At 66.3% G+C, this 55,566-nt stretch carries 55 protein-coding genes, 1 other RNA gene and 1 riboswitch (2 of these 57 running past the window's edge); of the genes, 32 read left to right on the forward strand and 24 right to left on the reverse strand.

What is annotated here, in order from left to right:
* From ACQR1H_RS07160 to ACQR1H_RS07195, 8 genes are all read left to right on the forward strand, one after another.
* Window positions 1-586 carry the 3' portion of a LysR family transcriptional regulator gene (locus ACQR1H_RS07160; protein WP_316183616.1) on the forward strand. Its footprint begins 356 nt before the window's first position, so the window shows 586 of its 942 coding nt (coding positions 357-942); its start codon lies off the left edge, out of view; it ends in the stop codon at window positions 584-586.
* Window positions 587-708: 122 nt separating this feature from the next.
* Window positions 709-1,590, forward strand: coding sequence for a shikimate dehydrogenase (locus ACQR1H_RS07165; RefSeq protein WP_434845799.1), 882 nt, complete (start codon window positions 709-711; stop codon window positions 1,588-1,590).
* 79 nt (window positions 1,591-1,669) lie between these two features.
* Entirely contained in the window at window positions 1,670-2,809 is a 1,140-nt protein-coding gene (locus ACQR1H_RS07170) for an ABC transporter substrate-binding protein (RefSeq protein WP_315805535.1), read from the forward strand.
* Window positions 2,810-2,883: 74 nt separating this feature from the next.
* Window positions 2,884-3,759: a branched-chain amino acid ABC transporter permease gene (locus tag ACQR1H_RS07175; protein ID WP_315805536.1), complete on the forward strand. Its 876-nt coding sequence runs from the start codon at window positions 2,884-2,886 to the stop codon at window positions 3,757-3,759.
* The gene (locus ACQR1H_RS07180; protein ID WP_316217695.1) at window positions 3,756-4,754 is read left to right on the forward strand and encodes a branched-chain amino acid ABC transporter permease; all 999 of its coding nucleotides are present in this window, start codon (window positions 3,756-3,758) and stop codon (window positions 4,752-4,754) included. Before ACQR1H_RS07175 ends, ACQR1H_RS07180 begins: the two co-directional genes overlap by 4 nt.
* Window positions 4,751-5,494, forward strand: coding sequence for an ABC transporter ATP-binding protein (locus ACQR1H_RS07185; protein WP_315805538.1), 744 nt, complete (start codon window positions 4,751-4,753; stop codon window positions 5,492-5,494). The genes ACQR1H_RS07180 and ACQR1H_RS07185 overlap by 4 nt, the downstream gene beginning before the upstream one ends.
* An 11-nt stretch (window positions 5,495-5,505) precedes the next feature.
* Entirely contained in the window at window positions 5,506-6,243 is a 738-nt protein-coding gene (locus ACQR1H_RS07190; RefSeq protein WP_316183611.1) for an ABC transporter ATP-binding protein, read from the forward strand.
* Window positions 6,240-8,114, forward strand: coding sequence for a bifunctional sugar phosphate isomerase/epimerase/4-hydroxyphenylpyruvate dioxygenase family protein (locus ACQR1H_RS07195; RefSeq protein WP_316239614.1), 1,875 nt, complete (start codon window positions 6,240-6,242; stop codon window positions 8,112-8,114). Before ACQR1H_RS07190 ends, ACQR1H_RS07195 begins: the two co-directional genes overlap by 4 nt.
* A gap of 1 nt (window position 8,115) precedes the next feature.
* Here the strand turns inward: ACQR1H_RS07195 and ACQR1H_RS07200 are convergent, their stop codons facing one another.
* Window positions 8,116-9,039: a LysR family transcriptional regulator gene (locus ACQR1H_RS07200; RefSeq protein WP_315805541.1), complete on the reverse strand. Its 924-nt coding sequence runs from the start codon at window positions 9,037-9,039 to the stop codon at window positions 8,116-8,118.
* Window positions 9,040-9,129: 90 nt separating this feature from the next.
* On the opposite strand from ACQR1H_RS07200, the gene ACQR1H_RS07205 reads away from it, so the two are divergent.
* Entirely contained in the window at window positions 9,130-9,918 is a 789-nt protein-coding gene (locus tag ACQR1H_RS07205; protein ID WP_434907349.1) for an NAD(P)H-dependent oxidoreductase, read from the forward strand.
* A gap of 18 nt (window positions 9,919-9,936) precedes the next feature.
* Here ACQR1H_RS07205 and feoB read toward each other — a convergent pair whose 3' ends face one another.
* The 7 genes from feoB to ssrA all read right to left on the reverse strand — a co-directional run bounded on the left by feoB (window position 9,937) and on the right by ssrA (window position 15,596).
* The gene (gene feoB / locus ACQR1H_RS07210) at window positions 9,937-11,814 is read right to left on the reverse strand and encodes a ferrous iron transport protein B (protein ID WP_316239616.1); all 1,878 of its coding nucleotides are present in this window, start codon (window positions 11,812-11,814) and stop codon (window positions 9,937-9,939) included.
* Between the two features lie 20 nt (window positions 11,815-11,834).
* Window positions 11,835-12,110: a FeoA family protein gene (locus ACQR1H_RS07215; RefSeq protein WP_315805544.1), complete on the reverse strand. Its 276-nt coding sequence runs from the start codon at window positions 12,108-12,110 to the stop codon at window positions 11,835-11,837.
* A gap of 107 nt (window positions 12,111-12,217) precedes the next feature.
* Window positions 12,218-12,505, reverse strand: a complete 288-nt coding sequence (locus ACQR1H_RS07220; RefSeq protein WP_315713371.1) for a ribbon-helix-helix domain-containing protein — start codon at window positions 12,503-12,505, stop codon at window positions 12,218-12,220.
* Window positions 12,505-12,690: a DUF4169 family protein gene (locus ACQR1H_RS07225; protein WP_315805546.1), complete on the reverse strand. Its 186-nt coding sequence runs from the start codon at window positions 12,688-12,690 to the stop codon at window positions 12,505-12,507. The genes ACQR1H_RS07220 and ACQR1H_RS07225 overlap by 1 nt, the downstream gene beginning before the upstream one ends.
* 238 nt (window positions 12,691-12,928) lie before the next feature.
* Window positions 12,929-14,353, reverse strand: a complete 1,425-nt coding sequence (fumC, locus tag ACQR1H_RS07230; RefSeq protein WP_315805547.1) for a class II fumarate hydratase — start codon at window positions 14,351-14,353, stop codon at window positions 12,929-12,931.
* Window positions 14,354-14,449: 96 nt separating this feature from the next.
* The gene (locus tag ACQR1H_RS07235) at window positions 14,450-14,980 is read right to left on the reverse strand and encodes an SspB family protein (protein WP_315805548.1); all 531 of its coding nucleotides are present in this window, start codon (window positions 14,978-14,980) and stop codon (window positions 14,450-14,452) included.
* Window positions 14,981-15,241: 261 nt separating this feature from the next.
* Window positions 15,242-15,596: a transfer-messenger RNA gene (gene ssrA, locus ACQR1H_RS07240) on the reverse strand.
* A 94-nt stretch (window positions 15,597-15,690) separates the two neighbouring features.
* On the opposite strand from ssrA, the gene ACQR1H_RS07245 reads away from it, so the two are divergent.
* From ACQR1H_RS07245 to ACQR1H_RS07295, 11 genes are all read left to right on the forward strand, one after another.
* Entirely contained in the window at window positions 15,691-16,287 is a 597-nt protein-coding gene (locus tag ACQR1H_RS07245) for a chromate transporter (RefSeq protein ID WP_315805595.1), read from the forward strand.
* The gene (locus tag ACQR1H_RS07250; protein ID WP_315805596.1) at window positions 16,284-16,817 is read left to right on the forward strand and encodes a chromate transporter; all 534 of its coding nucleotides are present in this window, start codon (window positions 16,284-16,286) and stop codon (window positions 16,815-16,817) included. The genes ACQR1H_RS07245 and ACQR1H_RS07250 overlap by 4 nt, the downstream gene beginning before the upstream one ends.
* Before the next feature lie 96 nt (window positions 16,818-16,913).
* On the forward strand, window positions 16,914-17,693 hold the full coding sequence (locus ACQR1H_RS07255; RefSeq protein WP_315805549.1) for a tripartite tricarboxylate transporter TctB family protein: 780 nt from the start codon (window positions 16,914-16,916) through the stop codon (window positions 17,691-17,693).
* A 7-nt stretch (window positions 17,694-17,700) separates the two neighbouring features.
* Window positions 17,701-19,215: a tripartite tricarboxylate transporter permease gene (locus tag ACQR1H_RS07260; RefSeq protein ID WP_315805550.1), complete on the forward strand. Its 1,515-nt coding sequence runs from the start codon at window positions 17,701-17,703 to the stop codon at window positions 19,213-19,215.
* 268 nt (window positions 19,216-19,483) lie between these two features.
* Window positions 19,484-20,278: a thymidylate synthase gene (locus tag ACQR1H_RS07265; protein WP_316183603.1), complete on the forward strand. Its 795-nt coding sequence runs from the start codon at window positions 19,484-19,486 to the stop codon at window positions 20,276-20,278.
* Between the two features lie 3 nt (window positions 20,279-20,281).
* Window positions 20,282-20,767, forward strand: a complete 486-nt coding sequence (locus ACQR1H_RS07270) for a GNAT family N-acetyltransferase (protein WP_315805552.1) — start codon at window positions 20,282-20,284, stop codon at window positions 20,765-20,767.
* Window positions 20,764-21,276, forward strand: a complete 513-nt coding sequence (locus ACQR1H_RS07275) for a dihydrofolate reductase (protein WP_315805553.1) — start codon at window positions 20,764-20,766, stop codon at window positions 21,274-21,276. The genes ACQR1H_RS07270 and ACQR1H_RS07275 overlap by 4 nt, the downstream gene beginning before the upstream one ends.
* 250 nt (window positions 21,277-21,526) lie before the next feature.
* Entirely contained in the window at window positions 21,527-22,654 is a 1,128-nt protein-coding gene (gene hflK, locus ACQR1H_RS07280) for an FtsH protease activity modulator HflK (RefSeq protein ID WP_434848483.1), read from the forward strand.
* Window positions 22,651-23,592 (forward strand): protease modulator HflC, encoded by a 942-nt coding sequence (hflC, locus tag ACQR1H_RS07285; protein WP_434848484.1) that lies wholly within the window; start codon window positions 22,651-22,653, stop codon window positions 23,590-23,592. Before hflK ends, hflC begins: the two co-directional genes overlap by 4 nt.
* Before the next feature lie 120 nt (window positions 23,593-23,712).
* Window positions 23,713-23,919, forward strand: coding sequence for a DUF2065 domain-containing protein (locus ACQR1H_RS07290; protein WP_315713359.1), 207 nt, complete (start codon window positions 23,713-23,715; stop codon window positions 23,917-23,919).
* Window positions 23,920-24,149: 230 nt separating this feature from the next.
* A complete protein-coding gene (locus tag ACQR1H_RS07295) occupies window positions 24,150-25,652 on the forward strand; it encodes a Do family serine endopeptidase (protein WP_315805556.1) in 1,503 nt (500 codons plus the stop codon).
* A 1,206-nt stretch (window positions 25,653-26,858) separates the two neighbouring features.
* Here ACQR1H_RS07295 and arsH read toward each other — a convergent pair.
* The 7 genes from arsH to ACQR1H_RS07330 form a co-directional block, all read right to left on the reverse strand.
* The gene (gene arsH, locus ACQR1H_RS07300) at window positions 26,859-27,560 is read right to left on the reverse strand and encodes an arsenical resistance protein ArsH (protein ID WP_434907384.1); all 702 of its coding nucleotides are present in this window, start codon (window positions 27,558-27,560) and stop codon (window positions 26,859-26,861) included.
* 76 nt (window positions 27,561-27,636) lie between these two features.
* The gene (locus ACQR1H_RS07305; protein ID WP_316183573.1) at window positions 27,637-28,149 is read right to left on the reverse strand and encodes a GlcG/HbpS family heme-binding protein; all 513 of its coding nucleotides are present in this window, start codon (window positions 28,147-28,149) and stop codon (window positions 27,637-27,639) included.
* Window positions 28,134-28,370, reverse strand: coding sequence for a thioredoxin family protein (locus ACQR1H_RS07310; RefSeq protein WP_315805558.1), 237 nt, complete (start codon window positions 28,368-28,370; stop codon window positions 28,134-28,136). The genes ACQR1H_RS07305 and ACQR1H_RS07310 overlap by 16 nt, the downstream gene beginning before the upstream one ends.
* Before the next feature lie 16 nt (window positions 28,371-28,386).
* Window positions 28,387-29,439 carry a permease gene (locus ACQR1H_RS07315; RefSeq protein ID WP_434907350.1) on the reverse strand — a complete coding sequence of 351 codons (1,053 nt, stop codon included), beginning with the start codon at window positions 29,437-29,439 and terminating at the stop codon, window positions 28,387-28,389.
* Window positions 29,436-29,732, reverse strand: a complete 297-nt coding sequence (locus tag ACQR1H_RS07320) for an ArsR/SmtB family transcription factor (protein ID WP_316239572.1) — start codon at window positions 29,730-29,732, stop codon at window positions 29,436-29,438. Before ACQR1H_RS07320 ends, ACQR1H_RS07315 begins: the two co-directional genes overlap by 4 nt.
* Window positions 29,733-29,899: 167 nt before the next feature.
* A complete protein-coding gene (locus tag ACQR1H_RS07325; protein WP_316239573.1) occupies window positions 29,900-30,430 on the reverse strand; it encodes a GNAT family N-acetyltransferase in 531 nt (176 codons plus the stop codon).
* Between the two features lie 25 nt (window positions 30,431-30,455).
* Entirely contained in the window at window positions 30,456-31,385 is a 930-nt protein-coding gene (locus ACQR1H_RS07330; protein WP_316239574.1) for a LysR substrate-binding domain-containing protein, read from the reverse strand.
* A gap of 143 nt (window positions 31,386-31,528) precedes the next feature.
* Here ACQR1H_RS07330 and ACQR1H_RS07335 point away from each other — a divergent pair, with 143 nt between their 5' ends.
* On the forward strand, window positions 31,529-32,896 hold the full coding sequence (locus ACQR1H_RS07335) for an MFS transporter (protein ID WP_316239575.1): 1,368 nt from the start codon (window positions 31,529-31,531) through the stop codon (window positions 32,894-32,896).
* 20 nt (window positions 32,897-32,916) lie between these two features.
* Here the strand turns inward: ACQR1H_RS07335 and ACQR1H_RS07340 are convergent, their stop codons facing one another.
* Window positions 32,917-33,186 carry a hypothetical protein gene (locus tag ACQR1H_RS07340; RefSeq protein ID WP_316217063.1) on the reverse strand — a complete coding sequence of 90 codons (270 nt, stop codon included), beginning with the start codon at window positions 33,184-33,186 and terminating at the stop codon, window positions 32,917-32,919.
* Window positions 33,187-33,578: 392 nt separating this feature from the next.
* Window positions 33,579-34,469 carry a phosphoserine phosphatase SerB gene (gene serB, locus ACQR1H_RS07345; RefSeq protein ID WP_316239576.1) on the reverse strand — a complete coding sequence of 297 codons (891 nt, stop codon included), beginning with the start codon at window positions 34,467-34,469 and terminating at the stop codon, window positions 33,579-33,581.
* Window positions 34,470-34,472: 3 nt separating this feature from the next.
* On the opposite strand from serB, the gene miaA reads away from it, so the two are divergent.
* From miaA to ilvC, 7 genes are all read left to right on the forward strand, one after another.
* Complete coding sequence (miaA, locus tag ACQR1H_RS07350) at window positions 34,473-35,390, forward strand: tRNA (adenosine(37)-N6)-dimethylallyltransferase MiaA (protein WP_316239577.1); 918 nt, start codon at window positions 34,473-34,475, stop codon at window positions 35,388-35,390.
* Between the two features lie 443 nt (window positions 35,391-35,833).
* Complete coding sequence (locus ACQR1H_RS07355; RefSeq protein ID WP_434907351.1) at window positions 35,834-37,603, forward strand: acetolactate synthase 3 large subunit; 1,770 nt, start codon at window positions 35,834-35,836, stop codon at window positions 37,601-37,603.
* A 266-nt stretch (window positions 37,604-37,869) separates the two neighbouring features.
* Window positions 37,870-38,853 (forward strand): threonine dehydratase, encoded by a 984-nt coding sequence (locus tag ACQR1H_RS07360; protein ID WP_434907352.1) that lies wholly within the window; start codon window positions 37,870-37,872, stop codon window positions 38,851-38,853.
* 175 nt (window positions 38,854-39,028) lie between these two features.
* Window positions 39,029-39,571: an acetolactate synthase small subunit gene (ilvN, locus tag ACQR1H_RS07365; RefSeq protein WP_315805569.1), complete on the forward strand. Its 543-nt coding sequence runs from the start codon at window positions 39,029-39,031 to the stop codon at window positions 39,569-39,571.
* Window positions 39,572-39,574: 3 nt separating this feature from the next.
* Window positions 39,575-40,264, forward strand: a complete 690-nt coding sequence (locus tag ACQR1H_RS07370; protein WP_434894391.1) for a class I SAM-dependent methyltransferase — start codon at window positions 39,575-39,577, stop codon at window positions 40,262-40,264.
* 271 nt (window positions 40,265-40,535) lie between these two features.
* The gene (locus ACQR1H_RS07375) at window positions 40,536-41,138 is read left to right on the forward strand and encodes a LysE family translocator (RefSeq protein WP_434880284.1); all 603 of its coding nucleotides are present in this window, start codon (window positions 40,536-40,538) and stop codon (window positions 41,136-41,138) included.
* Between the two features lie 150 nt (window positions 41,139-41,288).
* Window positions 41,289-42,308 carry a ketol-acid reductoisomerase gene (gene ilvC / locus ACQR1H_RS07380; RefSeq protein ID WP_315713342.1) on the forward strand — a complete coding sequence of 340 codons (1,020 nt, stop codon included), beginning with the start codon at window positions 41,289-41,291 and terminating at the stop codon, window positions 42,306-42,308.
* A gap of 79 nt (window positions 42,309-42,387) precedes the next feature.
* Here the strand turns inward: ilvC and ACQR1H_RS07385 are convergent, their stop codons facing one another.
* From ACQR1H_RS07385 to ACQR1H_RS07395, 3 genes are all read right to left on the reverse strand, one after another.
* Window positions 42,388-42,966 carry a hypothetical protein gene (locus ACQR1H_RS07385; protein WP_316239579.1) on the reverse strand — a complete coding sequence of 193 codons (579 nt, stop codon included), beginning with the start codon at window positions 42,964-42,966 and terminating at the stop codon, window positions 42,388-42,390.
* A 75-nt stretch (window positions 42,967-43,041) separates the two neighbouring features.
* A complete protein-coding gene (locus ACQR1H_RS07390) occupies window positions 43,042-45,102 on the reverse strand; it encodes a TonB-dependent receptor domain-containing protein (RefSeq protein ID WP_434907353.1) in 2,061 nt (686 codons plus the stop codon).
* 111 nt (window positions 45,103-45,213) lie between these two features.
* Window positions 45,214-45,431: riboswitch (cobalamin riboswitch) on the reverse strand.
* A 206-nt stretch (window positions 45,432-45,637) separates the two neighbouring features.
* Entirely contained in the window at window positions 45,638-46,750 is a 1,113-nt protein-coding gene (locus ACQR1H_RS07395; protein WP_434880282.1) for a DUF2336 domain-containing protein, read from the reverse strand.
* Between the two features lie 542 nt (window positions 46,751-47,292).
* Between ACQR1H_RS07395 and ACQR1H_RS07400 the strand changes: the two genes are divergently transcribed.
* Window positions 47,293-48,150 (forward strand): SDR family oxidoreductase, encoded by an 858-nt coding sequence (locus ACQR1H_RS07400; protein WP_316239581.1) that lies wholly within the window; start codon window positions 47,293-47,295, stop codon window positions 48,148-48,150.
* Window positions 48,150-48,443, forward strand: coding sequence for a hypothetical protein (locus ACQR1H_RS07405; protein WP_315805576.1), 294 nt, complete (start codon window positions 48,150-48,152; stop codon window positions 48,441-48,443). Before ACQR1H_RS07400 ends, ACQR1H_RS07405 begins: the two co-directional genes overlap by 1 nt.
* Before the next feature lie 31 nt (window positions 48,444-48,474).
* Here ACQR1H_RS07405 and ACQR1H_RS07410 read toward each other — a convergent pair whose 3' ends face one another.
* Both ACQR1H_RS07410 and ACQR1H_RS07415 read right to left on the reverse strand, forming a co-directional pair.
* Window positions 48,475-49,116 carry a response regulator transcription factor gene (locus ACQR1H_RS07410; RefSeq protein ID WP_316217055.1) on the reverse strand — a complete coding sequence of 214 codons (642 nt, stop codon included), beginning with the start codon at window positions 49,114-49,116 and terminating at the stop codon, window positions 48,475-48,477.
* A complete protein-coding gene (locus ACQR1H_RS07415; RefSeq protein WP_434907385.1) occupies window positions 49,113-50,528 on the reverse strand; it encodes a HAMP domain-containing sensor histidine kinase in 1,416 nt (471 codons plus the stop codon). Before ACQR1H_RS07415 ends, ACQR1H_RS07410 begins: the two co-directional genes overlap by 4 nt.
* 189 nt (window positions 50,529-50,717) lie before the next feature.
* Here ACQR1H_RS07415 and ACQR1H_RS07420 point away from each other — a divergent pair, with 189 nt between their 5' ends.
* Window positions 50,718-51,650 carry a DUF2380 domain-containing protein gene (locus tag ACQR1H_RS07420; RefSeq protein ID WP_316183557.1) on the forward strand — a complete coding sequence of 311 codons (933 nt, stop codon included), beginning with the start codon at window positions 50,718-50,720 and terminating at the stop codon, window positions 51,648-51,650.
* 199 nt (window positions 51,651-51,849) lie between these two features.
* The gene (locus tag ACQR1H_RS07425) at window positions 51,850-53,559 is read left to right on the forward strand and encodes a sulfatase-like hydrolase/transferase (RefSeq protein WP_434907354.1); all 1,710 of its coding nucleotides are present in this window, start codon (window positions 51,850-51,852) and stop codon (window positions 53,557-53,559) included.
* A gap of 45 nt (window positions 53,560-53,604) precedes the next feature.
* Here ACQR1H_RS07425 and ACQR1H_RS07430 read toward each other — a convergent pair whose 3' ends face one another.
* Together ACQR1H_RS07430 and ACQR1H_RS07435 are read right to left on the reverse strand one after the other, a co-directional pair.
* Window positions 53,605-54,822 (reverse strand): ABC transporter substrate-binding protein, encoded by a 1,218-nt coding sequence (locus ACQR1H_RS07430; protein WP_434907355.1) that lies wholly within the window; start codon window positions 54,820-54,822, stop codon window positions 53,605-53,607.
* A 32-nt stretch (window positions 54,823-54,854) separates the two neighbouring features.
* Window positions 54,855-55,566, reverse strand: partial view of a Bug family tripartite tricarboxylate transporter substrate binding protein gene (locus ACQR1H_RS07435; protein WP_434907356.1) — the 3' portion only. The gene runs 275 nt beyond the window's last position; only the last 712 of its 987 coding nucleotides appear in the window; its start codon lies off the right edge, out of view — the gene reads right to left on this strand; its stop codon occupies window positions 54,855-54,857.

A 55,566-nucleotide genomic window follows, 5' to 3' on the forward strand; every position in this document is an offset into this window, starting at 1 on the left:
TGATTTGGGCATCGACATCAACATCCTCAAGATCGAGGAGGCGATCGACTATCTGATGCTGGGCAAGGGCGAGTGCGTGGCGATGAGCTATCGCCTCGATCATTCCGGGCTCGAATTCCTTCCTCTCGCCTCAGGCGAACTGTTCTGCATCGTCCCGCCCGGCCACGAGCTCGCCGGCCGCAAGCAGGTCTCCGCCGCGGAGATGACTCGCTATCCGTTGATCGGCATCGATCCCAATGACCCTTACGGCCGGATCATGGCCGAGATCTTCGCGCGCAACAAACTCAGCTACAACATCTCGATCAAGGCGCGCTTCGGCACCACGGTCTGCGCGCTGGTGAAGGCGGGGCTCGGCATCGCGGTGATTGACCAGTTCACGGTCGCGCATGGCGGCTATCCTGGCATCGAGCTGCTGAAGATCGCCGAGCCGACGCGGTTCGACACCTACATCGCGGTCAAGCGCGGCACGCCGCTGTCGCTTTACGCGGAGCACTTCATCGACTGCCTGCGTGCCGAGATGCGCGCACTGGAGCCGGGCCGGCGGCAGGTTGCGAGGCCGGGGAAGGCGGCGCTCGTCAAAAAATAACATGATGTTAGGTTCAGCGGATATTTGGGTAATTGTGTTAGCTGGCGGACGCGCTATCGTCCGCGACGCCATTCATCGCTCGTGCGGCGATCGCGCGAGCGGCAGCAGAGACTGAAGCCAACGTGCCCGATCTTTCCGCGCTCAAAGCCCGCAAATTCCTGACCGGCCTGATCGGTGCGCCGATCGCGCATTCGGCCTCTCCTGCCATGCACGAACATGCCGCGGCGGCGCTCGGCGTGCGCTGCCACTACCAGCTCATCGAGGTGGCCGGCGCCGACCGGGCCGGTCTGTCCGCGCTGCTGGAAGGCGTGCGCCGGCTCGGCTTTGCCGGGGTCAACGTGACCTATCCTTACAAGGAAGCCGTGGTCGAGCTGCTCGACGAGCTCGCGCCGAGGGCGGCGGCGATGGGCGCGGTGAATACCGTCGTCGTTCGCGACGGCCGGCTGATCGGCCACAACACCGACACCACCGGGTTCGAGCGGGCCGTCGCGCCGCTCATCAGCCAGACCGATCGCGGCGTCGTCGCGTTGGTCGGGGCCGGCGGGGTTGGCAAGGCGATCGCCTTCGCACTTGCAAACCTCGGAGTCGCCGGCCTGCGCATCTACGACACTGAGCGCACGCGCGCCGAGAAGCTGGCGAGGCTGCTGCCGGCCGGCAACACGGTAACGGTCGCGGACAGCGTCGAAGCGGCACTGCACGGCGCAGTTGGCGTCGTCAACGGCACGCCGATCGGGATGTTGCCGAACCGCGGTACGCCGGTGCCTGATCATTTGTTGCGCGCCGACCTCTGGGTCGCCGACGCGGTCTATTCGCCGCTCTGGACGCCGCTGCTGAAAGCCGCCAAAGCCAGGGGAGCCCGGGTCCTGCTCGGCCGCGAGCTCGCGATCTACCAGGCTGCGGACGCCTTCGAGTTGTTCACCGGCCTGGCGCCCTCGACCGAGGCGATGGGGGCTGCGTTCGACAACCACATGGCGGAGAGATATCCGGCGGTTGACGCCGCCTGAGCCGACGGTCAATACGCGCCGGAACAAGTCGTTCAAGCAAGAAACGCAAACAAGCGTTTAAGTCAGAGGAGGAAACAACGTGAGATCGATCATCCTGGCTGGCCTGTGCTCAGCCACGCTGCTGTCCGGTGCCGCCTACGCGCAATCCGGCGCCCCCATCAAGATCGCCGATGTCGCCGAGCTCTCCGGCGGCGGCGCGACCGTCGGCAACAACTGGAAGAACGGCATCGACCTCGCCGTCGAGGAAATCAACGCCAAGGGCGGCATCCTCGGCCGCAAGATCGAGGTGAGCCACGCCGACTCGCAGTCGAACCCCGGCGTTGCGCGTGCGCAGGTGCAGAAGGCGCTCGATGGCGAGCCCTACGTGCTGCTCGGGCCGGGCTATTCCGGCTCGGTGAAGGTGACGGCGCCGCTGGCGGCCGAGGCCGGCATCACCCAGATCATGGGCGGCGAAGCGGCCGAGCTCACGCAGGCCGGCAACAAGTTCCTCTTCCGCACGTCGTTCGGCCAGCAGTCCTCGATGCCGAAGGTCGCCAAGTACATCAACGACGAGCTGAAGGCGAAGTCGGTCGCGGTGGTCTGGGTCAACAATGATTTCGGCCGCGGCGGCCGCGACGTCATCACCAAGGAATTCAACCGTCTCGGCATCAAGGTCGCGGCCGACCTGTCGACCGAAGCCGGCCAGGCGGACTTCGCTGCCGACGTCAGCAAGATCAAGGCGGCGGCGCCGGACGCCGTTTTCATCTACGTCAACGAGGAAGAGAGCGCGCGCATCCTGAAGGAGATCAAGCGCCAGGGTGTGACTGTGCCGCTGATCGGCGAGACCACGCTGGTCGGCCAGAAGGTGATCGAGCTCGCCGGTGATGCCGCCAACGGCGCTCGCGGCCACGTCGGTCTCACCACCGACGCACCAATCGAGGCCATCAAGGCGTTCCGCGACCGCTTCGTGAAGAAGTACAACTACGTGCCCGATCACAACGGCATCAAGGGCTATCTCGCGATCTACATGGTCAAGGCCACGACCGAGAAGATGGGCAAGGTCGACTCCAAGGCGTTCGCCGACACGCTGCACGGCCTGACCATCAAGACCTCGGCCGAACCGAACATCCTGATGGATGTGACCTTCGACCAGAACGGCGACATCGATCGCCAGGGCTTCCTGGTCGAGGTCGTGGAAGGCAAGCAGGTCGTGAAGCAGGTGTTGCCGAAGCTCAACTGAGGACAACGGTCGATCGGCGGCGCCGGTGTGGTGATGTCCGGCGCCGCCGTCACCCAAGGGCTCACGGGGAAACCATGTCCAATCTGCTCGACCTGATCGTGGCGGGACTCGCCACCGGCGCCATCTACGCGCTGGTCGCCGTCGGCTTCACCTTGCTGTGGCAGACCTCGCAGACCATCAACTTCGCCCAGGGCGAGTTCGTGATGCTGCCCGCCTTCCTGATGCTCGCGGTCATGCATCTCGGCGCGCCGTTCTGGCTCGCGGTGCTCGCCGGCGTGCTGCTGTCGGCGCTGCTGCTCGGTCTCGCCTTCAAGATGCTGCTGGTCGATCCGATGCTGCGGCACGGCGTGCTGCCGCTGGCGATCGCCACCATGGCGCTGGCGATCGGGATCAAGGAGGCCGTGAAGCAGTTCTTCAGCGCCGAGGCGTCGCCGTTTCCGTCGATCGTTCCCGCGGGCGATATCAGCGTGCTTGGCCGTGTCATCTCGCTGCAGAGTCTCGGCGTGCTCGCCGTTGCAATCCTGGCCGTCGTCGGCCTGACCACGCTGCTCAATCGCACCTCGCTCGGCCACCAGATGCAGGCGGCGGCGCAGAATCCGACGGTGGCGCGCATCATCGGCGTTCCCGTCGAGCGCATGATCCTGCTGACCTTCCTGATCAATGCCGTGCTGGTCGCGCTGGCCTCGCTGCTGATCACGCCGATCTATCTTGCCAAATTCTCGAGCGGCGAAGTGCTCGGGCAGGCGGCGTTCATCGCCGCGATCGTCGGCGGCTTCAACCAGGTGCGCGGCGCGATCGCCGGCGGTCTCCTGATCGGTGTCGTCGACAACCTCGCCGCGGCCTACGTCTCCACCCAGTATCGCGCGGCTGTTCCGATGGTGCTGCTGATCCTTGTTATCCTGTTCCGGCCGCAGGGCCTGCTCGGACGAGCCGAGGAGCGCACGGTATGACCCGGAACGGCAGACTGCTCCTCGCCGCGCTGGCGATCGTCGTCATTGCTGGCCTGATCATCATCCCGATGAACTTCAACCGCTACGGCCTCTATATCCTCAGCCAGTGGGCGGTGATGACCATCGCCGCGATGGGGCTCAATCTCACGCTCGGCTATGCCGGGCAGGTGTCGCTGGCGCAGGGCGCTTTCGTCGGCATCGGCGCCTACGGGGCTGCCATCCTCACCACCCATGGCTGGCCGCTGATATCGGCGCTCGGGCTCGTCATCATCGTCTGCTTCATCGTCGGCTGGCTGTTGGGCTATCCGGCGCTGCGCGTGCAGCATCATTATCTCGCCTTCGTCACGCTCGCCTTTTCGACCCTGGCGTTCCTGGTGTTCCGCAACGAGAGCTGGCTCACCAACGGCATCTACGGCATCAGCAACATTCCGCGCCCCGAGATCTTCGGCTTCCCGACCCGCAAGCCGTTGCCGTTCTACTATCTCTGTCTTGGCTCGCTCGGCCTCGTGACGCTGGCGATGTGGTGGCTGATCCGCTCGCCCTGGGGCCGCGCCTTCATGGCGCTACGCGAAAATCCGATCAGGGCGCAATCGCTCGGCATCGACACCAGACGCTATACGCTGATGGCGTTCGCGATCGGCTCGGTGCTCGGCGGCATCGCCGGAGTGCTCTATGCGCCGCTGACGCAATATGTCGATCCCGTGCCGTTCAACCTGCAGCTCTCGCTCGATCTCCTGATGATGGTGATCGTCGGCGGTGCCGGCTTCATGCTCGGGCCGTTCCTCGGCGCCATGATCGCGGTGCTGCTGCCGGAGTGGCTGCGCTTCGCCGAGGGCTATTATCTGATGCTCTACGCGGCCGCCGTGATCGTGCTGCTGATCTATTCGCCGAGCGGCATTCTCGGCATCCTCGACCGCTATCTCAGCTCACGGCGCACCCAGGCGGCATCCGCATTGCGGGCGGCGGCTCAATCCAAGCTGGAGGCCGCGCGATGACCGCAGTCCTCGACGTTCGCGACGTCAAGAAGAGTTTTGGCGGCATCACCGCCGTCAACGGCGTCAGCTTCGACGTGCAGGAGGGCGAGATCCTCGGCCTGATCGGCCCCAACGGCTGTGGCAAGTCGACGCTGTTCAACTGCATTCTCGGCCAGCTCGTGCCGAGCGGGGGCGAGGTGAGGGTGGACGGCAAGCTCGTCACCGGCCAGCGTCCGTCCGAACTGAACCGCCTCGGCGTCAGCCGCACGTTTCAGCTCTTGCAGGTCTTCCCGAAGCTGTCGGTGCGTGACAACCTGATCCTCGCCGGCCAGGAGCATCGCGGCAGCATGCTGTCGCGCCTGTTTGGTCCGTCGGATGCAGGGCTCACCGAGACCGCCGATCAGATGATCGGCTTCTTCAAGCTGGAGCATCTCGCCAACGAGCCGGCCGGCGGCCTGTCCTACGGGCAGCAGAAGCTGCTCGATGCCGCGATGGCGTTCATGGGCGGTCCACGGCTGGTGCTGCTCGACGAGCCCGCCGGCGGCGTCAATCCGACCATGCTCGGCGATCTCAAGGACCGGCTGATCGCGATCAACCGCGAGCGCCGCGCCACCTTCGTCGTGATCGAGCACAACATGGAGTTCGTGATGTCGCTGTGCTCGCGCGTGATGGTGATGGCGGAGGGCAAGGTGCTGGCGATCGGCAAGCCCGACGAGATCAGGGCCAATCCGGCCGTGATCGAAGCCTATCTCGGACACTGACGGAGCCGACGATGAGCGATCCCATTCTCGACGTCCAGAACCTCGTCGGCGGCTACGGCAAGATGACGATCCTCAACGGCACGACGTTCTCGGTGCCGGCGGGATCGATCACCACCGTGATCGGTCCGAACGGTGCCGGCAAGTCGACGGTGTTCAAGGCGATCTTCGGTCTGTTGAAGCTGCGCGAAGGCAAGGTCATCTTCAAGGGCCGCGACGTCACCGGCTTCAGCCAGCGCGCGCTGCTCGGCGCGGGCGTCTGCTACATCCCGCAGGGCCGCAACATCTTCGGCGAGCTGTCGGTGCGCCACAATATCGAGCTCGGCGGCGTTGCCGCGCCGCGTGAGATCGATCTTGCTGCGCGCGTCGAGGCGGCGCTCGACGTGTTTCCGGTGCTGCGCAAGAAGGCGGACCGGCAGGCCTCGACGCTGTCCGGCGGCGAGCAGAAGCAGCTCGAGATCGCGCGCGGGCTGCTGCTCGAGCCGCAGCTCGTGCTGATCGACGAGCCGTCGATCGGGCTGTCGCCGTTGATGGTGCAGCAGACCTTCGACATGCTGAAGCAATTGCGCGACCGCGGCGTCTCGGTGCTCCTGATCGAGCAGAATGCACGCTCGGCGCTGGAGATCTCGGACTACGGCATCGTGCTCGAGCTCGGTCGCACCCGCATCATCGACAAGGCCGATCGCGTGCTGGCCGATCCGCGCATCGGCCAGCTGTTCCTGGGCGGCGCGATGGAGGAGACGGCGGCATGAACCAGCGCTCGATCGCAACGGTCTCCATCTCTGGCGCGCTCGACGAGAAGCTCAAGGCGATCGCTGCCGCCGGCTTCGACACGGTCGAGATCTTCGAGAACGATCTGGTCGCGTTCGGGATGCGGCCGCGCGAGATCGGGCAGATGTGCCGCGACCTCGGCCTTTCGATCTGCGCCTATCAGCCGTTCCGCGATTTCGAGGGCATGCCGGAGCCGCAGCGCGCGCGCAACTTCATCCGCGCCGAGCGCAAGTTCGACCTGATGCAGGAGCTCGGCACCGACCTGCTGCTGATCTGCAGCAGCGTGTCGCCGGCCGCGCTCGGCGGCATCGACCGCGCCGCCGCGGATTTCCAGGAGCTCGGCGAGCGCGCCGCGAGGCGCGGCTTGCGCGTCGGCTACGAGGCGCTGGCCTGGGGCCGCCATGTGCACGACTATCGCGATGCCTGGGAGATCGTGCGCCGCGCCGATCACAAGGCGATCGGCGTCATCCTCGACAGTTTTCATGCGCTGGCGCCGGCGCTGCCGACCAATGCGATCCGCGCCATTCCCGCCGACAAGATCTTCCTGGTCCAGTTGGCCGACGCACCCAAGCTCGAACTGGACGTGCTGTCCTGGAGCCGGCACTTCCGCAGCTTTCCCGGGCAGGGCGACCTCCCGGTCGGCGAGTTCATGGAGGCGGTCGCCGCGACCGGCTATTCCGGGCCGCTGTCGCTGGAGATCTTCAACGATCAGTTCCGCGCCGGCTCGGCGCCACGCACGGCGCTCGACGGCATGCGTTCGCTGCTGCTGTTGCAGGATGACCTCGCCGGAAAAATCCCCGCGGCGTCGGCAGAGCCCCGCTTCGCGCCTCGCGTGAAGAGCCACGGCATCGGCTTTGTGGAATTCGCGGTCAGCGAGGACAAGGCGGAGTCGCTCGCCGCATTGTTCGGGCAGCTCGGCTTCCGCAAAACCGGGCGGCATCGCAGCAAGGCGGTGCAGCGCTGGTCGCAGGGCGCGATCGAGCTGGTGATCAATTGCGAGCCGGCGAGCTTCGCGCATTCGCACTATATCACGCACGGTTCCGGCGTTTGCGCGTTGGCGTTGGATGTCGACAGTGCGGACCGTGCCATGGCGCGGGCGCAGTCCTTGAAGACGCGCACCTTCACCCAGCCGGTCGGGCCGGGCGAGCTGGAGATCCCGGCGATCCATGGTGTCGGCGGCAGCCTGCTGTATTTCCTCGATACCCACGGCCGTCACTGGGATGTCGACTTCGAACCGGTCGCCAGCGACAAGACGACTGATCGGCTCTTGGCCGTCGATCACATCGCACAGTCGATGCCGCATGAGGAGATGCTGTCCTGGCTGTTGTTCTATGCCGGGATCATCGACTTCTCGCGGCTGCCGCAGATGGAGATCGCCGATCCCAGAGGCCTCGTGCAGAGCCAGGCGATCGTCAACGGCGATCGCAGCCTGCGCTTCATCCTCAACGGCTCGACGGCGACGCGCACGCTGTCGTCGCGTTTCATCTCCGAGTTCTTCGGCTCGGGCGTCCAGCACATCGCCTTCGCCTGCGACGACATCTTTGCAGCCGTGGCCGAAATGCGCGCCCGCGGCGCCGGCTTCCTCGACATTCCCGACAACTACTACGACGATCTCGAAGCGAAATACGATCTAGCGCCCGAGACCATCGCGGCCCTCCGCGCCAACGAGATCCTGTACGACCGCGACGGCGACGCGGAGTTCTTCCAGGTCTACACCCACATTTTCGAGGAGCGCTTCTTCTTCGAGATCGTGCAGCGCCGCAACTACCAGGGCTTCGGCGCCGCCAACGCCGCGATCCGGCTGGCGGCGCAGGCGCGCGAGGTGCGGCCGGACACGATGCCGCGGCTGTAGCTCAGGGCTCCGGCCGAATCCCAGGCAGACTGACGATTGCCGCCGCCAGGTCTTCGATCACCAGCCGGACGCGCGCGATGCCGGCGCGCTCCGGGACGATCAGCATGTTGAGCGGCACCGACGGCAGCCTGTAGTCGGGCAGGAGCACCGTCAGCCTGCCCTCGGTGATGAGATCGTCGACCAGCCAGGCATGGGCTGCGGCGATGCCGCGCCCGGCCAGCACGGCTTCGCGCACCGCGAGGCCGTGATTGGTTCGGAAGCGGCCGCTGAAGGGCACCTCGTGGCGCTGGCCGTCGCCGGACATCAGCGCCAGCACGTCGCTGCCGGCGACATTGGGCATGCGGATGCCGTCATGGCCGAGCAGATCCTGCGGTACGCGCGGCGTGCCGCGTCCTGCCAGATAGCCCGGCGCCGCCACCAGCAGCCGGTGCGAATGGCCGAGTGCGCGCAGCTTCATCGAGCTGTCAGTGAGCGGCGCGAGACGGAGCGCGATGTCGACGCCCTCGCGCACCAGATCGATGCGCTCGTCGGTCAGATTGAGATCGATCGCGATGTCCGGATAGCGGTCCTGGAACGCGAACACCAGCCGGGTGATGTGCAGGATGCCGAACGCGGCCGTGCAGGAGATGCGGATCGTGCCGCTGGCGGCTCCACGCGTGCCGCGCGCCTCGTCGCCGGCCTGCTCGATCAGGCGCAGGATCTGGACGCAGTTGGCATAATAGAGGCTGCCCTCGGTGGTCAGGGTGACGCGCCGGGTGGTGCGGCTCAGCAGGGGAACGCCGATCGCGTCTTCAAGCTCCTGGAGATGACGCGAGATGGTGGACTGACCCAGCCCAAGCTCACGCGCGACGGCCGACAGGTTGCCCCGTTCGGCGACGCGAACGAAGCTGCGCATGTTGACGATGCTGACGTCCAACTTATCCATAATTCGGCATAATGTTATCGATAGCAGCCATATAGTGGATGAACGAGGCCGGGTCTATCTCCTGGATTGTTCCAGCCAAGGGATCAAGCCATGAATGTGCTGCTCGTCTTCGCCCACCCCGAACCCCGCTCGCTGAACGGCGCCCTGCGCGACGGCGCTGTCGCCGAGCTTCGGTCGCAAGGTCATCAGGTCAGGGTCTCGGATCTCTATGCGATGGGCTGGAAGGCGGCCGCCGACCGCGCCGACTTTCCGCAACTGCCGCCCGATGTGCGCCTCAACGTCGCCACGGCCTCCGGCGAGGCGTTCAAGACGCACTCGCTCACCGACGACGTCAGGGCGGAGCAGGAGAAGCTCCTATGGGCCGACGCGGTGATCCTGCAGTTTCCGCTGTGGTGGTTCACGATGCCGGCGATCCTCAAGGGCTGGGTCGACCGGGTCTATTCCTACGGCTTCACCTACGGCGTCGGCGAGCACAGCGACAAGCGCTGGGGCAACCGCTATGGCGAGGGCGTGTTCGCCGGCAAGCGCGCGATGCTCGTGGTGACCACCGGCGGCTGGCAGGAGCACTATTCGGAGCGCGGCATCAACGGGCCGATCGACGACCTCCTGTTTCCCATCAACCACGGCATCCTGTTCTATCCCGGCTTCGACGTACTGCCGGCCTTCGTGGCGCACCGGGTGAACCGGCTCGATGAGGCGGGCTTCGCGGACATCGCCGCGCGGCTCCGCGCGCGGATGCGGACGCTGTTCACGGATCAGCCGATCCCGTACCGGCGGCAGAACCACGGCGATTACCTGATCCCGTCGATGCAGCTGCGTCCCGAACTCGGGCATGCCGACGCGCGCGGCTTCGCGCTGCATGTCGACGCTGTGCGATGACGTTGCCGCGGCGCGGGCTCAGCCCGCGCCCATCGCGACCGCGATGTGGTAGGTCGCGAACGCCGCCGCATAGGCGAGCGCGAACATGTAGAAGAAGGTCACGGCCATCCAGCGCCAGCTGCCGGTTTCGCGGCGGATGACGGCGAGCGTCGAGGCGCATTGCGGGGCGAAGATGTACCAGGCGAGCAGCGCCAGCGCCGTGGCGAGGCTCCATTTGCTCGCCAGCACCTGGCCGATCTGCTCGGCCGCCTCCTTGCCGCCCTCGATCGCATAGACGGTGCCGAGCGCGGCGACCGCGACCTCGCGGGCGGCCATGCCGGGCACCAGCGCGACCGCGATCTGCCAGTTGAAGCCGACCGGCGTGAGCAGGGGAGCGATCGCCTGGCCGATCATCGCCGCGAGGCTGTAATTGATCGCAGGCTCGGTGGCGCCCTCCGGCGGCTGCGGGAACGAGGCCAGGAACCAGATCAGCACCATCATCGCGAAGATCGTGGTGCCGGCGCGCTGCAGGAACATCTTGGCGCGGGTGTAGACGCCGATCGCGATGCTGCGCAACCGCGGCATCTTGTAGTCCGGCAGCTCCAGCATGAACGGTGCCGGCTGGTAGTCGCGCATCAGGAAGAACTTCACCAGGAACGACACCAGCAGCGCGCTGATGATCCCGGCGGCGTAGAGCCCGAACATCACCAGTCCCTGCAGGTTGACCAGGCCCCAGACCTTGGTCGGCGGGATGAAGGCCGAGATGATCAGCGTATAGACCGGAATCCGCGCCGAGCAGGTCATCAGCGGCGCGATCAGGATGGTGGTGAGCCGATCGCGGCGGTTGTCGATCACGCGCGTTGCCATGATGCCGGGAATGGCGCAGGCAAAGCTCGAGAGCAGCGGGATGAATGCGCGGCCATGCAAGCCGGCGCCGCCCATGATGCGGTCCATCAGGAACGCCGCGCGCGCCATGTAGCCGAAATCTTCCAGGAGCAGGATGAACAGGAAGATGATGATGATCTGCGGCAGGAAGACGATGACGCTGCCGACGCCGGAGATCACGCCGTTCTGCAGGAAGCTCTGCAGCAGGCCCTCGGGAAGCTCGTCGTGAACGAGCTGGCCGAGCGCATCGAAGGCCGCCGACAGCACCTGCATCAGCGGCTGCGCCCAGGCGAACACCGCCTGGAACATCACGAACAGGATCGCCAGCAGGATGAGCAGCCCGCCGACCGGATGCAGCGCGACCGAATCGATCCGGGCGGTCCAGGTGTCCGGCCGCTCGGGCAGGCTGACCGTCTCCGCGATGATACGGTCGGCCTCGCGCTGAGTGGCGCGCAGCTCCGGGACCGTGAGCGGACGCCAGGTGTTGGCGCGCTCTCCGGTGGTCTCGGCCGCCTGGGCCAGGAGCTCGTCGGTCAGCCGCAGCAGGTCGTCGGTGCCGCCCTTGCGCACGGCGATCGACGTCACCACCGGCACGCCCAGCGCCTGCGACAGTGCGGGAACGTCGACCGTCACGCCACGCCGCTTGGCGATGTCGAACATGTTGAGCACGAGCGCCAGCGGCCGGCCGGTGCTCTTGAGCTCGAGCAGCAGCCGGACCGTCAACCTGAGGTTGGTCGAGTCGGCAACGCACAACACCAGGTCGGGCAGGACCTCGCCGGTGGCGCGTCCCAGCACGAAATCCCGGGTGATTTCCTCGTCGGGGCTGCGGCCGCGCAGCGAATAGGTGCCGGGCAGGTCGACCAGCGAGACCTGGCGGCCCTGCGGGGTGACGAAGCCGCCCTCTTTGCGCTCGACCGTGACCCCGGGATAATTCGCGACCTTCTGGCGGCTTCCCGTCAGCGCGTTGAACAGCGAGGTCTTGCCGCTGTTGGGCGTACCCACCAGGGCCAGATGCAGCAGAGGGCTTTCCATGACGACGCTTTCCGCGCGGCCTATGCCACGATGACGGCCATGGCCTCGCGCCGGCGGACCGCGACGGTGATGTTGTCGACACGGACGGCGATCGGGTCTCGCCCGACGATCCCCTCATGCAGGATTTCGACCCGGGCGCCCTCGACGAAGCCCAGTTCGATCAGCCGGCTCTCCAGCTCAACGTCCGGCAACGACGACGCCGCGCCGCCAGCGGCCAGATGCTGGATCGTTCCGGTATAGCCCCTTCGGGCCAGACCGAGCGGCTGAGGCGGCCGTGTATCGCAGATTTCGCTCATAGCCTGTATTTTCAATCGCGTGCCAAGAGGTCAAGCGCGGCATGTTAAATGCCGCGGCATCTTAGAGCGATTTTAAACAGACCGGGCGGGCCGCCGTCTGATCTGCCTCAAGGAGCGGCAGCGGCTGCCGTGTGCCGGGTGTCCACCGCCGCCTTCGGCTCGAGGCCTGAAGACGCTGCGGCGCGGCTCTTGAAGTGGTCGAGCACGAACAGCCGGATCGCCGACGACAGGTTGCCCTGCTGGCGATTGTTGTCGATCTCCCCGACCAGTTCGGACAGGGTCATGTTACGGAGACCCGAAATCTCCTTCATGCCGTTCCAGAAGGCCTCTTCGAGGCTGACGCTGGTCTTGTGACCTGCGACCACGATAGAACGTTTTACGACGGGCGACTTCATCACGCGTCCTCGCCATTGATACGATGTTGATCGAGTAATTCGTTCGCGCGCTTGTCGCGTTGGGCGTCAGTTGCGCGTTCGGACTTCGTCCTGCCGAAGCGAGCGCGGTTGCCTTCGGCGACCTTTGCTGCCTGATCGCGCTCCACGCGCTTTCTGAAACGCTTCAAGTTGATGATGTCACCCATGCTTGCTCCAATCATCTAAGGCATCGAACATCACGACGAGAGCATGCGCATTGCGCGGATGAGCTCAGGCGTTCTCCAGACAATCACGTCATCGCTCCCTGATAGTTCGATGGCCATTCGCGTCGTTGCGAGCTGGATTTGTTTACTCACCAAACGCAGCAGAACTTGTAGTCGAGAGTATCCTTTAGGGGTTAACAGCGAGAATTGCATCACCCCCCGTAGTACTACGGGACTACCGCTACGCTCGCCCCGGCCTCGTCATCCTCTCGGGTTGAACGAGGCGGTCGAATTCCTCTTCGGAGACGAGACCGAGCCGCAAAGCTTCCTGTTTCAGCGTTGTGCCGCGCTGATGCGCTGATTTCGCGACTTTGGCGGCGTTGTCGTAGCCGATCTTCGGTGCAAGCGCCGTCACCAGCATCAGCGAGCGCTCCATCAGCTCGCGAATGCGAGCAGTGTCGGCCTGGATTCCGGTCACGCAATGTTCGCTGAATGAACGTGCTGAATCACCTAGTAATTGTATGGACTGCATCATGCAATGTGAGAGCAATGGTTTGTAGACGTTCAGTTCGAAATGACCCTGGCTGCCGGCCATGGTGATCGCCGTGTGATTGCCGAACACCTGGCAGCACACCATCGTGAGCGCTTCGCATTGCGTCGGGTTCACCTTGCCCGGCATGATCGAGGAGCCCGGCTCGTTCTCCGGCAGGATCAGTTCTCCCAATCCGGAGCGGGGGCCTGATCCGAGGAAGCGGATGTCGTTGGCGATCTTGAACAGGCCGGTGGCCGCCGCATTGAGCGCGCCATGGGCGTAAACATAGGCGTCGTTGGACGCAAGCGCCTCGAATTTGTTGGCGGCACTGGTGAAGGGCAGGCCGGTGGCGTCGGCAACATGCTTGGCGAACAGCTTCGCGAACTTCGGATCCGCGTTCAGGCCAGTGCCCACGGCGGTGCCGCCCTGCGCCAGCGGCAGGAGATCCCGCGCCGCGATCTCGATTCGTGCGATCGCGTTCTCGACCTGCGTGGCGTAGCCGGAGAACTCCTGGCCGAGCGTGAGCGGCGTGGCGTCCTGGGTGTGGGTGCGGCCGATCTTGACGATGTCCGCGAACGCGTCCTGCTTGGCACGCAGCGCCGCCAGCAGCTCCGACAGCGCCGGCACCAGATGGCCCGCGATCGCGCGCGCCGCGGCGATGTGCATCGCGGTGGGGAACGAGTCGTTGGACGACTGGCTCATGTTGACGTGGTCGTTCGGATGAACGGGCTTCTTGGTGCCGCGCTCGCCGCCCAGCAGCTCGCTGGCGCGATTGGCGATCACCTCGTTGAGGTTCATGTTGCTCTGGGTGCCCGAGCCGGTCTGCCAAACGACCAGCGGGAAATGGTCGTCGAGCTTGCCGTCGATGACCTCCTGCGCCGCCTGGACGATGGCGTCCGCCATGCGTGGCTCGAGCAGGCCGAGCTCGCGGTTGGCCTGGGCCGCGGCCAACTTCACCAGCGCGAGCGCGCGCACGATGCCGATCGGCATGCGGTCGTGGCCGATGCGGAAATTCTGCCGGCTGCGCTCGGTCTGCGCGCCCCAATAGCGGTCGGCGGCGACCTCGATCGGGCCGAAGCTGTCGGTCTCCGTGCGCGTCGATCCGTGCGATGATGAATCAGCTGAATGTGCCATGAAGCATGCCCATGATTGATGGTGAACCGGCGTCGACCGGTTCAAGCATGCTTCAATCTAGTGGTCCAACCGCCGTTCCGCGCGCGGCGAATGGGCCTATTTCTTGCGGAAACGGTCCAGGCGCACGACCTCGGCGCCTTCCCCCGGCGAGGTCGGCGGGAGCGGCTTGTCGTCGCTGGTCTCGGCCGGCGTCGCAGGCAGCGGCCCGGCGATGGCCGATGGCGTCGGTGCGGCCGGCAGCTTCGGCGCGGCCGGCGTCTCGGCAATCGCCTCCGACGGCTCGAACTGCAGTCCGAATTGCACGGACGGATCGAAGAAGCTCTTGATCGCGTGGAACGGCACCACGAGGCGCTCAGGGATGCCGCCGAACGACAGGCCGACCTCGAACCGGTCCTCCGAGACCACCAGATCCCAGAACTGGTGTTGCAGGATGATCGTCATCTCCTCCGGATATTGCGCGAGCAGCCGCGGCGACAGCTTGACGCCCTCGGCCTTGGAGATGAACGTGATGAAGAAATGGTGCTCGCCCGGGAGCCCGTGGGCGGCAGCGTCGGTCAGCACCCGGCGCAGCACCCCGCGCAACGCGTCGCGCGCCAGCACATCGTATCGAATATGATCCGTCGCCATGATCGGTCCTGTGTCGTGAGGGCTGCGCCCGACGTGTCGAGCCGCCGCGCCCGGCAGGCAGCAGCATTCCCGACTCGCGTCAGTCACATCGTACCCGGCATCGGCGCCGAGGTCAGCAGCCATGCCGGTCGATCGCCAGATATGGGAACGGGTAGAAGCTGGCGGAAGTCCGGTCAACGGCGGAATGAACGGGTGCCGCGCCAAAAAACTGGGGACGGCACAGCCCCTGGAAGGAAACCGGTTAACGTGGAGGCAGGTGAAAGTGGAGGCTTCTGTTGCCAGGTGCCTCCGAACCCCGCCTAACGGAGCTTAACCCGTTAGGACTTTAAGGTGGTCTTTCAAACTGCGTTACGCAGCCTGAGCAACCGGAGCAAAGTTGTCGTTGGCAACTATTGCAGTAGCCCGATAACGGCGGAACAATACCGGGAAAAAGCTCGCCCTTTACGCCCTCGTCGATCCTATTTCGCCCCCGCCAAAACCCATCTGTCGGTGGGTTTTGGTGGAGGCGCCGGGTACCGCCCCCGGGTCCGAATGGTTTATTTCGACGGCGATTTATTTCCATAGCCGGCAGGCCGGCACCCCCTATATAGGCCGCCGGCCAGCGGATGCACAGGGCCGAAACGCCGCGGCGCGCGACAAAAATGTGGGCGGCTGCCGGGAACCTCTGGTTCGACCTTGGCAGCCTGGTTTTCGTCCTCCTACAGTGCGGCATGCCTCCCGAAGTTGCGCAGGTTGCCTCTCCCGCGGCCGACATCGCCAGACACCCGCCCAGCCTCCGCACGCTCTTCTTCGCATTCGCGAAAATGTCGCTGTCGGGCTTCGGCGGCGTGCTGGTGTTCGCGCGGCGTGCGATCGTCGACGAGCATCGCTGGATGACGGCGGAGGAGTTCAACGCGACCTTCGCGCTCTGTCATTTCCTGCCCGGACCGAACATCGTGAATTTCTCCGTGGTGTTCGGCGCGCGATTGCGCGGTGTCGCGGGCGGAATCGCTGCGTTTGCCGGCCTGCTCGGACCCCCGATGCTGCTGATCACCTCTCTCGGCGCCATCTACGGTCATTTTGGACAAGCCGACACGTGGCGACGGGCGCTTGCAGGCGTGTCCTGCGTGGCCGTTGGCCTGCTGGCGTCGGTGGTGTTTCGCATGATCTCGCCGCTCCTCAAGAAGAGCGACGTGGCGGGCGTTGTCGTCGTCGCTGGCGTGTTCGTGGCGATCGGGCTGGCGCGCCTGCCGCTTCAGGAGGTTCTGCTGGTGGCCGTGCCGCTCAGCCTTGCCGTCACCTATGCCAAGACGCGGTGGGCACGATGAGCGGGGACGACAATCCGTTGTTCCAGCTGTTCTGGACCTTTGCGTTGATCTCGCTGTTTGCGGTTGGCGGCGCCGTGGCGGCGATTCCCGAACTGCAACGTGTTGCAGTCGAGGCCCGGCACTGGATGACAGACAAACAGTTCGCCGACCTGTTCGCACTGTCGCAATTGTCGCCCGGGCCCAACGTTCTGATCGTCACCCTGATCGGCTATTCGGTCGCAGGCGTGGCAGGTGCGGCGGTCGCGACGATCGCGATGTGCGGTCCCACTGCCGTGCTCTCCTATTTCGTCAGCCGTTGGCTCTCGAATGCGCGGGATGCGCGCTGGCCCGCCATGCTGCAGGCGGCGCTGGTGCCGTTGTCGATCGGCTTGATGGCGGCGAGCGCATGGATTCTCGGTCAGGCTTCCGACCAGACGTGGCGGGCGTTCGCGCTGACGGTCCTTGCCGCACTCGTTGCATCTATGACGCGACTCAATCCGCTCTGGCTGCTCGCCGCAGGCGGCTGCCTTGGTTTCGCTGGCCTTCTCTAGGGAAAGCCGCTAGCAAAACAGAAGCGCGACCGGTTTGCTCCGGGCCGCCGAACGAAAACAGTGCCGGCCATCAAGGCCGATCGGGGAGGGCGAGGCATGGCCGAGACCACGGGCCAATTGTCGGGCGAAACGGCGGGCATGCCGGCCGCCCGCAGCGTGACCGCCGCATCGATCATTCTGGTCCTTGCCTTCGCGCCACAGATCATCGAGCTGCTGATTGCCTTGGCCGGTCTTGTCGGTCCACTATCCGGACGTGGTCCGCTACAGGTCATTGCGGCCCATGCGTCGGCCTTGTCGATGGCGATCCCGAGCCTGGCGCAGCAATATGCCGCAAGCGGCAAGACCTCGCTGTCTTCCGATGTTCTGCTGGCTCTCATCTACACCTATCCGCTGATCGCGGTCGCAGTGTTCACATTCATGGTCCGTCCGCGCGCGGCGCAGGACTATTTCGGCGGCGTCGTGCTGATGGCGATCGCGCTGTTCGCGTTGTGGGCCTCCAGCGACCTGCAAGGCATGCGCGGCTTCTCGTTCGGTGCCGGAACTGCGCCGCGGATGTTCGGTCTGCTGCTGCTAGGGCTCGGAGCCGCCGTGGCCGTGATCGGCGTCGTGAGTGAAGGCGCGCAGCTTGCGACCTATCACTGGCGCGGACCGCTGTTCGTCTCGCTCGCGATCCTGACCTTCGCCGTCTCCATTCGCCCGCTCGGACTCTTGATCACGGGGCTTGCAAGCTTCCTGATCGCGGCGATCGGCAGCCCGGAGACGCGCTGGCGCGAGGCCCTGATCGTCGGCATCTGCCTGACCGGCGGCTGCGCGCTGCTGTTCCCCTACGTGCTGGGGTTGCCGATGCCGCTGTTGCCGCGTTTCCTTTTGCAGTGAGGGCGTGATGGATCTGTTTGCAAATCTCGCCCACGGTTTCGTCGTCGCGTTGTCGCCAATCAATCTGCTGATGTGCCTGATCGGCGCGCTGGTCGGCACGCTGGTCGGGGTTCTCCCGGGCATCGGGACCATCGCCACGGTGGCGATGTTGCTGCCGATCACCTTCGGCCTGCCGCCGGTCGGCGCGCTGATCATGCTGGCCGGTATCTATTACGGCGCGCAGTATGGCGGCTCGACCACGTCGATCCTGGTCAACATTCCCGGCGAGGCGACGTCGGTGGTGACCGCGCTCGACGGCTTCCAGATGGCGAAGCAGGGCCGTGCCGGTCCGGCGCTGGCGATCGCCGCGATCGGCTCGTTCTTCGCCGGCTGCGTTGCCACCGTGCTGATTGCGATCCTCGGCGCGCCGTTGACCAAGCTCGCGCTGGCGTTCGGCCCGGCCGAGTATTTCTCGCTGATGGTGCTGGGCCTGATCTTCGCGGTCGTGCTGGCGAAGGGCTCGGTGCTGAAGGCGATCGCGATGATCGTGCTCGGCCTGCTGCTGTCGATGGTCGGCTCGGACATCGAGACCGGTGTTTCGCGCATGGCCTTCAACATTCCCGAACTCGCCGACGGCCTCGGCTTCGCCACCGTCGCGATGGGCGTGTTCGGCTTCGCCGAGATCATCCGCAATCTCGATGCCGGCGCGGAGATGGACCGCGACCTCGTGCAGAAGAAGATCACCGGCCTGATGCCGACCAGGAAGGATCTGAAAGACTCCACGCCGGCGATCCTGCGCGGCACGCTGCTCGGTTCGATCCTCGGCATCCTGCCGGGCGGAGGTGCGGTGATCGCCTCGTTCGCGGCCTATACGCTGGAGAAGAAACTCGCGCGAGATCCGTCGCGGTTCGGTCGCGGTGCGATCGAGGGCGTCGCGGCGCCGGAGAGCGCCAACAACGCGGCGGCGCAGACCTCCTTCATTCCGCTGCTGACGCTCGGCATTCCGCCGAATGCGGTGATGGCGCTGATGGTCGGCGCGATGACCATCCACGGCATCGTGCCGGGCCCCCAGGTGATGCAGAAGCAGCCTGATCTGGTCTGGGGCATGATCGCCTCGATGTGGATCGGCAATCTCATGCTGATCATCATCAACCTGCCGCTGGTCGGCATCTGGGTGCGGCTCTTGCGCGTGCCATACCGGCTGATGTTCCCGTCAATCGTGATCTTCTGCGCGATCGGCATCTATTCGGTGAACAACGCGCCGGTCGACGTGGTCCTGGCGGGCGCGTTCGGCCTCGTCGGCTACTGGCTGATCAAGCATGATTTCGAGCCGGCGCCGCTGCTGCTCGGCATGGTGCTGGGCCCGCTGATGGAGGAGAACCTGCGCCGGGCGCTGCTGATCTCGCGCGGCGACTGGTCGGTGTTCCTGACGCGGCCGCTGTCGGCCGTGCTGCTCGCGATCGCGGCGGGGCTGCTCGTGCTGGCGGTGCTGCCGACGCTGCGCCGCAAGCGCGATGAGGTCTTCGTGGAAAGCGAAGGCTGACCAGCGTCGGCGGACCGGACGCCGGAGGCGCTCGGGACCCTGGTCAAGGGCGAGATCGTCAAATGGTCCGCGGTCCTCAAGCCGGCGAGCTGGTACGGAACAGCCATGGATCGGGAGGAGGCGGAACGTGCGGTCCCGCCCTTGTCAATTGCGGCTGCGGCCGACATTTTTCGGGGTATAATTGGCGACCGGGCCGAGTCGAGGCTAGGGCCGGGCGATCCCTGCCGTTACATTCGCCGCCTTCCGCGAAAGGCCGCCAGCGCGCACCATGCACCAGTATCACGACCTGCTCGAACGCATCCTGTCCGACGGCGCCGAGAAGCACGACCGCACCGGCACCGGCACGCTGTCGGTGTTCGGCCACCAGATGCGCTTCAACCTTGCGGCCGGCTTTCCGCTGGTGACCACCAAGCGGCTGCCGCTGAAGGCGATCGTGCATGAGCTCTTGTGGTTCCTCAAGGGCGACACCAACATCAAATATCTGCACGATCACGGCGTGACGATCTGGGACGAGTGGGCCGATGGCAATGGCGATCTCGGCCCCGTCTACGGCTATCAGTGGCGCTCGTGGCCGACGCCGGACGGCGGCCATATCGACCAGATCGGAGGCGTGATCGACATGATCAGGCGCAATCCGGATTCGCGCCGGCTGATCGTGACGGCCTGGAACCCGGCCGACGTCGAAAAAATGGCGCTGCCGCCGTGCCACTGCCTGTTCCAGTTCTATGTCGTGAACGGCAAATTGTCGTGCCAGCTCTACCAGCGCTCGGCCGACGTCTTTCTCGGCGTGCCCTTCAACATCGCATCCTATGCGCTGCTGACGATGATGGTGGCGCAGGTTACGGATTTGAAGCCCGGTGAATTCGTGCACTCCTTCGGCGACGTGCATCTCTATTCCAATCACATCGAGCAGGCCCGCCTGCAGCTCACCCGTGCGCCCCGTCCGCTGCCGACCATGACGCTCAATCCGGACGTCAAGGACATCTTCGGCTTCCACTACGAGGACTTCGCGCTCGCCGGCTACGATCCGCATCCGCATATCAAGGCCGAGGTCGCGGTCTGACGCATGCCGGTTTCGATCCGTAGCGCCGGGCCTGACGACATCGGAAGCGTATTCGCGCTGATCCGGGAGCTCGCCGACTACGAGAAGCTCTCGCACGAGGTCGGCGCGAGCGAGGCTGACATCGCCGCCGCGCTGTTCTGCGAGCATCCGACGCTGTTCTGCGATCTCGCCGAATGGAACGGCGCGGTGGCGGGCTTCGCGGTCTGGTTCGTCAACTTCTCTACGTTTGCCGGCAAGCCAGGGATCTATCTCGAGGATCTGTTCGTGCGGCCGGCGTTTCGCCGCAACGGCATCGGCCAGGCCTTGCTCGGCCATCTCGCGCGCACCTGCATCGAAAAGGGCTGGGCGCGGCTGCAATGGTCGGTGCTCGACTGGAATGCTCCTTCCATCACTTTCTACAAATCGCTCGGCGCCGAGCTCATGGACGAGTGGACGCTGTGCAAGGTGACCGGCGAGGCTCTGGCTCAGCTGGCGGAGAGGGCGCCGTGATCGAGATCGTGCTGATCGTCGCAGTCGCCGACAACGGCATCATCGGCGCCGCCGGTGCGATCCCGTGGCGGCAGAAGAGCGACATGCAGCGCTTCAAGGCGATGACCATGGGGCGCCCGATCGTGATGGGCCGCAAGACCTTCATCTCGTTTCCGCGCCGGCCGCTGCCGGGCCGCACCAACATCGTCGTCACCCGCAATGCCGAGTTTCGCGCTGATGGCGCGATCGTGACCCATACCGTCGATGAAGCGCTCGTCATCGCGCGTGGTGATGCGCTGCGGCGTTCAGCCGCGGAGATCGCGGTCATCGGAGGCACCGAGCTCTTTGCTGCAACGATGCCGATCGCCGACCGGCTGGAGATCACCGAGGTGCATGCGAGCCCGCCTGGCGATACCGTGTTTCCGGCGATCGACCCGGCCCGATGGGAGGAGGTGGCGCGGCAGCGCCATGCCTCGGGGCCTGACGATCAGGCCGAATTCTCCTACGTCACCTATCGCCGGCGGCGGTGAGCGTTTCGCCGGCGGGATCGACGCGACGGCCCGTCCAAGACCATCCGTTAATGATGAAGTCGCGCAGTTTGGCCGTGTGGCGGAGCTGAGGCCGCGGCAAACCGGCGCTTCCGGCCCTGTTTACATTGACAAAACCCGGTTCGGGCTTAGCTGGAGCGCTACGTTGTAAGGGGCGGGGCCGTCCCTTATAACCCGGCGACCGTCGGGGCCGGCGTTGGTGTACACTCAGCCTCTCGGAGGAGATCGATCGATGGCGTGGAAGAATCAGGGCGGAGGCCCGTGGGGTCAGGGTCCGAAGGGGCCCTGGGGCTCGGGACCGCAACCGGTCGGTCCAAGGCCGCCCGACCTGGAAGATCTTCTGCGGCGCGGCCAGGACCGGCTGCAGCAGTTCGTGCCGGGCGGCGGCTTCGGCACCGCGGGCGTGCTCCTGATCGTGCTCGGCGCCATCATCATCTGGCTCGCCTCCGGCATCTACCGCGTGCAGTCCGAGGAGCTCGGCGTCGTGCTGCGCTTCGGCAAATATGTCCGCGATGAGCAGCCGGGCCTGCGCTATCACCTGCCTTATCCGATCGAGACCGTGCTGCTGCCCAAGGCGCTGCGCGTCAACTCGATCTCGATCGGCATCACCGCCAATGATGATCCCGGCCGGCGCGGCCGCAGCGGTCGCGATGTCCCGGAGGAGAGCCTGATGCTGACCGGCGACGAGAACATCGTCGACGTCGACGTCACCGTGCTCTGGCGCATCAAGCCGAAGGGCGCGGCCGACTTCCTGTTCAACATCCAGAACCCCGAGGGCACCGTGAAGGCGGTGGCCGAGAGCGCGATGCGCGAGGTGATCGGCCGCTCCAACATCCAGCCGATCCTCACCGGCGCCCGCACCGTGATCGAGCAGAACGTGCAGGAGCTGATGCAGAAGACGCTCGACAATTACGGCTCCGGCATCCAGATCACCCAGGTGCAGATGCAGAAGGTCGATCCGCCGGCCCAGGTGATCGAGGCGTTCCGCGACGTCCAGGCGGCGCGTGCCGACCTCGAGCGTCTCCAGAACGAAGCCCAGACCTACGCCAACAAGGTGGTGCCGGAGGCGCGGGGTCGTGCCGCGCAGATCCTGCAGGTCGCCGAGGGCTACAAGGAGCAGGCGATCGCCGAGGCCAAGGGCCAGAGCGCGCGCTTCCTCAAGGTCTATGACGAGTACAAGAAGGCGCCCGACGTGACCCGCGAACGGATCTATCTCGAGACCATGGAGCGCGTGCTCGGTGGCTCGGAGAAGCTCGTGCTCGACTCTGGCGCCACCGGCGGCCCTGTGCCGCTGCTGCCGCTCGGCGATCTCTTGCCGCGCCGTCCGGCGCCGGCCGCTCAGCAGGGAGGCGTCCGATGAGGTCCCCCGTTGCAGGCATCGTCGCGCTCGTCGCCGTGCTCGTGCTCGTCGTCATCGGCTACAGCTCGCTGTTCACCGTGAACCAGACCGAGCAGGCGCTGGTGGTGCGGTTCGGCAAGCCGGTCGACGTCGTCACCGAGCCCGGCCTGAACTTCAAGGCACCGTTCATCGACAACGTGATCTCGATCGACAAGCGCATCCTCGACCTCGAGAACCCCTCGCAGGAGGTGATCGCGTTCGACCAGAAGCGGCTCGTGGTCGACGCCTTCGCGCGCTACCGGATCAAGAACGCGCTGCAGTTCTACCAGAGCGTCGGCTCGATCCAGACCGCCAACGTCCAGCTCGGCACGCTGCTGAACGCCGCGCTGCGCCGCGTGCTCGGCGAGGTCACCTTCACACAAGTCGTGCGCGACGAGCGCGAGGCGCTGATGCGCAAGATCCGCGATCAGCTCGACAAGGAGGCCGACGCCTATGGCATCCAGGTGGTGGACGTCCGCATCCGCCGCGCCGACCTGCCGGAGGCCAACAGCCAGGCGGTGTACAACCGGATGAAGACCGAGCGGCAGCGTGAGGCCGAGGAGTTCCGGGCGCTCGGCGGCCAGAAGGCCCAGGAGATCAGGTCCAAGGCCGATCGCGAGGCTACCGTGATCGTCGCCGAGGCCAACTCGCAGGCGGAGCAGACCCGCGGCGCCGGCGATGCCGAACGCAACCGGCTGTTCGCCGAGGCCTACAGCAAGGACCGCGACTTCTTCGCCTTCTACCGCTCGATGACGGCGTATGAGAACGGCCTGAAATCCGGCGATACCCGCTTCCTGCTGCGGCCCGATTCGGAGTTCTTCCGCTACTTCGCCAACCCCTCGGGGAAGCCGGCGGGGGAGACGCCGTCCACCGCCAGCAGCTCGACCGCGGCGGCCGCGGTGCCGGCGCCCAAGCCCTGATGCGTCGGCCCCGATGACCAGGGCGGTTGATCCGGGTGAATAAGAGTTGACATGGACGGGGCGAAGCCGTTGCTTCGCCCCGTTACATATCAAGAAGATCGAACGGGAGGTCCGGGTCCGATGAGGTCCATTGCGTTTTCCGATTTCCTCATCGGATTAGGTATCCTGTTCGTGCTCGAAGGCCTGTTGTTCGCGGCCAGTCCGGAGTGGATGCGGCGGGCCATGAAGACCGCGATGACCACGCCCGACAACGTGCTGCGCGCGGTCGGCATCGGCTCGGCGGTGGCCGGTCTGGTCCTGATCTGGGTGATCCGGCGGCCGATCTGAGGTGTGCATCGCCGTCTGCCTGCGCACGGCCGCACAGGAACGAGGTCCGGCCGCGGCAATGACCGTCAACCGCCCGGCCAACGCCATTGTGAGGCGATGGCTGCGCCATTTTGCCGTATTAGGTCGCCCTCAATGATGAATCTGCGGTCCGATCCGGCGTGCTTGCGTCCTCCGCCGGTTCCGGCGCACTGTAACGGTTGAATTTGCCGACTTTTCTGGAGATCCGCCCGATGACCGCGACCCTTGCTTTCCGCCGTCGACTGCGTCCGATCCTGACCGCGGCGGTTCTTGCCGCGGGCTGGGCGCTCGCGCCGGTCCCGGCCTCGGCGCGGGGGCCGGAGGGGATCGCCGATGTCGCCGAAAAGGTGATCGACGCCGTCGTCAACATCTCGACCTCGCAGACCGTCGAGCCCAAGGGCGGCTCGTCCGAGAACCGCAACGCCAATCCGCAGGTGCCGCCGGGATCGCCGTTCGAGGAGTTCTTCGACGATTTCTTCAAGAACCGCCGCGGCGGTCCGGGCGGCCGGGGCGGGGCCGACAACTCGCCGCGCCGCACCAACTCGCTGGGCTCCGGCTTCATCGTCGACGAGTCCGGGGTCGTGGTCACCAACAACCACGTCATCGCCGATGCCGACGAGATCAACGTGATCATGAACGACGGCACCAAGATCAAGGCCGAGCTGGTCGGCGTCGACAAGAAGACCGACCTGGCGGTGCTCAAGTTCAAGCCGCCGCGGCCGCTGACGGTGGTCAAGTTCGGCGATTCCGACAAGCTGCGGCTGGGCGACTGGGTGGTCGCGATCGGCAACCCGTTCAGCCTCGGCGGCACCGTGACCGCCGGCATCGTCTCGGCCAAGAACCGCGACATCTCGTCGGGGCCCTATGACAGCTACATCCAGACCGACGCCGCCATCAATCGCGGCAATTCCGGCGGCCCGCTGTTCAACCTTGATGGCGAGGTCATCGGCGTCAACACGCTGATCATCTCGCCCTCGGGTGGCTCGATCGGCATCGGCTTCGCCGTGCCCTCGAAGACCGTGGCCGGCGTCGTCGACCAGTTGCGCCAGTTCGGCGAGCTCCGCCGCGGCTGGCTCGGCGTGCGCATCCAGGGCGTCACCGACGAGATCGCCGAGAGCCTCAACATCAAGCCGGCGCGCGGCGCGTTGGTCGCCGGCGTCGACGACAAGGGACCGGCGAAGCCCGCCGGGATCGAGCCGGGCGACGTCGTCGTCAAGTTCGACGGCCATGACATCAAGGAGCCGAAGGACCTGTCGCGCATCGTTGCCGACACCGCCGTCGGCAAGGAGGTCGACGTCATCGTCATCCGCAAGGGCCAGGAGCAGACGCTCAAGGTCAAGCTCGGCCGGCTCGAGGACAACGAGAAGGTGCAGCAGGCGGCGATCAAGAAGGACGAGCCGGCCGAGAAGCCGGTGACCCAGAAGGCGCTCGGGCTCGATCTTGCCGCGCTGTCGAAGGACCTGCGTACCCGCTACAAGATCAAGGACAGCGTCAAGGGCGTCGTCGTCACCGGCGTCGACCAGGCCTCCGACGCCGCCGAGAAGCGGCTGTCGGCCGGCGACGTCATCGTCGAGGTCGCCCAGGAGGCGGTGACCTCCGGCGCCGACATCAAGAAGCGCGTCGACCAGCTCAAGAAGGACGGCAAGAAGTCGGTGCTGCTGCTCGTCTCCAACGCCGACGGCGAGCTGCGCTTCGTGGCGTTGAGCCTGCAATAGGGGCTTCAGGCGGTCGTAACCATTAGCCTTCTGCGCGCCTTGAGATGCGAAGATGAGCGCAATGCAAGTGAATGCGCCCTCTCCCCTTGTGGGAGAGGGCATGTAGGAAAGAGCGGCAGGCTCGGTTGGGTGAGGGGTATCTCTCCAAGAGTTTCACTCGCGGAGAGATACCCCTCACCCAACAGCATGCTGTGATGGGCCGTACATGCCCTCTCCCACAAGGGGGGAGGGCGCTGTATCTGACGGCGCGCTGATGGTTGCTGAGTTGGTAGTTCGTAGGTAGTAGGTAGGGTGGGTCAAGGCGCGCCCCCGCTGCCCGCCTCATGCGCGGATCGATTTCGCGCCGTGCCCACCATGGCCGTCAGTATTCGTGGATGGCCGGTCGGCGCGCGACCGCCCTCGGGCGGCCGCTTTGCTTACCCTACGCAGCTCCACACTCCCTTGTCGTCCCGGCCTTGAGCAGGGACCCGCAACCCCAGGCAGCGGTTTGGGACAGGCTGGTCATTGGCATTTTGCCCATCACCTCTGCTGCGGCGTATCGATCCCGGATCGGTGCCGCGCTTTCGCGCGTCGCGGCCTGTCGGGCACGAGGGCGGCGGGTGGGGGCGGATTCACGGTTCAAACAGCTGAGTTGGGCACAGCGAGCATGTCCGAGGGACATGCCATCGCAATCTCGCGGCACATCATGCCCGAGGCCTGCGATCAGTTCGTCCCTCGCAAACGGTGCAGAGGGCGCAGGGAATGCCGGGTGAAGGCCTCACCCATGGCCCGCCTGCGGAAAAAATGCAGGCGGCAGGTACCACAGGTGGTGCCGAACACTCCGGCATTCCCTGCGCGACGGTCTTCACGCTTATACGCAGTCTCCCTGGTGCGCCGGGCTTGTTGGCCACCATCACCACGCGGCACATCAGCGCCATCGCGGCTTGATACCAGCGTCGGGGTATCAGGACGCTGCGATTTCACGTCCGCAGTAAAGCCGTTCGTCGGCGTGCCCGAAGACACGCTGCGGCTTCACCGCGGCCATCGCATCCCACCTCGCGTGTCGTGACGATCGCGCGCAACGCCCCTCCGCAGTGAGGCGGGATGCGGGGAGATAATCATGATTTCAGATAAAGCGCAAGAAGATTATTTTTTTCAGAAGCTCCTGCAGCGCCTCCGCCGGCCGGCGACGACGTTCCGGGCAGGGTGGAGCGCGCAGCCGGAGCCTCACAGCGATCGCTGGTTGACCCGCTTCGACAGCGCCTCGGCATTCTCCTTGCGCTCGGAATAGCGGTCGACGAGATACTCAGCCCGGTCGCGCGTCAGCAGCGTGAACTTGACGAGCTCTTCCATCACGTCGACGACGCGATCGTAATAGGGCGACGGCTTCATGTGGTCAGCGTCGTCGAACTCCGCGAAGGCCTTCGGCACCGAGGACTGGTTTGGAATGGTGATCAGGCGCATCCAGCGGCCGAGGACGCGCAGCTGATTGACGGCGTTGAACGACTGCGAGCCGCCGCTGACCTGCATCACGGCCAACGTCTTGCCCTGCGTCGGCCGGACGGCCCCGAGCGACAGTGGGATCCAGTCGATCTGGGTCTTCATCACGCCGGTCATCGCGCCGTGCCGCTCCGGCGAGCACCACACCATGCCTTCGCACCAAGTCACGAGATCGCGCAGCTCGCGGACCTTCGGATGATCGGGCTCGGCGTCGTCGACCAGCGGCAGTCCGCGCGGATCAAAGGTGCGTGTCTCCGCGCCATAGCGCGCGAGGACGCGCGCCGCTTCCTCCGTGAGGAGGCGGCTGAACGAGCGTTGCCGGAGCGATCCGTACAGCAGCAGGATGCGTGGAGGGTGGGAGGAGAGCTCAGGCTCCAGCAGCTTGGCGCGGTCGATCGGATGGAAGGAGGCTTCGTCCAATTGGGGCATGGTGTCAGACAATTCGAGCATCCTCCGGAATTGGCGAGCAGTGGCCGCTCTCGTTCGTGGCTCGCCCTCCAGGCGCTCAGAATGCGATGTCCGCGGCGACCGCTTCGATGCCGGCCTTCGCGCAGATGTCGTCGTTGTCGCCTCCGGGCGCGCCGGATACGCCGATCGCTCCGACCTGCTGGCCAGCGGCCTCTATTGGCATGCCGCCGCCGACCATGACAACGCCGGGAACGTTGACGATGGCCCGCTCCGCGGCGTCCGGTCGAGCCAGCCGGGCTGCGAGCGTGCTCGTCGCCTCGCGCCAGCTCGCCGCCGTCCGCGCCTTGCCCGTCGCGGCCTCCAGCGTATGCCAGCCAGCGAAACGGTCGCGCAGGGTGACCAGCGCAAGCCCCGACGGATCGCTCACGGTCACGGCGGCCTGCCAGCCGCGTTTGCGGCACTCGGCGAGCGCCGCCTGTGCCGCCTTGAGCGCCGTGTCCGGCGCGATGATCCGCCGCGTCCACGTGGGCTCATCGGCGCGCGCAACGACAACCGGGCCGAGCAAGAGGACGGCTGCGAGCAGCAGACGCAACATCACGTCGACAGCCATTTCGCCATGTCCTCTGGTTTCGGCAGGCCGCCCGCATGAACGACCTTGCCGTCGATCACCACGCCCGGCGTCGAGGCGATGCCGAACCTGGCGATGTCGGCGAAGTCCGTGATCTTTTCCAGCTCGATCTCGATGCCGAGCTTGCTTGCTTCCGAGGAGGCCATTGCTGCGGTCTGAACACAGCGCTTGCAGCCGGAGCCGAGAATCTTGACGTTCTTCATGGGGCTTGTCCTTTCATCAAAACAGGGCGTTGAAGAGATAGCCGACGGCGACGATGCCGGCGGCGACGACGCCCGCGAAGACAGCGATCAGCCGGAGCGTCAGCACCTTGCGCAGGATGAGCATTTCGGGAAACGAAAGCGCGATGACGCTCATCATGAAGGCGAGCACCGTCCCCAGCGCCGCACCCTTGCCGAGCAGTGCCTCGACGACCGGAATGATGCCCGCAGCGTTGGCGTACATCGGCACGCCGATCAGCACCACGGCCGGCACGGACCACCATTGGTCCTTGCCCATGATCGAGGCGAGCAGGTCGTTCGGGACATAGCCGTGAATGAATGCGCCCGCCGCAATGCCAATGATGATCCAAGCCCAGACGCGGCCGACGATGTCGCGCACCGCGTCGATCCCGGCCCGGATCCGATCGGCGACGGTCTGTGAATCCGGCTGCAGCTCCGCCTGTCCGGCGCGCACGTTGCGAACCCATTCCTCGAGCCAGCCTTCGAGATGCAGTCGTCCGATGATCCATCCCGCCACGATCGCGACCGCCAGGCCGAAGGCCAGATAGATTGCGGCGATCCTCCAGCCGACCAGCGCGAACAGCAGGCCGAGCGCGACCTCGTTCACCATTGGCGCCGCGATCAGGAACGAGAAGGTCACGCCGAGTGGGACGCCAGCCGAGACGAAGCCGACGAAGAGCGGCACCGCCGAGCATGAGCAGAAGGGAGTGAATACGCCGAGGATCGCAGCCGCGACATTGCCGAGGCCCTCGCGCCTGCCGGCGAGCAATGCACGGGTTCGCTCGGCTGAAAAAAAGCTGCGCACGACGCCCATGCCGAACACGACCAGCGTCATCAGCATCAGGACCTTGGGCGCGTCGAACACGAAGAACCGCGCGGCTTCTTCCAGATGGCTGTCGCGGGACACCGGCAGCAACGACACCAGCCATGCCGAGAACGCTTCCAGCTGCCAGTAGACCGCAAACCAGATCGCGACCGCAGCGGCCGTCGCGACGATCCAGATCACAGCCGATGCCGACCCGTCAGGATAGGTTGAAGTTTCGGTTTTCATGCTGCGTTCCTGTTCGGCTCAGCCATGGCCGCCATGACGGTCTCGAGAATGGCGCGCCGGTCAGGCGCCAGGTCGGGGCTCAGCCGATACCGCACCCACTGGGCGTCGCGTCGGTCGATGACAAGACCTGCGGCCTTGAGGGCCGCCATGTGCCGGCTCATGCGCGACGCGCTTGCGCCCAGCTGCCGCATGAGTTCGCAGACGCAATGCTCGCCGCCATCCCACAGGATGCGCAGGGCTGCGAGGCGGGTCGGCTCGGCCAGGGCGGCGAGCAGCGGAACAGGATCGGACATGACGGAGATATATTCGTATTTGCGTATTTGCGCAATAGCGCATATGATATCCTTTGTCTTGGCACGCCGCTGCCGGCGATGACAATTCCCGGACCCGTCGAGGGGATGATGCAAACTGGGCTCAGCGGCTTGCGGGCTGTATGTCTGCGCGCACCGGCGATGCCGGATCAGGCGAGCTGAGTGATGTCAGGCCAATGCACGCGCAGGACGGTCTTTCCGTCAGCCGCGGGAATGCTGGAGGGCTTGGTGTCGACGATGCGGCCGCCAAGCCGCCTATAGAACTGGAGGCCGGCGACATTGGCCTCGAAGACCCAGAGGTGCAATCCAGAGTGTGACGCGCCTGCCGAAAGCAGGCGAGCCGCGCCGCGAAGCAGCCGCTCTCCAAGCCCCGAGCCTCTGGTCTCGGCCGCGACGTGAAGATTGTCGACCAGATGTCCCCACACCGGGTCGGCGTCGCGATAGCAGCAGATGAAGCCGCGCATCAACCCGGCCGGGTCGCGTGCGACGTTGACGAGTTGATCCGCGGCCGGCGTGCCGAGCCGCTGCGTCCAGACCGCGCGCCGGTCGGCGTCGATGGCGCTGCTGAGAAACTCCGGCGCGAGGATGTTGGCATAGGCGTCGCGCCAGTTCGCCGCATGGAGCGCCGCGACGGCCGGCGCGTCTTCGCTGGTCGCGGCGCGGATGATGATGTCACTCAAGAAATCTTCATATCCTGTCTACGCATCACTCACTATCGGAGAGCAGCGCTGCTTCGCTCGCGAGCCAGCTCGTGAAAAACCGGACGCGCGTATCGCTGCTGAGCACGGCCGGCCAGCGCACGACATGCACCTTGCTGGACGGCACGTCCCATTCGGCCGAAACGACGCGCGTCAGGCGGCGCTCGGCCAGTGCGTCATGCACGAGCAGCGATCGTCCCAGCGCCACGCCGGCGCCCTCGATCGCTGCGGCGAGCGCCAGGCTGATCGTATCGACCCGAATGCCGACGGGAGCCTCCGCGCCGAGGCCGAGCCTCTCGAACCATGCGGGCCATGACCATTCAGCGCCGTCGTCGCGGCCGGCGCGCCCCTTGTGAATGATGGGGTAGTTCGCGAGATTGCGGACATCGTGCAAGGCGCGGCCGCGCGGCAACAGGCGCGGCATGGCGACCGGAAAGACGCGCTCTCTGAACAGCAGCCGTTGCGTCGAGCTCGCGCGCGCCGCAGCCTTCGGCAACCACAGCACCTGGAGATCGACATCAGCTGCGCGCGCCTGAGCCTCGCTCTCGGCGACGACGAGTTCGACGCCGACATCGCCGTGTCTGGACAGAAAGCCGGGCAACCGACGCACCAGCCAGTAGTGCGACAAGGCTGCGCTCACGCCGACCTTCAACACCGCGGGCTGCGCGGCGGCGCGGTAGCGCGCGCGCAGCAGCGCCATCTCGTCGAGCAGACCAACGATCTCCGTGAGCAGCGAGGTGCCGGCCGTCGTCGGCGACAGTCCGGTCCCGCTGCGGTGGTTGAACAGCTTGGCGCCGAGATAGGTCTCGAGCTTGCGCAGCCGGTGGCTGACAGCACTCTGCGTTAGCCCGAGCTCCGTCGCTGCCAAGGTCATGCTGCGGTGGCGGGCGGTGGCCTCGAAGGCAACGAGACCGTCGAATGGCGGAAGAGATCGCATCGGCCAAGTATGAACGAGATTCATGCTGACGTGAATGGGTGCGCCGGCCATATCTTTGGCCCGTCCCTCTCCATGACGAAGGCCGCCAAATGCCGACAGCCCGTTCCACGTCATCGTCGGCCGACGTCGCAACGGCGCCGTCCATGTGGCCGGCGCTCGCCCTGAGCCTGGCGGCTTTCCTCACCAATTTCGATGTGACCGCCGTGGTGGTGGCCTTGCCCACCATCGCGGACGAGCTTGGGCTTGGGATCGCCGGCCAGGCCTGGATGATGGACGGCTACAGCCTCGCCTTCACGGCGGCGCTTCTGGTCGCGGGCGCTCTCGCCGACAGCCTGGGCCGTCGCCGAGCGATGCTCGGCGGCAACCTCGTTTTTGCCGCCGCATCGGTCGTGTGCGCGCTGTCGGCCGACGGCCTGACCCTCGGGCTCGCGCGGGTGTTGCAGGGACTGGGCGCGGCTTTCGTGATGACCGGCGGCATTGCGCTGATTGCCGCTCTCTATCCGCAGGCCGCCTTGCGCACGCGCGTGTTGGGGGGGCTCGGCGTCGTCTCGGGCGTTGCGATGGCGGTCGGACCGAGCATCGGTGGCGGCATTTCCGCGTGGATCGGTTGGCGCTGGATCTTCGCCGCCAATCTGCCGGCGTGCCTGCTGGCGGCCTGGAGCATTCCCCGGCTCGTTCCCGAAATGCGCAGTTCGGCGCGGCGTCCGCTCGATTATCTCGGGATGGGTCTTCTTAGCGCGGCGCTCTGCATGCTGATTGCAACCCTGCTGCACGGTCACGGCGGACCGGAACTGATCCTGGGGGTCGTGCTGGCGGCGCTTTTTGGGGCGACCTTCCTCTGGCAGCAGCGGCGCCGCACGCAGCCGATCTTCGATCCAGCGATCTTCCTCAACCGCGCGATGGTTGCCGTCGCGCTGCTGTTGAATGCCGTATCGCTCGGCTACTGGGCCGTGCTGGTCTTCCTGCCGGGTTTTCTCCGTGCGACGTTCGGCTGGACTGCCTCCGAATGCGGGTTTGCGATGCTCGCGGCGACGTTGCCGATGCTGGTCTTGCCGCCGCTCGGTGCAAGACTGGTCGTCCGGTGGGGATGGCGGCGGCACTTCACGGTCGCGCTGGCTATCATCGCCCTGGGCAATCTTGTCTTCGTCGGCGCGCTGGCCATGCCCGATCCGGCGCTCCGGTCGTGGCTCGTGCACATCGCAATGGCCGTGATCGGAAGCGGAGCCGCGCTGGCCCATCCGCAATTGTCGGGGGCCGTGGTTGCGCTGGTCCCGGCCGATCAGGCTGGGATGGCCGCGGCTGTGACGGTCGTCATGCGCCAAGCCGGCTTTGCGATCGGCATCGCGGTGCTCGGCGCGGTGTTGGGGAGATCAGGCGAAGTACCGAACTACGCGTGGGTATTCTGGGTCGCTGCGCCGGTCTGCGCGGCGGCGAGCGCATCGGCACTCCTGCTGCTGCCCTCGGCCACGGTCGCGCCGACCTGCGGGGAGAAGCAGCAGCAAGTTGCCTGATGGCGGAGACGGCCTGTCGATCAGTTGCGAACGCTGCCGACGGTCGCCGGCACGGCGAGAGCGGCGCTGCGACGATGCTGGGTGAGCACAGAGAGCTGGACCGGGGTGGCGGTGCTGTCCGCATTGATCGCAACGGTCTGCTGCGCGGCGGATGCACCGACGACGGAGAGCTGGTGCGGGGTGGCCGGCAGCGCGCCGACTTCGTAGCTCGGCAGCTCGCCGGCAACAGCCGCGCCGCTCAGCAGCGCGAGGGCAAGAAGAGAGCCGGGAATGATGTGCTTGATGGTCATCGGGAGGTCCTTCTGTGACGATGATCGATTGCATCACCTGCAATCGCTTTCGCTTCCTTGGACACTCCCTAGCGTTGTCAGCTTTATATGCGCTGCAGCATGATTTGACAATTCATGGATTGGTGATGCGGTTAAAATGGCAGTTCACGTGCCGCCTTGATGCGGAAGGTGAATGATGTGATTTGCGATCTGAAATGAGATTGGAATGGAGTTGCGTGCGAGTGCGCTGGATTGAAACAAAATCCTGATGATGCGCTGATCGAGAGCCGATGAAGGCAGGGCTTTGGCAACGGCTTTGCTCGGGCGGCGATTCGCCCATGGGCAATGCGACTGCAATCTTCGAGCGTTCGCAAAACCATTGATTAATGGCCTGCCGCGCGGCCGCAGTCTCGTCAGTCCACGAACTGATCGCGCGTGTAGCCCTGGGCATAGAGCAGGGCGGTGAGGTCGCCGTGGTCGATGCGGGCCGAGGCGGCGGCCGAGACCGCGGGCTTGGCGTGATAGGCGACGCCGAGGCCGGCGGCCTCGATCATGCCGAGGTCGTTGGCGCCGTCGCCGACCGCGAGCGTGTCGATCGCGTCGAGATCGAACGCTTCGCGCAGCTCGATCAGGGTGGCGAGCTTGGCGTCGCGGCCGATGATCGGCTCGCGCACCTCGCCGGTGAGCTTGCCGCCGTCGACGACGAGCTCGTTGGCGCGGTTCTCCTGGAAGCCGATCTTGGCCGCGATGGCGCTGGTGAACAGCGTGAAGCCGCCGGAGATCAGGCAGGTATAGGCGCCGTTGGCGCGCATGGTCATCACCAGATGACGGCCGCCCGGCGTCAGCTTGATGCGCTTGGTCAGGACTTCGTCGACGACGCTCACCGGCAGGTCCTTCAGCAATGCAACGCGTTCGCGCAACGCCGGCTCGAATGCGATCTCACCGCGCATGGCGCGCTCGGTGATGGCGGCGACGCGGGGCTTCAGCCCGGCGAAGTCGGCGAGCTCGTCGATACATTCCTGGCCGATCATGGTCGAGTCCATGTCGGCGAGAAAAAGCTTCTTGCGCCGGACCGCTTCCGCCTGCACGACGATGTCGATCGGCATGTCGCCGCGCAGGTCGCGCAGGCGCGCCTCGAGCTTGTGGACCTCGCCGTCATGGGCGAACGGGATGTCGATCGCGACCTCGTCGAACAGCCAGCGCGGCGTGCCCGGCGACGGCAGCACGGCCAGGAAGGCCTCCACGATCGTGGTATCAAGCGCGGGATCGGCGGGATTGCAGATGAAGGTGGCGACGAGAGACATCAGGTGACTTTGCCAGGGATCAACAAAGCGGTGCTTATCGCAGGGCCGACCGCCAGCGGCAAGTCGGCGCTGGCGATGGAACTTGCGCAAAAAGCGGGCGGGGTCGTCATCAATACCGATTCCATGCAGGTCTACGGCGATCTGAGGGTGCTGACGGCAAGGCCGACCTGCGACGAGGAGGCCGCCGTGCCGCACCGGCTCTACGGCCATGTTGATGCCAGCGTGAACTACTCGGCCGGCCATTTTGTCCGGGATGCCGCCGAGATCCTGGGCGAGGTGCAGCGGGCCGGGCGGCTGCCGATCTTCATCGGCGGCACCGGCTTGTATTTCAAGGCGCTGACATCAGGGCTGTCCGCGGTGCCGCCCGTGCCGGATGAGGTGCGCGACGCGGTGCGCCTCAGGCTCGATCGCGACGGCGTCGAGGCCTTGCATGCCGAGCTGGCGCGACGCGATCCGGCGGCGGCCGCGCGGCTGAACGTCCGCGACCGCACCCGCGTGGCCCGCGCGCTGGAGGTGATCGAGGCCACCGGTCGGCCATTGGCCGACTGGCACGCGGAGACGACGCCACCGCTGCTGCCGGCGGGCAGCTATCGGGCGCTGTTCATCGCTCCCGAGCGCGAGGCGCTGTATCAGCGGATCGACGCGCGGTTCGATCTGATGCTGGACCGCGGCGCGTTGCAGGAGGTCGAGCGGCTGGCGGCACGCGGCCTCGATCCGCTGCTGCCGGCGATGAAGGCCCACGGCGTGCCGGCGTTGATGCGCTATATCAGAGGGGAGATCACGCGGGAGCAGGCGGCCACCATCGGCAAGGCCGACACCCGCCATTACGCCAAGCGGCAGTTCACCTGGTTCCGGCACCAGTTGCCGGAGTTCGAGTGGATGAGCCCCGAGGCGGCGCGGGCGTGGGTGGCATCCCTCTGATCGTCATCGCGAGGAGCGCAGCGACGAAGCGATCCCGAGTTGTCGAGTGGGGCCCCTGGATTGCTTCGCTTCGCTCGCAATGACGGCGTGATGGCCAAATTACCGCTCGCCGAACGGAAAATTCCGCGTTAACATTCATAAATCGCGCAGCAGAGCCGGCTTTGCCTTGACATCGAGGCAACCATGGCTATGTTTCGCGCAACCTTTGGGAAGCTTGCTCGGCATCATGCGCAACTTTATTGCCCTCCTTATCGTAGTCGTACCCAGGCGCATCGCCGGGGATGGCTAGCGGCCATCCATGATCCGAGCGGTGCGCAGGGCCTTCCAGGGCCCTTTTTTATTGCCCGAAGCGACCCGACCACGCTGAACCAACAGAAAACCAGCCGACCGAACCGACCGACCAAAACGACAAGCCGCTGAGACCCAGCGATCCGGAGCCCACCATGACCGACAAGAGCCACGATCCGAACCAGATGACCGGCGCCGCGATGATCGTGCGCGCGCTCATCGACCACGGCGTGCAGCACATCTTCGGCTATCCGGGCGGCGCGGTGCTTCCGATCTATGACGAGATCTTCCAGCAGAGCGAGGTCGAGCACATCCTGGTCCGCCACGAGCAGGGCGCCGGCCACGCCGCCGAAGGCTATGCGCGCTCGACCGGCAAGCCGGGCGTCGTGCTGGTGACCTCGGGCCCCGGCGCGACCAACATGGTGACGCCGCTGGCGGACGCACTGATGGATTCGATTCCCCTGGTCTGCATCACCGGCCAGGTGCCGACGCACCTGATCGGCAACGATGCGTTCCAGGAATGCGACACGGTCGGCATCACCCGGCCCTGCACCAAGCACAATTGGCTGGTCCGCGATGTCAACGACCTCGCCAAGGTGCTGCACGAGGCGTTCTACGTCGCCACCACGGGCCGGCCGGGGCCGGTCGTGGTCGACGTGCCGAAGGACGTGCAGTTCGCGACCGGCACCTATCATCCGCCGCGCAAGTCGGACGTCCACGTGTCCTATTCGCCGCGCGTCAAGGGCGACGCGATGCAGATCCGCAAGGCCGTGGCGCTGCTGGCCTCGGCCAAGCGGCCGGTGATCTATTCCGGCGGCGGCGTCGTCAACTCCGGGCCCGACGCCTCGAAGCTGCTGCGCGAGCTGGTCGAGGTCACGGGCTTCCCGATCACCTCGACCCTGATGGGGCTCGGCGCCTATCCGGCCTCGGGCAAGAATTGGCTGGGCATGCTCGGCATGCACGGCACCTACGAGGCCAACATGGCGATGCATGATTGCGACGTCATGCTGTGCGTCGGCGCGCGCTTCGACGACCGCATCACCGGGCGCACCGACGCGTTCTCGCCCGGCTCGAAGAAGATCCACATCGACATCGATCCGTCCTCGATCAACAAGAACATCCGCGTCGACGTGCCGATCATCGGCGATTGCGGCGACGTGCTCGCCGACATCCTGCAGGTGTTCAGGGCCGAGGCGAAGAAGCCGGACATCAAGTCGTGGTGGCAGGAGATTGCCGTCTGGCGCGCGCGCAACTCGCTCGCCTACAAGCCGAACCGCGACGTGATCATGCCGCAATATGCGATCCAGCGGCTGTTCGAGCTGACGCGCGGCCGCGACACCTACATCACGACCGAGGTCGGCCAGCACCAGATGTGGGCGGCGCAGTTCTACGGCTTCGAGGAGCCGCACCGCTGGATGACCTCGGGCGGCCTCGGCACCATGGGCTATGGCCTGCCGGCGGCGATCGGCGTGCAGGTGGCGCATCCCGACAGCCTGGTCATCGACATCGGCGGCGACGCCTCGGTGCAGATGACGATGCAGGAGATGTCGACGGCCGTGCAGTACGAGCTGCCGGTCAAGATCTTCATCCTCAACAACCAGTACATGGGCATGGTGCGGCAGTGGCAGCAGCTGCTGCACGGCAACCGGCTGTCGCATTCCTACTCGGAGGCGCTGCCGGACTTCGTCAAGCTCGCCGAAGCCTATGGCGGCGTTGGTCTGCAGGTCAGCAAGCCCGGCGACCTCGACGGCGCGATCAAGGAGATGATCTCGGTCAAGAAGCCGGTGCTGTTCGACTGCCGCGTCGCCGCGCTGGAAAACTGCTTCCCGATGATCCCCTCGGGCAAGGCGCACAACGAGATGATCCTGCCGGCCGAGGCATCCGATCCGGCCGCGGCGTTCGCGGGTGGCAAGGCGCTGGTGTGAGTTCGGCAGGAGTGATGGTGCGGTGATGGCACGCGCGTTCGGCAGTCTGGCTCTCAACCTCTCCCCGCTTGCGGGGGTGCGACGAGCTTCGCTCGCGCTGAGAGGTCGGATCGCATCGCCAGATGCGATCCGGGTGAGGGGGTACAGGTCTCACCACGCGCACTTCCCGTGCGTCTGCCCCTCACCCCGACCCTCTCCCCGTAAGAACGGGGAGAGGGAGCGCAGCGGCGCCTGGAGCTGTCCGCTTCTGACAAATGAGCAATTCCATGTTCACGCTCGCTGAGCTCGAAGCCGCCCACGCCATCGTCGCCGCCGCGGTGCCGGCGACGCCCGCGCATGCGTGGCCGTTGCTGGCGCAGCGGCTGGGGACGCACGTCGTCGTCAAGCACGAGAACCACACCCCAGCCGGGGCCTTCAAGGTGCGCGGCGGGCTGGTCTATGTCGACAGCCTCAAGCGCACGCAGCCCGATGTCCGCGGCCTGATCACCGCGACCCGCGGCAATCATGGCCAGAGCATCGCCTTCGCCGGCCGTCGCAACGGGCTGCCGGTGATGATCTACGTGCCCCAGGGCAACTCGGTCGAGAAGAACCGCGCGATGGCGGCGTTCGGCGCCGAGCTGATCGAGCACGGCAGCGACTTCCAGGAGGCGCGCGAGGAAGCCGGGCGTCACGCCACGCGCGACGGCCTGCACATGGTGCCGTCGTTTCATCGCGATCTCGTGCGCGGCGTCGCGACCTACGCGCTGGAGCTGTTGCGCAGCGCCCCCGATCTCGACATGCTCTACGTCTCGATCGGCCAGGGCTCCGGAATCTGCGGCTGCATCCTGGCGCGCGATCTCCTCGGTTTGAAGACCGAGATCGTCGGCGTGCAGTCGACCGAGGCGCCGTCCTACGCGCTGTCGTTCGCTGCGCGCACGGTGGTGACCACCAACAGCGCCGACACCCACGCCGATGGTCTTGCCACGCGCAGCCCGGATGCGGATGCGCTCGCGATCATCCTGAAAGGCGCCTCGCGGATCGTGCAGGTCAGCGACGCCGAGATCGCCGAGGCCGTGCGCATCCTGTGGACCGACACGCATAATCTCGCCGAAGGCGCTGGTGCGGCGTCGCTCGCAGCCGCCTTGCAGGAAAAGGGCAGGCTGGCCGGCAAGCGCGTCGGTCTGGTGCTGACCGGCGGCAACATCGATCTCGATTTGTTCAGGCGCTGGGTGCTGCCGGCAGCAACCGAAGAAATGGCGGAGTTGTCGTAATGGGCACTCCGCTCACTCCACATACCGCCGTCATGCCCGGGCTTGACCCGCCTGCGCGGCCGAAGCCGCTTCGGCGCGGCGAAGGCCCGGGCATCCACGAGCCGCGCCTGCGATGCTCGACGTGGATGGCCGGGACAAGCCCGGCCATGACGACTTGGCCAACACGGGGACACCAATGAACCAGCCAGCCTCCGCCTATTTCATCGAAGACCGCCACGATCCGAACGAAACGCACACGCTTGCCGTGCTGGTGCAGAACGAGCCCGGCGTGCTCGCGCGGGTCATCGGCCTGTTCTCGGGGCGCGGCTACAACATCGAGAGCCTCACCGTCTCCGAGACCGAGAGCCAGAAGCACCTGTCGCGCATCACCATCGTCACGACCGGCACGCCGATGGTGATCCAGCAGATCAAGCATCAGCTCGACCGCATGATCCCGGTCTATCGCGTCGTCGACATGACGCTGACGAAACGCGCGATCGAGCGCGAGCTGGCGATGGTCAAGGTGCGCGGCATCGGCGAGCCGCGGGTCGAGGCGCTGCGGCTGGCGGATGCGTTCCGCGCCCGCGTGATCGACGCCACGACCGAGAGCTTCGTGTTCGAGATCACAGGCAACACCGACAAGATCACGCAATTCATCGATCTGATGCGTCCGCTGGGCCTGGTGGAAGTCGCCAGGACCGGCATTGCGGCGATCGGGCGGGGACCGGAAGGGATGTGAGCCATGCTGGCGCGCGACTGGTACTACAACGAACGCAACCGGATCGGTCTCGATCATGCCGTGGCCTCGATCTACGGTTCGGGCGACGATGCCGACGAGCGTGCGCGCGCCGCGTTGAAGATGCTCGGTGTCAAGCCGGGCTGGCGGGTGGCCGACATCGGCTGCGGCAATGGCGTGCTGGCGACGGAAGCGGCGCTGATGGGGGCCGTGGTGGACGCCATCGACATCTCGCCGGCGATGCTGGCGCTGACCAAGATCTACACCCGCGACCGCCGTACCGCGGTGCGGATGCATTCGGCGGGGCTGCTGTCGTTCGCCTATGAGGCTGCCACCTATGACCTGATCGCCAGCGAGTTCACGCTGCATCACCTGCCAGACTTCTGGAAGGCGGTGGCGCTGGCGCGGATCTTCGCGGCGCTGAAGCCGGGCGCGCAGTTCTTCCTGCGCGACATCGTCTATGTCTCCATGCCCGACGGCGCGGAGCGCTCGGTTGAGCAATGGGCGGATTTCAACATCAAGAACCACGACCTCGCCCGCGACAGCGTCATCACCCACATGCGCGACGAGAACTCCACCTTCGCCTGGGTGATGGAGCGCATGCTGACCGAGGTCGGCTTCGTCACGGTGTCCGCCGACTATCACGCCCCGATGCACGCGACCTACGTGCTGCAGAAGCCGGCGGGGCAGGGCTAGCTATGAGCGGCAGATTGGTGAGTCTCACTTTCGCGCAGGCGACGGTGCGCTCCCTCTCCCCGTTCTTACGGGGAGAGGGTCGGGGTGAGGGGCAGCCGCACGGGGAGCGTTCGCCGTTAGACCTGTACCCCCTCACCCGGATTGCATCTGGCGATGCAATCCGACCTCTTCCCGCAAGCGGGGCGAGGTTGCACTGCCCGCGCCGCGACGGGCGCGGCCGCCATGCGCAGGTGACCGCAAGTCAGTGCTTGCTTGCGGCGAGAACGTCCTGATGTCCCAGCAGCTCCTCATCGCTTTCGTCACCTTCGCCTTCGTGATGGCGTTCACGCCGGGGCCGAACAACATCATGCTGCTGTCGTCGGGCGTGACCCATGGCTTCCGCCGCACGGTGCCGCACATGATGGGCGTCAGCTTCGGCTTCGCCTTCATGGTCGGCGTGGTCGGCTTCGGGCTGGCCACGGTGTTCATCCGCTACCCGGTCCTGCAAGACGTTCTGAAATATCTAGGCGCGGCCTATCTGATCTACCTGGCGGTTGCGATCGCCTTGTCCGGATCGACCAAGCCTGAGGACACCACGCCGCGCGGCCCGATGTCGTTCTGGGGCGCGGCGCTGTTCCAGTGGGTCAACGCCAAGGGCTGGGTGATGGTGATCAGCACCATCACCGCCTATGCCGCGATTGCCAGCTTTCCGGCCAATGTCGGGCTGCAGGTCGCGATCAGCTTCGTGATGGCGATCGGCTCGACCGTCACCTGGACCCTGTTCGGCACCGCACTGCGGCCGCTGCTGAGCTCCGACCGTGCGGTCCGCGCCTTCAACATCCTGATGGCCGCGCTGCTGCTCGCCTCGCTCTATCCCGTCTTCATGGACGCATGAAGGACGCCGCCGCCATGCGAGATCGGGGTTTCCAACGGGACCCAAAATGCTCTAGACACGGGCCGGATTTCGTCCGGGCGCAGCCGCCCGTGCCTCACCCAAGCGTCTGACTTTTCAGCCAATTCCGGCCATCTCAAAGAGGAAACGACAATGCGTGTCTACTACGATCGCGACGCCGATCTGAACCTGATCAAGGGCAAGAAGGTCGTCATCGTCGGCTATGGCAGCCAGGGCCACGCCCACGCGCTCAACCTGAAGGATTCCGGCGTCAAGGACGTCGCGATCGCGCTGCGCAAGGGCTCGGCCTCGGCCAAGAAGGCCGAAGGCGCCGGCTTCAAGGTGATGGAAGTCGCCGAGGCCGCGAAGTGGGCCGACCTCGTGATGATGCTGACCCCGGACGAGCTGCAGGGCGACATCTACCGCGAGCACCTGCACGACAACATGAAGCAGGGCGCCGCACTGGTGTTCGCCCACGGCCTGAACGTCCACTTCAACCTGCTCGACCCGCGCGCCGATCTCGACGTGCTGATGATCGCGCCGAAAGGCCCCGGCCACACCGTCCGCTCCGAGTACCAGCGCGGCGGCGGCGTGCCCTGCCTGATCGCGATCGCCAAGGATTCCTCGGGCAACGCCCATGACCTCGGCCTGTCCTACGCCTCGGCGATCGGCGGCGGCCGCGCCGGCATCATCGAGACGACCTTCAAGGAAGAGTGCGAGACCGACCTGTTCGGCGAGCAGGCGGTGCTGTGCGGCGGCCTGGTCGAACTGATCAAGGCCGGCTACGAGACGCTGACCGAGGCCGGCTACGCGCCGGAGATGGCCTATTTCGAGTGCCTCCACGAGGTCAAGCTGATCGTCGACCTGATCTATGAAGGCGGGATCGCCAACATGAACTACTCGATCTCCAACACCGCCGAGTACGGCGAGTACGTCACCGGCCCGCGCATCATCACGCCGGAGACCAAGGCCGAGATGAAGCGCGTGCTCGACGACATCCAGTCCGGCCGCTTCGCGCGCGACTGGATGCTGGAGAACAAGGTCAACCAGACCTCGTTCAAGGCGACCCGCGCCAAGCTTGCCCAGCACCCGATCGAGGAAGTCGGTGCCCGCCTGCGCGACATGATGCCCTGGATCAAGAAGGGCGCGCTGGTCGACAAGAGCAAGAACTGAGCTTGCGACGACGATCGGATATGAGAACGGCGGGCCGAGGCCCGCCGTTTTTGTTTGGTGGCTAGGAGATGGTCGCCGGTCAGGAGGCCGCGCGGCGCGAGACCAGTGGGGTCAGCAGGCGGACGATCTCACTGACCGCGACGAGGCCGACCAGCCAAGCGGCGCTGGTCAGGCCGAGGCGGGCGACGATCGGGAGCGCGAAGCTTGCGGCCCCGCCGAGTGCGGGCGTGGCGGCCAGCAGCACCAGCTCATAGGCGGCGTAGGCACTGAGGAGCGCGACGGCAAACGCGGCCGGCGCTGGTGCCGTGCGCAAGGCCGCCAGCGCCATGCGGGCTATGACGGTGGCGCTGAGCGCCGCGACGCCGATCATGGCGCCCCAGGCCAGCGTGTTGGCATCGACCGGATAGTGCAGCGCGCCGAAGCCGACGCCCTGGTTGACCAGCCAGGCGCCGAGCATCACCGGCAGCGCCATGCGCAGCGGCAGCATGGCGGCGGCGATCACGGCGAAGGCCGCAAACGGCGTCGCGCAGGCGAACACGAAGCTCGCCAGCGCGCAGGCCGCTGTCAGCAGCGCGAAGCAGAACGCAGCGGCATGCCGTTGCGGAACGGGCGCGAGGCGAGCCCCGGAACCAGATCGGGCGAGAACGTCGAGAGTCATGGAACATCTCCTTCTATTGCGATTGTAGTCCATTTCGGCAGCTTCTGTCAGCCGCCGGGAGGTTGGTCGGCAGCGTCACTGCACACCGGAGCTCGCAACCCGGAGGCCGCCGAACACGCCGAAGCCCGGCGCGAGGAATCCGGTCGGGTTCTGGTAGTGACGGTTGAACAGGTTATCGATCCGGCCGAACAGCTTGACCTGGTTGGACAGCGCGTAGTCGCTGCGCAGGTTGACGACCGTATAGCCGGGCGCGACCAGGCCGGTGGTCATGCCGTCGCGGCTGACATCGAGCCAGTCGCTGATCCTCAGCACGGTGGCCGACAGGCGCAGCGCATCGACCGGCTGCCAGGTCGCGGTGGCGCTCCATTTTTCCTTCGGCCGCCGCAATAGCTGCTGGCCGGTGGCCGCATCGACCGCGCGGGTGAAGGTGTAGTCTGCACGCAGCGAGATCCGGTCGGTGAGATCAGCCGTCACGAAGCTCTCGGTGCCTTCGGTGGTCGCGAGGCCGACATTGGCGTAGGAGGTGAAGGTCGCGTTGAAATTGATCAGGTTGGTGATGCTGTTGTGGAAGTAGGTCGCGCCGAAGCGGATGCGATCCGAAAACAGCGGCTGTTCGAAGCCGGCGTCGTAGCCGGTGCTCTGCTCCGGCTTCAGGTTGGGATTGGCGAAGAAGTTGAAGGCCGGAAAATCCTGGTGCAGCTGGCTCAAGGTCGGCGCCTTGAAGCCGGTGCCGTAGCTCGCCTTCAGCTTGGTCCCGGTGACCGGCAGGATCACCGCCGGCGCGATCCGGAAGGTGCCATGGCCGCCGAATTGCTCGTTGACGTCGTTGCGCAGGCTCGCCACCACGAACCAGCGTTTGGCGAACTCCGTCTGCAACTCGATGAAGCCGGCCTTGTTGCCGTTCTCGGCGGAAAGATCAGTTGTTTTCAGCCGCTCGGTCTGCTGCTCCAGCCCGACGACGAGATTGTTGTGCGGCGCCAGTTCGGTCACCGCGTGCCAGTCATATTTGATGCGTTCCCCCGTGGCGACCGCGGCCACGGGATTGCCGGCCGTCAGATCCGACGACCAGTTGTTCACGTAGTTGACGCCGAAATAGTTCCTGATGCGGCCGCCGAGCAGCGACCACACGGCTTCCTCGCGCGTCGCCAGCTGGTGGACCGTGTGGTTGCTCCTGATAGCATCGGGAGCGCTCGGAAAGCCGCTGTCGCCGGTGAACAGCAGCGTGGCGTCGGCGTATCGAATCACCGAGTTCAACGTCCAGGCCTCGTTGAGATCGACGCCGAGCTTGGACGAGGCGGTCACGTTGTCGTAGGCGTTGCCGATCGCCTTCTGCCCGGCCGGGAGCAGCTGCCACGGCGTCACCGGCACGTCGCCGGCGTGCAGGTGCGCGACATTGACCGCGTAGTTGACATTACTATGTGAGCCGCTGACGCCGGCCGACTGGTTGAAGGTCTTGAACGACCCGCTCTCGACCGAGGCGGTCGCCCGCGCCGGGCCGTCGCCCTTGCGCGTGATCACCGAGATCACGCCGCCGATCGCATCGGAGCCGTACAGCCCGCTCTGCGGCCCGCGCAGCACCTCGAGCTGCTGGATGTCGGCGGCGAGCAGATGCGCGAAATCGAACGCACCGTTGCTGTTGGTGACGTCGCCGACGTCGATGCCGTCGATGATGAGCTTGGTGTGGTTGGCATTGGTGCCGCGCATGAAGACGTTGGTCTGGCCGCCCGGGCCGCCGGCCTGCACGACGTTCAATCCGGGGACGGTGCTCAGGATGTCCGGCACCGTGCGGGCCTGCTGCGCGGCGATGTCCTTGTCGGTCACCACCGTGATCGCATTCGCGACGTTGGCGACCGGCGTCACGATGCCGGCCGGGCTGACCGCGACGGGCGGGCTGGCCGGCGATTCCGGCTTTGCCGCCGGCATCTGTTGATGCGCGGCGTTGCCGGCTCTGCGGGGGATGGCCGGTTTCGGAGCGATCGGCCGGTGCGGCGGGTCGACCTCGACCGGCGGCAGCAGATCGGGCGAGGCGGATTGCTGCGCCGTTGCGGGGGAGGGACCGAGCAGCGCGAACGACGAGAGGAGGCATAACGACGACAGAAGGGCGCGACGGCGCCTGGCATGGGGAACGGGAGACACGAGTGACCTCGGCATGACGTCAGTGGCACGTCACCGCGAACGAGGTCTCATGCACGCCTTTGCAGGCCTGCCTGAAAACGATGCCAATAACGCCCCGACCGGCATCCTCGCGTGTGACCACGGCTGACGGCAGGTCTCCTGGCTCGCGGGTCGTCACCTCCACGTCGCCTTCCCGGGACCGAGATTTCCCAGTGGCCTCTGACGCGAGATTCGCCGCTTACAGTTGCGGGGGCAGCTGCGGCCTTCGGTCACGTCCCTTGCGAGACGTCTCCGGCACCGCATTCCCTATTGAGCCCCGGTCGAGGGGCACCGTCGCCGTCACCGTAGGAGTGCGGGCGCACCAAAGTCAATCCGGCGCCCGGCGATCTCCTGGCGATAACGCGCTGGAGTGGATTGCGTGTGGCGAACTCTCTCGGCCGCCGCGTTCGGCGTGAGATACCCGGCGCCCGCGACGCCCCACAGCTGTCGTTCGCAGGGACGACAGCGGGATGTGAGGCGCGAATCAATTCCGGCACGGATCGCTTGCGAGCGCCGCTTACTTCTCGACCTTGTTGTGCACCATCCAGAACCTCAGCGTGCGCTGGGCGGTGTCGAGGGACAGGCGGGAATAGTCGCGCTCGGCGAGCTTCAGCGTCTCGGTGTCGATGGCGTGCTTGATGGGGCGGTGGGTGAGAATCTTCGCGACCACCGACCAGGCCAGCCCGGCGGCGCGGCAAGGGATCAGCACGATGTCGGTGCGCGGGCCTTCCATCACCTTGGCGATCATCTCGGTCGGGACGTTGTTGAGCAGGCCGAGCGCGGCTGACACCTCGCCGAAGCGGCGGGTCTCGGCGAAGAAGGCGATGGCGGCATCGTTGAGCTCGTTCAGCCCCTTCATGCGCTTGACGGCCTCTTCGGCCAGCGTGAAGTCGCGCCCGACCAGGCCGCCGTCGCTGCGCGCAACGTCGGCGATCGCCTTGAGGATCTTCTTGATCTCCTGCTGCAGCGCCGGCGGCGCCGAGGCCATCAGCTTGGCGCGCACGGCTTCGGTCGCGCGGCGCAGCAGGTCGCGCAGATGCTTGGTGGGCAGGTCGACGCGCAGCCCGATGATCTCGGACAATTCGTCGTCGTCCTCGGCATGCGCCATCATCCCGGAATAGCCGGTCTCGGAGAAGCGCGCGGTCTGGTTGTTGGCGAGTTTGCGGATCACCCGGCGCTCGCCGCGGTCGACGATGATGTCGGTCACCGCCTCGGTCAGATGCGGGCGGCTGGAGATCGCCATCAGGTGATCCTGGCCCTTGGTCGCCGCGACCTCCACCAGCGTATGCTCGGTGAGCCGGCTCGAGTGCATCAGCACGTTCTCGGCCACCGAGATTTCGTCGTCGCGGGCGAGCTGCTGGATCAATTCGACGGGCGCATAGTCGACCGGCGCGAGATGCTTGCTGAGCTCGGCCCGCGCGCGGGTCTCGACCCGCGAGACCAGTATGCACAGCACGTTGTCGAACACCTTGATCTGGTCCTCGCTGAGGCGTTCGCCGTCATGCAGGAACAGGTTGGTGACCTGGCGCAGCGTGTTGACGCGCTTCGCCGAGGAGCCGCTGCGGACGGCCTCTTCGAGTTCGGTGATGATGGAGTTTTCTGAAAGCGGAAGCTGTTCTGGCTGTGACACGATCGCGCCCGTTGGTCCGGATTGCCGGAGCGACAGCAACGCGTGTGGGATCCGCTGCAAGGCTTTCGGCCGGGGCAGTTTTCGGCACGGGCGATAACAATGCGTTAGGGGCGGAGGGCGTAGTACTCCGGGGAAACACGGATACGGAAAATTAAGACGATACGCATAGAGGGGAAGACGGGTCGGAGCCCGGCGTTTCGGAGATTCGCCGGACAATCGATGGAATGAGGTGCGATCACCTCCTTGCAGACCCGGCGAAGACAGGCGAGCGAGGCGGAAAGGTTAACGATCTCATAAGGTCACAAACCTTCCTTCATCCAGTTTGGTCGCTGCCCTCGATCTCACGTCAGCTCTCATCCTCTCAAGCATTGAAACTTAAATCCCATTCTTGCCGCGGCCGTTTTGCCGACGCGCCGTGCGTTGCGTGCCGTATTCCGTTGTTCCGGGGCAGGCTCGGCGGGTGATGACCTCACGCGAAAAATCAGCGCCAGCATCTTGCCGCATCCCGTGCGATAATCGCCGCGCAAATCGTTGAGGTCCCCATGAAATCCGTCGTCATCACCGGCGCATCCACCGGCATCGGGTTCGCCTGTTCGAAGCACCTGCTCGCGCGCGGCTTTCGCGTGTTCGGCAGCGTTCGCAAGCAGGCCGATGCAGACCGTCTGCGCAGCGAGCTCGGCGCCAACTTCACGCCGCTGCTGTTCGACGTGACCGACGAGGCGGCGGTGAAGGCGGCCGCGCAGGAGGTGCGGGCGGCTCTCGCCGGCGAGGCGCTCGCCGGCCTGGTCAACAATGCCGGCATCGCCGTCGCGGGGCCGGTGACGGAGCTGCCGATCGCGCAGTTCCGCCATCAGATGGAGGTCAACGTCATCGGCCCGGTGATCGCGACCCAGGCGTTCGCGCCGCTGCTCGGAGCGGATCCCGCCATGAAAGGGGAGCGAGGCCGGATCGTGATGGTCAGCTCGGTGGCCGGGCGCAATGGCAACCCGCTGTTGGCGCCGTATTCGACCTCAAAGCATGCGATCGAAGGGCTGTCCGAGAGCCTGCGCCGTGAGCTGATGCTGTTCGGCATCGACGTCATCGTCATCGCGCCGGGCGCGGTGAAGACGCCGATCTGGGCCAAGGCCGACGAGGTCGACCTGTCGCCGTATCAGGCCTCGCCGTTCTTCCCGGCGTTGCAGAAGATCCGCGCCTTCATGCTGAATCTCGGCAAGTCCGGGCTGCCGGCCGAGACCATCGCCGCGCGGGTCGCCGACGCCTTGACCTTGCCGGCGCCCAAGGTGCGCTACGAGATCGCGCCCGATGCCATGAGGCAATGGATCGTGCGGGTGCTTCCGAAACGGACCGTCGATCGCATCATCGCCAAGCGGCTCGGCCTGATGCCCGCGACCAGGCCCTGATGCCGGCGATGACGACCATCGGCAAGACCCAGGCGGAGCTGACCCGCCTGGTCGAGGAGGACCTTCGCGCGCAGCCGGGCTGCGAGACCGCGCGCGTGCCGGCGGTTCATGCGCTCGACGTGCGCAGCGGCCGCAACTGGGAGATCCCGCACGTCGTTCTCGGCGACAGCCTGATCAGCGACGTCGACCGCGCCGTGATGAGCGTGCAGCGCCGGCTCGGGCGCGCGTTTCACCTGATCGACGATCCGGTCACGGCGTCGGACGCGGCAGCAACGCCGCAGGGCGACTCCTGAGCTTTCTCGCGGGGATGTAAGCCCCGCCGGCTCAGCTCAGCAGGCCCTGCCGCAGCGCCAGCCGCACCAGCTCGATGTCGCTGGCAACGCCGAGCTTGTCCTTGATCAGCGAGTGCAGGTTGGCAACCGTCTTCGGGCTGAGATGCAGCGCGGACGCGATCTCGTCCGTCGTCCGTTCGGCCAGCAGCATCTGCATCACCTCGAACTCGCGCGCGGACAGGACGTCGGCGGCGGCGCGCTCGCCGGAGAGGCGGCTGAGCGCGAGCTCGTGATCGATGTCGGGGCTGATCGCGATGCGGCCTGCCAGCACGTCCATGACGGCGCGCACGAGAGCCTCCGGCGGGCTGCTCTTGGTGACATAGCCGCGGGCGCCGGCGCGGATCGCCTGCACCGCGAAGCCGGCATTCTCATGCATGGTGAAGACGAGGATGCGCGCGCCGCGATCCCATTGCCGGATGCGGCGGATGCCCTCGATGCCGCCGACGCCCGGCATCGTCAGGTCCATGATGACGAGATCGGGCCTGACCTCCTTGAACAGCCGGTACGCTTCGGCGCCATCGGCGGCTTCGGCGACCACGCGCAGTCCCGGCTGCTTCTGCAGCATCGACCTGTAGCCCTCTCGGACCACGGCATGGTCGTCGACCAGCAGGATGGTGCCGGCGGGCGTCGTCATGCCGCGTAGGCCGTTTCCGGCTGCGCAGGCGAGAGGCCGGGCAGGGCCGGGAGCGGAATCTCGACGCGGAGGCGCGCGCCGCCGGACGTGGCCGCAAAACTCATCTGGCCCCCCATGGAGGCGACGCGCTCGCGCATGCCGAGCAGGCCCATGCCCGGCTTGTCGGGCGCATCGCCGGCAGGACCGTCATCTTCGACGGTGAGCACGGTCGTGCTCTCGGGCGCCGACTGGGCCGGCCCGTCCTGAAGCGTCAACTGCAATCGCACGCGCGTCGCGCCGGCGTGCTTGACGGCGTTGGTGAGCGCCTCCTGCGCGATGCGGTAGACGTTGCTGGCGACGATGCCGGGCAGCCGGTCGACGTCGCCCGACAGGCTGATCTCGAACACGGTGCGGCCGTGCTGCCGCCGGTTCCAGCCGGCCACGAGGCCTTCGAGGCTGCCGGCGAGGCCGAGCTCGTCGACATCAGGCGGACGCAGCCGCATCAGCGCGCCGCGCAACTGCTCCATCATGTCGCTCGCGGTGCGCGCGATGCCGTCGCATTCGCCGACCAGAGCGGGGCAATCCTGCGCGGCGCTGTGACGGATCGACGCTGCGAGCGCCCGGATCGCCGCCAGCGACTGGCCGAATTCGTCATGCAGCTCGCGGGCGAGGTGGCGGCGTTCGTCGTCTTCCAGGGCAATCAGGCGCCGGGTCAATTCGCCGCGCTGCGCCAGCGCCGTCTCCAGCCCCTCGGCGAGCTGATTGAAGGCATCGCGGATCGCCGAGAGCTCGGCGAGGTCGAACGGTGGCAGCCGCGCCGACAGATCGTTGGCGGCGATCCGCTCCAGCCCGGCGCGGATCAGCCGCGTCGGGCGCAGCGCGCGGGCCAGTGCGGCGTAGGCCAGCACGCACAGCAGCACCAGCGCCGTCCCGAGTACCGGCAGCAGCCGGCCGAGCTCGCGCCAGGCGTCCGCGGTCATGACGCCGGCATCGATCCAGACGACCGCATCGCCGGTCCTCTCGCCGCGAAACCTGACTGGCCGTGCCGCTTCCCGGCCCGGATCGAACAGCCGCCGATACGGCATCGCGAAGGCGCGGGGCGGATCGTCCGCCTGCGCGTCCGCGCCGCCGCAGATCCGCTGCACGATCACGCCGTCGACGCCGCGATAGGCGATGCACAGCCCCGGTCCCATCGCCGCGGCCGCGACCGCGTCGAGGTCGGGAAAGCCGGCCGGCGGGCTGTTGACCCAATGCATCTTGCTCTGCTGCAGTTGCAGCGTCCGGGCCGTGATCTCGGCGATCCGCGCGTTGCGCGCATGCACCGAGCGGTCGGTGTCGAACAGCACATAGGCGCAGATCGCCGCGAAGCAGAGCGCCGAGACCGCCGCGATGCGCAGCGTCAGGCGGTATTTGAGGTCGTAGCGGCTCCACATCTTCGGCGCGTCCATGGCAGCCCAGCCCGCCGGCATTTAACGGCAGAACCGCCCGGGCCAAAAGCGCCGCGGCCCGGTGGACGGTGCCGTCGTGAAATTTTCCCGTGCCTCGCCGGGATCCTCGCCGCTGCGGCCATGCCGCGCCGGCATCTAGCTTCGGAGCGCCAGACATCGTTGCAGGGGAATCTCATGTCGAACCGCCGCCTCGTCCGTTGCCTCGTTTTCGCGCTTGCTCTCGCGGCCGGCCCGGTCCGCGCCGCCTCTGGTGATGTCCCGGCCGTGCTGGTCGATGATTTCAGCTATCTCGACACGTCCGGCGAGCCGGTCGATCAGACCGCAGCGCATCAGCGGCGGCTGGATGCGTTCATCGCCGCGCTCCGCCGCGATGTCGCCGCGGATGCGCGGCTGCGTCCGGTCAGCCCGTCCTGCGCTCCGTCCTGTCCGACCGATGCGTCGCCGGAGGCACGGTTGCAGATGGCGGCCGCGGCCGGCGCCACCGTCGTGGTCACCGGTGGTGTCCAGAAGCTCTCGACCCTGGTGCAGTGGGCGCGGGCGTCGGCCATCGACGTCACCTCCCATCGGGTGCTGTTCGACAAGGTCTTCACGTTCCGTGGTGACTCGGACGAGGCCTGGCAGCGCGCCGAGATGTTCGTCTCGCGCCAGGTTCGCGACGCGCTGGCGCCGCCGGAGCCGATCCGGCTGGCACTCTTGCCATTCGAGCTCGACGACACCAGCGCAGGCGCTGCGCTCGGCGCGACGGAGTCCGACCAGAAGGGGCTGCAGGAGGCGACCGACGCGGTGCGGCAGCTGCTGGCGCAGTCCGGGCGTTATCGCCTCGTGGACGCCGCCGGCGAGATCAAGCCGGGGCAGCCGGTGCGTGAGTGCGACGATTGCGAGGCGCGAGTGGCGCGCGCGGTCGGCGCCCAGCAGTCGCTGCTCGGCATCGTCAGGCGGATCGGCCGCACCGAATACATCATCGGTTTTCGCGTCCGCCAGGCCGACAGTGGCGCACTCGTCGTCGCCGGCGACAGCGGGCTGCGCCTCGGCGCCAATTATTCCTGGAGTCGCGGCGCGGTGCGTCTGGTGCGCGAGCGGCTGCTCGAGACCGGCTCGGAGCGCTGATCGCGGCCCGGCCATCGCTCCGGTCCCGGAGCCGTCGCCGGGAGCTGCGCCGGTCCGCCATGCCGGACGATCGGCGCGCGGCTCCGTGCAAATCCGGGCTGTTGTGATTTGTGACGATTTCATTACGGTCGGATGACAGGATCGGCGTCCTTGATCTGTCGGCATGCGCCGGCGAAGGGCGCCCGCTTTCGACTGGCTGATGTCACTGACCCCGAACGACCAACCGATCACCACGCTCACTGCTGTGAGCGCGACGCGCTCCGCGGCCGTCCGGCTGTCGGCCGTCGCCGCGCCGCATGTCGCGGCGCTGGCCCTGATGCTGCACACCGAGACCGATTTCGGCTCGCGGCTCGGCTTCGTGCTGGCCTGGGGCATCCTGAACGGCTTCTGGCTGGTGCTGCTGCGGCGGCCTGCGGTGTCGGCCGCGCTGGCGCTGACCATGGTCGTGGTGCTGGTGCTGCTGTCGCAGCTCAAGCACGCTGTGGTCCAGATGACCGCGAACTTCGTCGACGTGATGCTGATCGACCACGACAGCGCGGCATTCCTGTTCACGATCTTTCCGAATCTCGAGCTGTCGGTGCTGGTGGCCGTCGCGGTCGTGTTGCCGCTGTTGGGGCTGCTGTGGTGGGCCGACCCGTTCCGGATCGCGCGGCTGCCGGCGCTCGCCGGCAAGCTCGCCTGCCTCGCGGCGCTGACGCTGTATTCGCTCAACTGGCGCGACGAGGCCTGGCGCGGCTACTATGACGACGGCTATCTGTCGAAATTCGCGCGCTCCGGCGTCACGGCGGTGTCGGACTTCCTCGCCAACGGCTTCATGGAATCCGACGCCACGGCTGATCGAAGTCTGGCTGCCTTCGTCCCGGATTCCTGTCATCCGGCCGCGCGCCGGCCGAACATCGTGCTGATCCACGACGAATCCAGTTTCGACATCCGCTCGGCTGAGGGCATCAAGGTGCCCGATGGCTATGGCAGCCACTTCAAGTCGTTCGACGGCAAGGCGCGGCAGTTCATGGCCGAGAGCAATGGCGGCCCGAGCTGGTTCACCGAGTACAACGTGCTCGCCGGCCTGTCGTCGCGCTCGTTCGGCCGTTTCGCCTATTTCGTGACGCGGATCGCGTCCGGCCGGGTCGAGCGCGGCCTGCCGCTGGCGCTGCGCAATTGCGGCTACGACACGGTGTCGCTGTATCCCGTGCAGGGCGCCTTCATGAGCGCGCGCAGCTTTCAGACCACTGTCGGTGTCGATCGTTTCCTCGACGCGCGCGATCTCGGCGCCAAGGGCGTCGAGCCCGACGGCTTCTTCTACGACGCCGCGCTCGATGTGATGCAGCACCGGCCGCGCGGCAAGCCGCTGTTCATGTTCGTCTATCTCGCCGCCAACCATTTCCCGTGGGAGACGACGTTCCGGCCTGATTTGACGCCGTCCTGGCGTGCGCCCGGCAATCTGCCTTCGATCGACGAATATCTGCGCCGGCAGATGATGAGCGCGGCGGACTATCAGCGCTTTCTCGCCAGCCTGAAGAAGAGGTTCGGCGACCAGCCGTTCCTGATCGTCCGCTATGGCGACCACCAGCCGGAGTTCTCGCCGCACATTCTCGATCCCAAGCTTGACGAGGCCGGCATCGGCGAGAAGCTCGAAAGCTACGACCCGCGCTATTATCGGACGTATTACGCGATCGACGCCGTCAATTTCGAGCCGCGCCAGAGCGCGGTCGTGATGGACCGGATCGACGCCGCCTATCTGCCGCTGGTCACGCTCGAGGCCGCCGGAATTCCGCTCGATCCGTCCTTCGCCGAGCAGAAGGAGATCATGCTCCGCTGCAAGGGCGTGTTCTACGCCTGCGGCGACGGCGCCGAGGCGCGCCGCTTCAACCGCATGCTGATCGACGCCGAGCTGATCCGCGGGCTGTGACCGGCCGACGCCAAGGTCGGCCGATCAGGGGCGCAGCCGCCGCTGCTAGTCCGCGGCCGCGTCGGTGACGATGCCGCCGATGTTCTGCCAGTGGGCGCCGTCGAACTGGATCATCTGCAACTGCTTGTTGACGCGATAATCGGTCGGCGAGGTCGTGATGCTGATGCCCGGCAGCAGCATGCCGAGCTCGACATGGTCGAGATGGGTGGCCTGCTTCAGCACGTTCTCCCGCGTCAGCTCGTCGCCGCACTGCTTCAGCACCTGGACCAGGAGCTCGGCGGTGATGTAGCCATAGACGTTGAAGTTCGAGCCCTTGTCGCCGTCGGGATAATATTTCTCCATGAAGGCGAGATAGCGCTGCACGCCGGGGTCGTTCTTGAATCCCTCCTCGAGCGGATCCTTGACGTAGCCGACGCTGATCAGGCCCTTGGCGTTCTCGAGCCCGGCGGGCTTCAGGGTGGCGCCCAGCGAATTGGCATTGATGTCGACGATGTGGACCGGCTTCCAGCCGAGCTCGGCGACCTTCTTGATGGCCTGCGCCGCCTGCTTCGGCGTCGAGGCGCTGAACAGAAGGTCGGCGCCGGCATCCTTCAGCTTCAGGATGTGGGAATCGATCGTCGGCTCGGTGATCTCGTAGGACGATTCGGCGACGATCATCTTGGCGGCCTTGTCGCCGAGCCCGGCCTTGAGGCCGGCGAGATAATCGCGGCCGAGATCGTCGTTCTGGTAGAGCACGCCGATCTTGGCGTCGGGATGGGTCTTGAGAATGTACTGGCCGTAGATGCGGCCTTCGACGACGTAGCTCGGGTTGAAGCCCATCGTCCAAGGAAAGTTCTTGGGATCGGTGAAGCGCGAGGCGCCGGTGGCCGCGAACAGTTGCGGCACCTTCTTCGAGTTGAGATATTTCTGCACGGCGACGTTCGGCGCGGTGCCGATGATCTGGAACGTCAGGAGCACCTCGTCGCTCTCGACCAGCTTGCGCACCTGCTCGACCGTCTTCGGCGGCGAGTAGGCGTCGTCATACTGGATCAGGTTGATCTTGCGGCCGTTCACGCCGCCCTGGTCGTTGATCATCTTCATATAGGCGGCCTGCGCCTTGCCGATCGTGGCATAGGCCGAGGCCGGCCCGCTCAGCGGCACGGTCTGGCCGACCTTGATCTCGCTGTCGCTGGCGCCGGTGTCGTACTTCTTCTCGGCCGCCGAAGCCGTCGCTGCCAGCGACAGCAGGACAAGCGCGGCCAGCGCGGTGGTTCCAATCCTCATCACATCCACTCCCTGATCATTTTTTGTGAAACTCATTCGGCCTTGATGGCGGCGTCGCGGATGACCGCGCTCCATTTCTTGGTTTCGTCGGCGATGAACTGGCCGAACGCCGCGGGGTCGCGCGGCTGCACGTCGAGCCCTTGTGCGAACAGCTTCTGCTTCATCTCGGGAGCGGCGAGATCGGCGAGGATCTCGCGCGACAGCCGGTCGACGATCGGTTGCGGCGTCTCGCCCGGCGCCATGAAGCCATACCAGCCCGACGCGACCACGTTCGGCAGGCCCTGCTCGCGCAGCGTCGGCGCCTGCGGATAGATCGCGCTGGGCTCGTTGGCGGCGACGCCGAGCACGCGGAACTGGCCGGCCTGGATATAGGGCAGCGCCGTGCTGATCGCGGTCAGCGTCGCGTCGACGCGGCCGGCGAGCAGCTCGGTATAGGCCATCGAGTCGCCGCGGAAGGGGATGTTGAGGCCGGTCACCTTGGCGTCGCGGAACAGCAGCTCGGCGGCGAGATGCGGCTGCGAGCCGGCGCCGGGCGAGGCGAAGGTCAGGCCTTCGGGCTTGGACTTGCCGTAGGCGATCAGCTCGGCCAGCGTCTTGTACGGCGCGTTGGCGCTGATCATTAGGAAGATCGGCGCGACGACGGTGCCGGCGACGGGGCGCAGATCCTTGATCGGGTCGTAGGTCAGCTTGCCGAACAGCGCTTCGGCGGTGACGTAGGGCGCAGCGGCGTAGAGCAGGGTGTAG

The sequence above is a fragment of the Bradyrhizobium sp. HKCCYLRH2015 genome, assembly GCF_051168215.1.
GTDB lineage: Bacteria > Pseudomonadota > Alphaproteobacteria > Rhizobiales > Xanthobacteraceae > Bradyrhizobium.

Bases quoted from the DNA above. Each gene is read 5' to 3' on its own strand.
- ACQR1H_RS07175 (WP_315805536.1), top strand. From the start codon at position 2,884: ATGTCCAATCTGCTCGACCTGATCGTGGCGGGACTCGCCACCGGCGCC.
- ACQR1H_RS07180 (WP_316217695.1), top strand. From the start codon at position 3,756: ATGACCCGGAACGGCAGACTGCTCCTCGCCGCGCTGGCGATCGTCGTC.
- ACQR1H_RS07185 (WP_315805538.1), top strand. From the start codon at position 4,751: ATGACCGCAGTCCTCGACGTTCGCGACGTCAAGAAGAGTTTTGGCGGC.
- ACQR1H_RS07190 (WP_316183611.1), top strand. From the start codon at position 5,506: ATGAGCGATCCCATTCTCGACGTCCAGAACCTCGTCGGCGGCTACGGC.
- ACQR1H_RS07195 (WP_316239614.1), top strand. From the start codon at position 6,240: ATGAACCAGCGCTCGATCGCAACGGTCTCCATCTCTGGCGCGCTCGAC.
- ACQR1H_RS07200 (WP_315805541.1), bottom strand. From the start codon at position 9,039: ATGGATAAGTTGGACGTCAGCATCGTCAACATGCGCAGCTTCGTTCGC.
- ACQR1H_RS07205 (WP_434907349.1), top strand. From the start codon at position 9,130: ATGAATGTGCTGCTCGTCTTCGCCCACCCCGAACCCCGCTCGCTGAAC.
- feoB (WP_316239616.1), bottom strand. From the start codon at position 11,814: ATGGAAAGCCCTCTGCTGCATCTGGCCCTGGTGGGTACGCCCAACAGC.
- ACQR1H_RS07215 (WP_315805544.1), bottom strand. From the start codon at position 12,110: ATGAGCGAAATCTGCGATACACGGCCGCCTCAGCCGCTCGGTCTGGCC.
- ACQR1H_RS07220 (WP_315713371.1), bottom strand. From the start codon at position 12,505: ATGAAGTCGCCCGTCGTAAAACGTTCTATCGTGGTCGCAGGTCACAAG.
- ACQR1H_RS07225 (WP_315805546.1), bottom strand. From the start codon at position 12,690: ATGGGTGACATCATCAACTTGAAGCGTTTCAGAAAGCGCGTGGAGCGC.
- fumC (WP_315805547.1), bottom strand. From the start codon at position 14,353: ATGGCACATTCAGCTGATTCATCATCGCACGGATCGACGCGCACGGAG.
- ACQR1H_RS07235 (WP_315805548.1), bottom strand. From the start codon at position 14,980: ATGGCGACGGATCATATTCGATACGATGTGCTGGCGCGCGACGCGTTG.
- ACQR1H_RS07245 (WP_315805595.1), top strand. From the start codon at position 15,691: ATGCCTCCCGAAGTTGCGCAGGTTGCCTCTCCCGCGGCCGACATCGCC.
- ACQR1H_RS07250 (WP_315805596.1), top strand. From the start codon at position 16,284: ATGAGCGGGGACGACAATCCGTTGTTCCAGCTGTTCTGGACCTTTGCG.
- ACQR1H_RS07255 (WP_315805549.1), top strand. From the start codon at position 16,914: ATGGCCGAGACCACGGGCCAATTGTCGGGCGAAACGGCGGGCATGCCG.
- ACQR1H_RS07260 (WP_315805550.1), top strand. From the start codon at position 17,701: ATGGATCTGTTTGCAAATCTCGCCCACGGTTTCGTCGTCGCGTTGTCG.
- ACQR1H_RS07265 (WP_316183603.1), top strand. From the start codon at position 19,484: ATGCACCAGTATCACGACCTGCTCGAACGCATCCTGTCCGACGGCGCC.
- ACQR1H_RS07270 (WP_315805552.1), top strand. From the start codon at position 20,282: ATGCCGGTTTCGATCCGTAGCGCCGGGCCTGACGACATCGGAAGCGTA.
- hflK (WP_434848483.1), top strand. From the start codon at position 21,527: ATGGCGTGGAAGAATCAGGGCGGAGGCCCGTGGGGTCAGGGTCCGAAG.
- hflC (WP_434848484.1), top strand. From the start codon at position 22,651: ATGAGGTCCCCCGTTGCAGGCATCGTCGCGCTCGTCGCCGTGCTCGTG.
- ACQR1H_RS07290 (WP_315713359.1), top strand. From the start codon at position 23,713: ATGAGGTCCATTGCGTTTTCCGATTTCCTCATCGGATTAGGTATCCTG.
- ACQR1H_RS07295 (WP_315805556.1), top strand. From the start codon at position 24,150: ATGACCGCGACCCTTGCTTTCCGCCGTCGACTGCGTCCGATCCTGACC.
- arsH (WP_434907384.1), bottom strand. From the start codon at position 27,560: ATGCCCCAATTGGACGAAGCCTCCTTCCATCCGATCGACCGCGCCAAG.
- ACQR1H_RS07305 (WP_316183573.1), bottom strand. From the start codon at position 28,149: ATGGCTGTCGACGTGATGTTGCGTCTGCTGCTCGCAGCCGTCCTCTTG.
- ACQR1H_RS07310 (WP_315805558.1), bottom strand. From the start codon at position 28,370: ATGAAGAACGTCAAGATTCTCGGCTCCGGCTGCAAGCGCTGTGTTCAG.
- ACQR1H_RS07315 (WP_434907350.1), bottom strand. From the start codon at position 29,439: ATGAAAACCGAAACTTCAACCTATCCTGACGGGTCGGCATCGGCTGTG.
- ACQR1H_RS07320 (WP_316239572.1), bottom strand. From the start codon at position 29,732: ATGTCCGATCCTGTTCCGCTGCTCGCCGCCCTGGCCGAGCCGACCCGC.
- ACQR1H_RS07330 (WP_316239574.1), bottom strand. From the start codon at position 31,385: ATGCGATCTCTTCCGCCATTCGACGGTCTCGTTGCCTTCGAGGCCACC.
- ACQR1H_RS07335 (WP_316239575.1), top strand. From the start codon at position 31,529: ATGTGGCCGGCGCTCGCCCTGAGCCTGGCGGCTTTCCTCACCAATTTC.
- ACQR1H_RS07340 (WP_316217063.1), bottom strand. From the start codon at position 33,186: ATGACCATCAAGCACATCATTCCCGGCTCTCTTCTTGCCCTCGCGCTG.
- serB (WP_316239576.1), bottom strand. From the start codon at position 34,469: ATGTCTCTCGTCGCCACCTTCATCTGCAATCCCGCCGATCCCGCGCTT.
- ACQR1H_RS07355 (WP_434907351.1), top strand. From the start codon at position 35,834: ATGACCGACAAGAGCCACGATCCGAACCAGATGACCGGCGCCGCGATG.
- ACQR1H_RS07360 (WP_434907352.1), top strand. From the start codon at position 37,870: ATGTTCACGCTCGCTGAGCTCGAAGCCGCCCACGCCATCGTCGCCGCC.
- ilvN (WP_315805569.1), top strand. From the start codon at position 39,029: ATGAACCAGCCAGCCTCCGCCTATTTCATCGAAGACCGCCACGATCCG.
- ACQR1H_RS07370 (WP_434894391.1), top strand. From the start codon at position 39,575: ATGCTGGCGCGCGACTGGTACTACAACGAACGCAACCGGATCGGTCTC.
- ACQR1H_RS07375 (WP_434880284.1), top strand. From the start codon at position 40,536: ATGTCCCAGCAGCTCCTCATCGCTTTCGTCACCTTCGCCTTCGTGATG.
- ilvC (WP_315713342.1), top strand. From the start codon at position 41,289: ATGCGTGTCTACTACGATCGCGACGCCGATCTGAACCTGATCAAGGGC.
- ACQR1H_RS07385 (WP_316239579.1), bottom strand. From the start codon at position 42,966: ATGACTCTCGACGTTCTCGCCCGATCTGGTTCCGGGGCTCGCCTCGCG.
- ACQR1H_RS07400 (WP_316239581.1), top strand. From the start codon at position 47,293: ATGAAATCCGTCGTCATCACCGGCGCATCCACCGGCATCGGGTTCGCC.
- ACQR1H_RS07405 (WP_315805576.1), top strand. From the start codon at position 48,150: ATGCCGGCGATGACGACCATCGGCAAGACCCAGGCGGAGCTGACCCGC.
- ACQR1H_RS07410 (WP_316217055.1), bottom strand. From the start codon at position 49,116: ATGACGACGCCCGCCGGCACCATCCTGCTGGTCGACGACCATGCCGTG.
- ACQR1H_RS07415 (WP_434907385.1), bottom strand. From the start codon at position 50,528: ATGTGGAGCCGCTACGACCTCAAATACCGCCTGACGCTGCGCATCGCG.
- ACQR1H_RS07420 (WP_316183557.1), top strand. From the start codon at position 50,718: ATGTCGAACCGCCGCCTCGTCCGTTGCCTCGTTTTCGCGCTTGCTCTC.
- ACQR1H_RS07425 (WP_434907354.1), top strand. From the start codon at position 51,850: ATGTCACTGACCCCGAACGACCAACCGATCACCACGCTCACTGCTGTG.
- ACQR1H_RS07430 (WP_434907355.1), bottom strand. From the start codon at position 54,822: ATGAGGATTGGAACCACCGCGCTGGCCGCGCTTGTCCTGCTGTCGCTG.